Raw genomic sequence first — 52,295 nt, 5'->3', positions numbered from 1 at the left:
TCTCGTATCTCGTATCTCGTTTCTTTTACTTATGATTCGAAAAGTTATCGCCTTTCGCCAGTCGGTCGTAAAGCACAACATTCACTGATGCCGCTAGATTCATACAGCCGTTGGTCGGAACGTAAATCGTCTCACGACAGAAATCTGTGATTTCTTTCTTTAGCGTGCCATCTTCTGGGCCAAAAATGTAAAACGCACGTGGTGGGTGCTTGTAATCAGGTAGAGGCTTAGCACCTTCAATCAGATCAACAGCAACCGGCACGCAGCCTACTGGAATAATATCTTTCAGCTCTTCAACACCAATCAAAGGCAGGGCTAAGTGCTTTTCTTTGGTATCGGTATGGAATTTTCGCGCATGGTCGTAGCGTGTGCCAGTGTAAAACACAGAGTTGGCGCCGTAGCAGCCAGCTGCTCGCATCACTGAGCCTACGTTTTCTGGCGTCTTTGGGTTAACTAGGCCAATGCAGGCATAGCCTTTTGATTGTGTGTCTGTTTTTGCTTTGGTCATAATCAGTGAATCTAACGTTGATGATGAAAGTGATGAATCACGATGTAAAATAGCGTGATAAAAATAGCCGAGCAATGGGCTCGGCTAACTTTTCACTCGCTTACATGAATACTTGTTTACTCATGCAGATGAGCGTCAACAGCGGTATTAGTCGCGTTTCCACAGCATGTGACAGAACTTATGTTCTGGATCACGGCTGATTAACATGCGAGCAAATACGTCGTCTAGAACGTCATCAGCTTCATTCACAAGACCAATGCGCACTTCAGCGTAGATCTCTTTGTCGACTTCAAAGCCAACATGTTCAACCCAATCATCGCCAGTTTCAACAAGCTCTGCTGCGCCACGATCTTCAAACTGAGCAGTGAAAAGAATCACGTCTGCAGGCTCTAGGTTGTCAGGTGCCATCTCTAGGAAGATGTCGTATGCAGTGTCAATTGCGTCGTCATAAGACATTAGGTCGTTAGCTTCGGTCATAATAAGTATCTTAGCTTGCGCGGTTCATGTATTTACGTTCAGCAGTGTTTACTACTACTTTGTCGCCAGTCGCGATGTATTCAGGTACTTGAATAGTAAGACCTGTAGAAAGACGAGCAGGCTTAGTACGAGCAGACGCTGATGCACCTTTGATTGAAGGATCAGTCTCTTCGATAACTAGTTCAACAGATGTTGGTAGCTCAAGCGTTGCAGCGTTGCCGTCGATAAGGATCGCGTACATGCCTTGAGTTTCTTCGTTGATGAACAGTAGTTCGTCTTCGATAGTCTCACCGTTGAAGATGAATTGTGTGTAATCTTCGTTGTCCATGAAGATGTACTCGTTGCCATCAACGTAAGAGAACATTACTGCACGCTTAGTTACGTCAATAGTTTCAACAATTTCGTCAGCCTTGTGGCGAACTTCAGTTTTAACGCCAGTTGCTACATCGTTACCACGGAAGCGGTAAATCTTTTGGCCGCCACGGCCGCCTGGTGTTGTTACTTCGATATCTTTAACGATCACTGTTTTGCTTTCTACTGTGATAGCAAAACCTTTTTTAATTTCACTTGCTCTAGGCATTTTGTGTTTGTCCTTAGTGGGTCTATCCGCTGATTATATCTCGGAGATGCTATAAATAGGAATAGCTTGAATCATAAAGTCACCTAGGCGATCATAGAGTTATAGTTAAATCATTATTTTATTTACCGAAACGACCTATGCAGCTACCCGTTATTGACCCAACACAGCCTTTTCAACCTGAATTTCAACCTGTGGTTAACGATCTGATTACCTTTCTAAAAGGTGGGTTAGGATCTAATCTGCACAGTATTTATATTTATGGCAGTGTGGCTCGTAAGCAAGCCGTCTTCGGTCGCTCCAATCTAGATGTGGTTGTGGTGACCCATCGACCGTTTCCTGACCAACGAACCACTTTGTTGAACACCATCAAATGGCGTTTCCAAAAGAGCTTCCCGCAGGTAACTCAAGTGGCGATAAAAACTACCTTAGTGAGTGAGATAGTCGATTTCGACAATATCTTCACTTGGGGTTTTATGCTCAAGCATTTAGCCGTGTGTGTGCATGGTGAAGACTTATCAGACTGCTATGGTGATTTTGAAACAAGTTGGGAAATCGCTAAGCACTGGAATATGGATGCGGAAAACTGGTTGGCGGTGTATCGCAACAAGATCGCACGAGCGACAACGCCAGAACAACAAGTCGCTGCGCAGGTGATTATTGCCAAGAAGCTTCTACGGGCGAGTTACTCACTGGTGATGTACCGCGATAAATATTGGTACGATGATCCTGTTGAATGTGGCCAACAGTTCTTGAAGTATCACCCAGATCGAGAAGTCGAAATCCAAAGGTTGGGCATTTTACTTTCTGGTCGACCAATCCCTAAACGTTCGGTGATCGGTATTCTTGATGGCTTTGGTGAGTGGTTGATTAAGCAGTATCAGAAAACCGAGTTCAGAATCGGATAGAGATTTATAACCGATCCATTGATACTAAAAAGCAGAGTGTGCTGAAGAACATATCTCTGCTTTTTTCGTTTTAAGAGCATATTGAATATAGTGCTAGAACAAACCCAACTGCTGCCCAGTAACTCTTTCAAAGTCTAAACCGATGAAGGGCAGTATTGCCTCTGCGACCGGTTTAATCTGCTTGTCGATATAGTGCTGATAATCGATACCACTCTTTAAATACTCCTTGGGCTCAGGGCCACTCAGAGTAATCAAATACTCAATGCGTCCTTTATTTTGGTATTGAAGAGGGCGCCCTAACTGAGCATTGATCTCATCGGCCATACGAGCTGCGCGAACCTGCGGCGGAATGTTCTTTTGGTATTCATGTAATTTGCGGCGTAAGCGCTTTTGATACACCAATAAATCATCATGTTTGCCAGCAGAGGTTTCATCAACAAACTGTCTGACGTAGTCGGTTGGATCTTGATCGTGAAACACCATCTCATACAAGGTTTGTTGGAATTGCTGTGCGAGAGGTGTCCAATCGGTGCGTGCACTCTCAAGCCCTTTAAATATGATCTTTTCTTTATCGCCTTGAGTGATTAATCCGGCATAACGTTTCTTCGAGCCGGTTTCTGAACCTCTAATGGTCGGCATTAGAAACTTGCGATAGTGAGTCTCGTATTCCAATTCGAGTATTGAGGTTAGGTTGTGGGTCTCTTTTAAGTGATTCGTCCACCAATCGTTGATGTAAGCGACCAGTGTGTTCCCGATCTCGTCTGCTTTTTGCTGATCATAACTGCCGTTCAGAGACACGAAGGTTGAATCGGTATCGCCGTAAATCACTTGATAGCCTTTGTCTTCGATCAGAACCTTGGTTTGCTTCATGATCTCATGTCCACGCATGGTAATTGAAGACGCTAACCGGGTATCGAAGAAACGACAACCAGACGAACCTAACACACCATAGAATGAGTTCATGATGATCTTAATCGCCTGAGAGAACGCTTTCTCGTTGTTCTTCTTCGCCACATCACGTGCAGCCCAAAGGTTTTCGATCATCTCGGGCAGAAAGTGCTTTGAACGGTGGAATTGACCGCCTCTAAAACCCTCGACCGCTTGGTTTTCTTCAGGGCCTAGTTCCAGCTTCAATCCTTCGATTAACCCCATAGGGTCAATCAGGAACGAGCGGATGATTGATGGGTATAGGCTCTTGAAGTCGAGCACCAATACAGAGTCGTACAGGTTGGGAATTGAATCCATCACATAACCACCGGGGCTAGCAATCCAGTTCTCAGGCTCTAAGTTAGGCGCGACATAACCCGCTCTGTGTATCTGTGGTAGGTACAAATTAGTAAAAGCAGCAACAGAACCGCCAACACGATCAAGCTCGACACCAGTCAGTCGCGAACGCTCAATCGCAAAATCGAGTAGGTGGGTATGTTCGAAGATTCGGTTTACCAACACACAGTCTTGAAGGTTGTACTTAGCGAGTGAAGGCTTATCGAACTTAAACATCCGGTTAATCTCATCCATGCGGTCATGAACGTTGTGGATGTCTTTGCCTTCACCGAGTAGCTCTTGAGATACCGATTCAAGAGACCAAGAGCGGAAGTGGTAGGTCGCTGTCTTGAGCATGTCGATGCCATCCAACACAACGCGGCCTGGGATAGTGATAAAGCCTTGCTGGTTTTGTGCAGAACTACGGAAAAAGCTTGGTTGATTGTCTCTACCGATGCTGAGCTTCACTTCGTTCCATTCTGAACGTTTGTGCAGCAGCCTAAAATCGAAATCAATGACATTCCAACCGATGATGATGTCTGGGTCAAACTCGGAGAACCACGCAATCATAGCTTCAAGCAGCGCTTTCTCATTAGGAACCCATTGGACGTTTGTGTCAGCCTCTTGTGGTTCGCCGACCATGATGACTCTGCTGTCCATCGGGCTGTCTAAGCCAATGGAATAAAGCACACCTTTTTCTGAGCATTCAATATCAAGCGAAACCACAGATAAACTCGGTAAGTATTCGCCCGTTCTGCATTTTGCATTGGAGACTCTAAGGTGCTGACTTTTTTGCACGGCAGTCCCAGTGAACTCAATGCTGCCTTTGATAAAGCGTTCCATCAGATATCGATCGGCGAGTCGAATATCGCTTTCAAAGGTCTGGATTTCTTCGCTGTGAAAGGCTTGTGCTAAACCAAAGCTACTTCTCGACAATGAGGTGTAACATGCGGCGAGAGGTGTTTGCTCGAATGTGGCTAATTCTAGAGGCTTAAATTGGCAATCGATCGACTCTTTCGCTGCGATTGCCTGACATGCCTCAACGTCAGATTGAGCGACAAAAAATACCGGTTTTTCATTTTGAATCGTCAGCAGAGTAGGGCCTTGAGGGGTGCTTAACCACAAGTCGATTTGTGTGCGCCTTGAAAAATCTCTTGCTTGTCTTGTGAGTACAAAGCCTTGCTGAATATCCAATGTAGTAACCTATTGAAATGGGGAATCGAATACTACCATCTAGCGACCCTCTGCGCACAAAAGGCAGTAAAAATACTAACTAAATTCTAGTTAGTAGAGGCAAATAACGGGACTCTATAAGCAAATAAGTGAAATTGTCGCGAATGGTTATTCAATGGTATTGAAAATATCTTTATCTTATGTAATTTTATTGGGTGTTGTTTTAACTGGTTGATTTTTAGAAAAAGCTTGTTGTTTTAGTTAGCTTATTTGTTAATAAGTACTTGCTAAAGTTCGTGTTTCAGCACATATTCAACAGAGCTTTTTTTTAGTAATTAAGTTAAGATGTACTCAATGCTGCGATCCACTGTTCCTTTGTTCAATTGTTTCAAACAGATGAAATGACACAGTGGTTGCAGAGCCAATTAATAGTGTGGAGATACAAGTTTGATAAATGTTTTCCTTGTAGATGATCACGAGCTGGTTCGCACAGGGATACGACGTATTATTGAAGACGTCCGTGGAATGAACGTAGCAGGGGAAGCTGAAAGCGGTGAAGATGCTGCAAAATGGTGTCGTACTAACAATACTGACGTTATTTTGATGGATATGAATATGCCTGGTATTGGTGGCTTAGAAGCAACCAAGAAGATCTTGCGTTTCAACCCTGATGTTAAAATCATCGTTTTAACTGTTCATACGGAAAATCCGTTTCCAACTAAAGTGATGCAAGCTGGAGCTGCTGGTTACCTTACTAAAGGGGCAGGTCCGGATGAAATGGTAAATGCAATTCGAGTGGTTAATAGTGGCCAACGATACATTTCACCAGAAATTGCGCAGCAGATGGCTTTGAGCCAATTCTCGCCTGCGTCTGAAAATCCATTCGCAGACTTATCTGAACGTGAACTTCAAATCATGATGATGATTACCAAAGGTCAGAAAGTGACGGATATTTCAGAACAACTCAATCTAAGTCCTAAAACAGTCAACAGTTACCGCTACCGCTTGTTCAGTAAGCTGGATATCAGTGGCGATGTAGAGCTGACGCATTTAGCGATTAGACATGGAATGTTAGACACTGAGACCCTTTAACACTGAGATCGTATAGTGACCAACTTGTTTGACTCAGTCTCATTCCTCAAAACAGTAACAGAGCAGCCCGGCGTTTATCGAATGTATAACGCCGAGGCTGCCGTTATTTACGTCGGTAAAGCTAAGAACCTCAAAAAACGCCTTTCCAGTTATTTCCGTAAAAAAGTCGACAGTGAAAAAACACGCGCTCTAGTTAGTAATATTGACAAGATCGATGTCACTGTAACGCACACGGAAACAGAAGCGCTCATTCTTGAGCACAACTACATCAAGCAGTACTTGCCTAAATACAACGTACTTTTGCGTGATGATAAGTCGTACCCTTATATTTTTATTAGCGGTCACAAGCATCCTCGTTTGTCGATGCACCGTGGTGCTAAGAAGAAAAAGGGCGAATACTTTGGTCCTTACCCTGATTCCGGCGCTGTGCGTGAGACGCTACACCTAATCCAAAAGATTTTCCCTGCCCGCCAGTGTGAAGATACGGTTTATGCCAATAGAACGCGCCCGTGTTTGATGTATCAGATTGGTCGTTGTGCTGCGCCATGTGTTAGCTCAATCATCTCTGATGAAGAGTACAGTGAACTTATCGACTACGTTCGTCTGTTCCTGCAAGGGAAAGACAAATTAGTCCTTGAGACGCTCATCGACAAAATGGACAAGGCAAGCCGTGAGCTTCGTTTTGAACAAGCTGCCGCTTTCCGTGATCAAATCCAAGCGATTCGACGTGTGCAAGAACAACAATACGTATCTGACGATTCAATGGAAGATATGGACGTGTTGGGATTTGCTCAAGAGAATGGCGTAGCGTGTATTCATATCTTGATGATTCGCCAAGGCAAGGTTTTAGGCAGTAGAAGCCATTTCCCTAAAATTCCCAACAATACGGTGCGAGAAGAGGTCTTTTCGAGCTTTTTAAGCCAATACTATCTTGCGCATAGTGAAGCGAGAACCATCCCAACCCGTTTGATTCTCAATGCCGATTTGATGGAAGATGTCACACCGATTCAAGAAGCCTTGTGTGAAGTAGCGGGTCGTAAGATTCACTTCAATACCAACCCTTCAGGTACTCGAGGTCGTTACCTTAAATTGTCTAATACCAATGCATTGACGGCTATTACCACCAAGATTAATCACAAGATGACGATTAATCAGCGCTTCAAAGAGCTCCAAGAAGTGCTGTCGATGGATGCTATCAAGCGCATGGAATGTTTTGATATCAGTCATACCATGGGTGAAAGCACGATTGCGTCGTGTGTGGTGTTCAATCAAGAAGGCCCGGTTAAACCAGAGTACCGTCGTTACAACATCACCGGCATAACAGGTGGCGATGATTATGCAGCGATGGCTCAGGCGCTTGAGAGACGTTATTCGAAGCAACTCGATGTCGACAAGATCCCAGACATCATCTTTATCGATGGTGGTAAAGGTCAGCTAAACCGCGCTCATGAGATCATTTCTCAATATTGGGGTGATTGGCCGTTTAGACCAAGAATGATGGGTATTGCGAAAGGCGTGACGCGTAAACCGGGTTTAGAAACTTTGGTAACCCTTGAAGGTGAAGAGTTTAATTTACCTAGCGATGCACCAGCGCTGCATCTTATCCAGCACATTCGTGATGAGAGCCATAATCATGCGATTGCAGGGCACAGGGCGAAACGTGGTAAAACGCGCAGAACCAGTGCTTTGGAAGGAATTGAAGGGGTAGGACCTAAACGTCGTCAAGCTTTGCTGAAATATATGGGTGGCTTACAAGAACTTAAGCGTGCAACTGTCGAAGAAATAGCCAAAGTGCCGGGCATTAGTCATTCTTTGGCAGAAAACATTTATCAAGCATTGAAACAATAGTAAAAATCCCGCACCATTAAAGCGCAATTAATAAGAGCCCAATAATATGCGTTTGAATATACCTAACATTTTGTCCTTACTGAGACTATTTTTGATCCCAGTATTCGTTGTCGTTTTCTATCTACCTTATCAATGGGCTCCTTTCGCTGCTGCGATGGTGTTTTGGGTAGCCGGTTTCACTGATTGGCTAGATGGCATGCTAGCTCGTAAGTTAGGGCAAACGTCTCGCTTCGGTGCCTTCATTGACCCTGTGGCTGACAAAGTGTTGGTCGCTACGGCTCTTATCCTGATTACAGAGCATTACCACTCTATTTGGATAACTATTCCAGCCGTGACCATGATTGCTCGTGAGATCATCATTTCAGCGCTTCGTGAATGGATGGCTGAAATCGGTAAACGCGCAAGTGTTGCGGTATCTTGGGTTGGTAAAGTCAAAACGGTTTCTCAGATGTTCGCTCTTTGGGTACTTATCTGGAGATACGACGACTGGATGGTGTGGGTAGGTTACATTGCACTGTATGTCGCCACCGTTCTTACTTATTGGTCAATGGCACAATACTTGATGGCTGCCAAAGACGATTTGTTAGACGAAAAACATCATTGATGAAGAAGCGAGCTGAGGCTCGCTTTTTTGATCTTTAACCTAAGGTTAAGTTATCAATAGTGGATATCTAATGTGATATAGATCTCCTTTGAATAACCCGCTCACAGTGCGTTTTGAACATAAAGTCAGCTATTTGGCCTGTTTCGTATGAAATCTATTCAAACGAATTAAAAATACAAAAATAATATTGACTCAATCGTCTGAATCCGTAGAATGCATCCCGTACCCAAGAGGATGGCGATGAGCGATTCGGTTGGAGTTACTAAGGCGCCTTGGCAGAGTGGCTATGCAGCGGATTGCAAATCCGTGGACCTCGGTTCGACTCCGGGAGGCGCCTCCATTCTCTCTTTCTTCTAGAAAGAATTTGAATGAAAATGCGATACTAGCTCAGTTGGTAGAGCGCAACCTTGCCAAGGTTGAGGTCATCGGTTCGAACCCGATGTATCGCTCCAAATTTTGTAATGTTGATTGGCGTCAGCATTAAGATGGTGTTTTACTTTTCAGTAATCGGCATCGCAATAAAGAATTGCGTGCCCTGGTGGTGGAATTGGTAGACACAAGGGATTTAAAATCCCTCGGCGTTCGCGCTGTGCCGGTTCAAGTCCGGCCCGGGGCACCATCTATTAAAGTCTTTATCTCGATAAAGCAAATGCGATACTAGCTCAGTTGGTAGAGCGCAACCTTGCCAAGGTTGAGGTCATCGGTTCGAACCCGATGTATCGCTCCAAATTAAGAAGCCCGAACAGAAATGTTCGGGCTTTTTGGTTTCTGACGTTTAGCTTTTACGTTTAAGAACTCTTCTTGTTCGAATCCGCACTCAACATTCATTTCTATCTCTGTTTCAAATGTTGCAATCAAGTTAGTTTTTAAAAGCGAGATTCCCTATGAACTTGTTCCTCGTGCTAGGGAATGACGGAAAGACGCCATGACCTAAAAGCTTCTCTAGCAACGTTTATAACCCCACGTCGTCATCCTCGGGTATGAGGAACGAATGAACCGGGGAGCTCTTGCCGCTTGCTGATTAACTTCAGTTTAATCTATTGCATCAGATAGTTTCTGAATAAAACAATACATCGACATGTTGTAAGGGACTCCCAATGAACTCATTCTTCAGGCTAAGGAATGACGGAAAGGCGCCACAGCCTCAAAGCCATCACTAACACCGCCTGTACACCCACGTCGTCATCCTCGGGTGTGAGGAACGAATGAACCGGGGATCTCTTGCCGCTTGCTGATTAACTTCAGTTTAATCTATTGCATCAGATAGTTTCTTGAATAAAGCAATACAATGACATGTTGTAAGGGGTTCTCTATGAATTCATACCTCGCTCTAGGGAGTGACGCCATGACCTAAAAGCTTCTCTAGCAACGTTTATAACCCCACGTCGTCATCCTCGGGTATGAGGAACGAATGAACCGGGGATCTCTTTTCCAAACGATAGTGTGACGATATTTACAGCAATTGCTTAGCCACCGCTGCTATTTATCAAGCTATTACTAAAAACTATTGATCGTTCATTTCACTTTATGTTACTTTCCCGCGCAATCTCGGAATGAAAATGTTCAAGAAGAGCAACGATTGCTTCTGGGGGATACGCGTAGTGACCATTCTTGCTGATTGGGACATTACGTAGGGTAGGTATTGGCTAGTCCTTTAGCTGATAGACGGGATACTTATGGCGCAGTTCGTCATGTTAATGGGAAACCCAACATTGAACACACTAATTACAACATTGCTAATCAGCTCTGCATTTCCAAAGGGACCAGCTCCTCATAGCTGCCCGATCCTGCAAAAATGTCCAATTCTTCAAAACAGTAGCATTACTGAACCTTGAGCTCACGCTAACAATTTATCGCTGTCTTAAGACGGCTTAATTTCGTATTCGTCATTTGACTTATGCGAGCGTACAGCTATATCTCATTTCTAGACAATACGTGTACTTCACTATGAACTCTCTCCAAATTTAACGAGAGTTGGTGGGTAATTGCGTCTGATGGAGGTGAGTATGAACACATTCAAGGGGACTTTTATGACTACCGCCTTTGAAGTCGATATCAATACTATCGCAAATTCATTTTCAACTATGGTTCCTATCTTAGAGGGAACGTACGACCTAACACCTGACGCTATTTTGCTAGAGCAAGAACAGCATGAGTCGGATGTTCGCTCTTACCCAAGACGCCTGCCTATTGCTATTAAACGAGCATGTGGCGCTTTAGTTGAAGATACTCGTGGCCAACTCTTTCTCGATTGCTTAGCCGGTGCAGGTACACTTTCTCTGGGTTACAACCACCCTGAGATTAACCAAGCACTTAAAGACCAACTCGATTCTGGTTTGCCATACCAAACACTTGATATCACGACTCAAGCAAAAGAGACGTTTATCAAGCGAGTTAAAGCTTTTCTTCCTCAAGAATTTTCAAATAACTCGGTTCTTCAATTCTGTGGCCCATCTGGCGCTGACGCTGTGGAAGCGGCGATCAAGCTCGCCAAGCAAACCACAGGTCGCAACACCATGTTTGCTTTCCGTGGTGCTTACCATGGTATGACGAACGGCACCATGGGTATGATGGGTAACCTCGGCACTAAAGAGCGTCGTAGCGGCTTGATGTCTGATGTGCACTTCATGCCTTTCCCATACAACCTACGCTGCCCGTTTGGTATTGGTGGTGAAGCGGGTGCTAACGCGAGCATTCGTTACATCGAACGTATGTTGAATGATGACGAGTCTGGCATCATGAAACCGGCGGCGATGATCGTTGAGCCTGTGCAAGGTGAGGGCGGTGTGATTCCTGCTCCAGCATCTTGGTTACAAGGCCTACGTCGCATCTGTGATGAGCACGGCATCCTACTGATTTTTGATGAGATTCAGTGTGGTGTGGGCAAAACTGGCCATCGATTTGCGTTTGAAGAGTCTGGCGTTAACCCAGATATCTTATGTTTGTCTAAAGCGATTGGTGGCGGACTGCCTATGTCGCTGCTTGTGTTCGATAAGAGCATTGATACATGGAAAGCGGGTGAGCACACCGGTACATTCCGTGGTAACCAATTAGCAATGGTCTCTGGCGCTAAGGCGTTGGAGATCATCGAACGAGATGGCTTAGTTGAGCACGCGAACATCGCAGGCCAATATTTACGTCACGGGCTTGAGAAGATTCAATCACGCGTTAGCTGTATTGCTGAAGTTCGTGGTAAAGGCCTGATGCTCGGTGCTGAGATCAAACAACCAAATGGTGAGCTTAACAAGTTTGGCGAACCACAATCAGACGGCGAACTAACCCTAGCGATTCAACGAGCAGCGTTAGAGCGTGGCTTGATGGTTGAAAAGGGTGGTCGTGATGGCTCGGTAATTCGTTTCCTTCCGCCAATGATTATCTCTTTTGAGCAGATTGACTTTGCACTCCGCGTAATGGAAGAAGCGATCATCGCAGCTGGTGGTGGCTTACAACAAGACCCAACTTCAAGCGAACAAGCAAACCAAGAATGGAACAAGCATTTCATCCATACAGGTTTAGGCGGTAGCGACGAATTTGCTAACGTGATGAACCAAACCACTCAAGCGATGAAAGCGGTTTTTGAACAGGTTGAAACCCCTTATTCGGGTTTAGATCCAAAAGTGCTAGAAGCAGCTATCAATGCTGTCGACCTCGATAACAATCAACATGCTTTGGTTGATGTTGTCGATAGCACTGCAGACCTTGTCGCTGCAAACTCCATCTTCGTGCAACACCCAGACTGTATTGCACACCTTCACACTCCACCTCTTATGGCTTCTGTCGCTGCGGAATCGATTATCGCGGCGTTGAACCAATCAATGGATTCATGGGACCAAGCATCGGCTGCGACTTATGTTGAGCAGCGCGTTGTGGATTGGATGTGTGACAAATACCAACTTGGCGCACAAGCTGACGGTGTTTTCACTAGCGGTGGCACGCAAAGTAACCTAATGGGTTTATTGCTTGCGAGAGACTGGGTCGCGGATAAGCACAATGGTCATTCTATCCAAAAGCTAGGCTTACCAGAATACGCGAGCAAGCTGCGTATCTTATGTTCAAAGAAATCTCACTTCACGGTTCAGAAGTCAGCCTCTCTACTAGGGCTAGGCGAAGCGGCAGTGTGCTGTGTTGACACCAATGCAAACGGCACTATCAAACCTGACTTGCTAGACGCAGAAGTGAAAGCGCTTAAAGCACAAGGGTTGATTCCTTTTGCTGTTGTCGGTACTGCGGGTACGACCGATCACGGTGCTATTGATAACCTTGAAGCGATTGCTGACATCGCCAACCAACAAGATCTTTGGTTCCATGTCGACAGTGCTTACGGTGGCGCGCTTATCTTAAGTAGCCATAAAGCTCGCCTGAAAGGCATCGAGAAAGCGGATTCAGTTAGCGTTGATTTCCACAAGTTGTTCTTCCAAACAATCAGCTGTGGTGCTGTGTTGCTGAAAGACAAAGCGAACTTTAAGTTCCTACTGCATCACGCAGACTACTTGAATCGCGAGCACGATGAGCTGCCAAATCTTGTCGATAAGTCTATTGCGACCACCAAGCGTTTTGATGCATTGAAAGTCTTCATGACGATGCAAAGCGTTGGGCCAAAGCAGTTGGGTGATATGTACGATCATCTCCTAGAGCAGACGCTTCAAGTTGCAGACCTGATTCAGAAGCATGACGATTTTGAACTGCTTGCTGAGCCGTCACTGTCTACTGTGCTGTTCCGATCGGTGCCTCGCAATGGGCAATCAGCAAACGGTGAGCTAGATTTAGACAAACTGAATCAAACGTTAAGACTGGAAGCTTTGACTCGTGGTGTTGCCGTGCTTGGCGAAACGGTCGTGGATGGTAAGAGTGCGCTTAAATTCACTATCTTGAATCCGTGCCTAAAGACATCAGATTTCAAATCTCTAATTAACAAAATTCAAACTCTAGCCACTGAGCTAGCAGAACAACAAGGGTAATTAATACTATGGCTATTCTACAAATTGGTGCAGGCGGCGTTGGTTGGGTTGTTGCACACAAAGCAGCACAAAATAACGAAGTACTGGGTGATATCACAATCGCTTCTCGCACAATCGCGAAGTGTGAAAAAATCATCGAATCTATCAAGGGCAAAAACAACCTTAAAGATTCAACTAAGAAACTAGAAGCACGTTCAGTAGACGCTGATGATGTTGATGCGCTTGTTGCTTTGATTAAAGAAGTTCAGCCGGATCTAGTGATCAACGCTGGTCCTCCTTGGGTAAACATGGCAATCATGGAAGCATGTTACCAATCTAAAGTTTCTTATTTAGATACATCGGTAGCGGTTGACCTATGTTCTGAAGGCCAACAAGTACCACAAGCTTACGATTGGCAGTGGGGCTACCGTGAGAAGTTCGCTGAAGCAGGCATCACAGGTATTCTTGGTGCTGGTTTCGATCCAGGTGTGGTATCAATCTTTGCTGCATACGCGGTTAAGCACTTGTTCGATGAGATTGACTCAATTGATGTAATGGATGTGAATGCTGGTGACCACGGCAAGAAGTTTGCGACAAACTTTGACCCAGAAACCAACATGCTTGAGATCCAAGGCGATTCTTTCTACTGGGAAAATGAAGAGTGGAAACAAGTACCTTGTCACTCTCGTATGCTTGAGTTTGAATTCCCGAACTGTGGTTCTCACAAAGTTTACTCAATGGCGCACGATGAAGTTCGTTCAATGAAAGAGTTCATCCCAGCTAAGCGTATCGAATTTTGGATGGGCTTTGGTGATGCATACTTGAACTACTTCAACTGCATGCGTGATATCGGTCTTCTTAGCCCAGATCCGCTAACACTGCACGATGGTACTGTGGTTCAGCCTCTGCATGTTCTTAAAGCACTACTACCGGATCCAACATCTCTAGCTCCGGGTTACACTGGTTTAACGTGTATCGGTACTTGGGTTCAAGGTAAGAAAGATGGTAAAGAGCGTAGCGTATTCATCTACAATAACGCAGACCACGAAGTGGCTTACGAAGACGTAGAGCACCAAGCGATCTCTTACACAACTGGTGTTCCAGCGATTACCGCTGCACTTCAGTTCTTCCGTGGCGAATGGGCTGATAAAGGCGTGTTCAACATGGAACAGTTAAATCCAGATCCGTTCCTAGCAACTATGCCGGAAATTGGTCTAGATTGGCATGTTCAAGAGCTTGAAGCAGGCCAAGGTCTTCCAGTGATTCATGAGCTGAAAAAATAAGAACTGATTTCTTGTTTTGATTGCTAATTAAAGGGGACATGGATTGTTCCCTTTTCGATGATGATAGCCTTGAAGCTTTGGTATCATTTATTTTGATTTTGTAACTCACTGCGCTCGGACAGGACAAAATCAAAATAAATCACACCAAAATTGTTAATTTACCTTTCCATCTATAGATGCTGCTTGAGTGTTTACAAAAATGACGTTTAAGAAAGAAGAACTAAAAACCCCATATTTCATGATCAACGAAGACAAGTTGATTGCGAACTTAGAAAAAGCCAAGCAACTGAAAGAGATTTCAGGTGTGAAATTGGTACTTGCGCTTAAGTGCTTCTCGACTTGGGGCGTGTTTGACATCATCAAACCGTACCTAGACGGTACTACTAGTTCTGGCCCTTATGAAGTGAAATTAGGTCACGAAACTTTTGGCGGTGAAACTCATGCTTACAGTGTGGGCTACAGTGAAGATGACGTGAGAGAGGTTGCTGACATCTGCGACAAGATGATCTTCAATTCTCAAAGCCAACTTGCTGCTTACCGTCATATTGTTGAAGGTAAAGCTTCACTGGGTTTACGTTTAAATCCGGGCGTGAGCTACGCAGGGCAAGACTTGGCGAATCCAGCACGTCAATTCTCGCGTTTGGGCGTGCAAGCTGACCACATCAAACCAGAAATTTTCGATGAGATTAATGGTGTGATGTTCCACATGAACTGTGAGAACAAAGACGTCGATGCGTTTATCGGCCTGCTTGATTCAATCTCAGAACAGTTTGGTGAGCACTTAGATAAGTTGGACTGGGTGAGCATGGGCGGAGGTGTGTTCTTCACATGGCCTGGCTATGACATCGAAAAACTCGGTCTTGCGCTGAAAGCCTTCTCTGAAAAGCACGGTGTGCAGATGTATCTTGAGCCGGGTGAAGCGATCATCACTAAAACAACCGACCTAGTTGTGACAGTGGTCGATATTGTTGAGAACGTGAAGAAAACAGCGATTGTGGATTCAGCGACTGAGGCGCACCGCCTTGACACGCTTATCTACAATGAGCCCGCATCAGTATTGGAAGCATCAGAAACAGGCAGCCATGACTACGTGATTGGTTCGTGTTCATGTCTTGCGGGCGATCAGTTCTGCGAAGCGAGCTTTGATGAGCCACTTAAGATTGGTCAAAAGCTGCATCTGTTAGACAGCGCGGGTTACACAATGGTGAAATTGAACTGGTTCAATGGCCTTAAAATGCCTTCAATCTACTGTGAACGTAGCAGTGGTGAAGTTCAGAAGCTAAATGAATTCGGCTATGAAGACTTCAAACGCTCATTATCACAATGGTCAGTTAAGTAACTGAATCACAAATTCAGAGCAATACAAAGAGCAGCTAATGAGCTGCTCTTTTTTGTTCTTTAATTTTGTTTATTTAGCTTTCAATCATCACACGAGTATCTTCACTGAGCGTTTCGAGTTCATTAACTACGTCGTCGATCTGTACTTCGATTGGCAGCTTAACGGCGATTTTTGATGTGAATAGACTTGAGCTAACACCGCCGCCACCAGCGATAAAGACGCGGTGACAATCCATATCGAGAATACTGATTCCTTGTCTATCCAATACATGAGTCACTTCGTTGACGATACCTGCTCGGTCGTTAGAGTCGAGTCTCAAGTGATGGACCGTGTCTTGAACATTGTGTGTATGATCGGAATCGACAAACTGCACGATGAGATCTGGATTGGCGCTGAACGCTTCTTTTACAATCGATTCGTTGATGGCTGGAAGTTGAACCTTTAGTACGCCTGCGACTTGGTCTTCAATAAAGTTCACTTTACTGATGAGCCATTTGCCGTCGTTTTCGTGAGTAACCGCAGCAAGCTGTTTGATTGTTGCTGGTGATGCTTTTCCGATAAAGTTTACGATAAATGTACTGTTCATATCAGCCCCCAAGGTTTCAATTATTCTTTGCTAATTAAATGTTTGATATCACGCGATAAAGTTCTTTAATTTCAGTGTAGAAGGTTACATCGAACAATGTTTGACCTAGGTCAATTTTTGAAACTAAGCTTCGATGCAAAAAAAGAGAATGAAGAGTAGGGCACAAAAAAAGCGGCTAGAGAGCCGCTTTTTAGAAGAGTTGTCACTGTGATTGATGATTCAGCAACTTATACTCAATAACTTATATTGAGTAGTACTAGAGACGAATTAGAACGTTACTTTGAAGTTCATACCAACAAACTGAGAGTCGTATGGTGCGCCAGCATCGTAAGCAAAACGTGCAGCGTCTTGGTTATCCCACCAAGGGTTAGTATTCAGGTTAACTTCTGCATCACCGCCCCATGCGTCACTTACCCAGTAGTGAATGTGTCCAACAGGGTTAAGGAAGAATAGCGACACATCACCCATGGTTTGAGAGCCCATCACTTCGCCACCTGAAGCAATGATATCCTGCTCTGCTTCTAGCATCATTTCACCGACAACCGCACCGAAGAAAGGTGTGATGAAGAGATCTTGCCATGAAGGTACTTCTGCAAACGCTTCTACGCCGTATTCCCAGAAGAACGTCGACATAGTCCAAGAGTATAAGAATGACTCAAACTCGTCGTAACCTGCGTGTCGAGCTGCGGTGTAGTAAACACCACCGAAATATGGGTGCATTACGTAGTTTAGGAAGTGTTCGTCACGGTCCCATGTTGGACCAGCAGAAACGTTATCTTTCCACTTTTTACCTAATGAGCTGATATCACGTTGGTCATCATCCCACTTAGTAATACTTTCAGGGAGCAGAGTCATTAGACCCACTGTCGCGACACTCAAGCCAAGAATGGTGTAGGTTTGACCCATTAGGTAATCCCAATCTTTCTCCTGACTCACCAACATGTGTTTTGGTTGTTGGGTTGAGAAGTCGTACTCATCACTCGACTCGCTCAGTGCGTAATTGGTACTAGGCTTGTAGGTGTACAAGTTGTCATTAAAACAGTAATCTTGAGCACATTCATCCGAGTAAGAAAGGTTGATTGGCTGGTCGAAGTCGTATTGGCTTGCAACCGAGTTAACTGACATTAGCATTGAAAATGCGGCAGTAACCTTTGCTAGTAACGGTGATTTGGCCACAAGGGTCTCCATGACAAAGTTTGGAATTGATCAGGGTCACAATTATCTATTAAATGCCTGATTTAGGGAACTAATAATTTATAGCTTTTCCTAAGAAAACCTTAGGTTTAACATTATTAATATTAGTGAAAAGGCGAATTGCTCCAAATTCAACCATAGACCAGTTTGTAAATAATGCAGTGTCTTTTTATGACAACAAGGGATAGAAATATGACGAAAATCGCAATGTTAAGCACAGGTGAAGAAGTTCTTCATGGAGACATTGTAGATACAAACGCAGCTTGGATGTCTGCTGAGTTTTATCAGCATGGTTTTGCGCTTGCTAAGCGCTCAACTGTGGGTGATCAAATGAATGCTCTTGTTGAAGAACTGCTGATGCTGAGCTTTAACTATGATGTGGTTATCGTTAATGGTGGTTTAGGCCCGACAACCGATGATATGAGTGCTGCCGCCGCTGCAGCTGCTTCCGAGCAGAAACTCGTCATGTTCCCTGAATGGCTTGCTCGTATGGAAGAGATGTTCTCTGGACGTGGCATGCCAATGCCAGACAGCAACCTTAAACAAGCTTTGTTACCTGCGAGTTCAGAGATTGTCGATAACCCTGTGGGGACGGCTTGTGGCTTCAAACTGAAAATTAACGATGCGACTTTCTATTTCACGCCGGGTGTACCAAGTGAATTCAAGCGCATGGTGACGTTTGAGATTCTTCCTGACTTGTCGTGTACCTACCCTCAAGTGGTTGCCTCTGAATGCAGTCGACTGTTTACGTTTGGTTTGTCTGAGTCCGGTATCTCTGATGTTTTGGATCAACTAAAGCTGCCAGAAGGTTATGAACTTGGTTATCGCTCTTATCTGCCGTTCATTGAGGTCAAACTGTTTGGTCCTAAGGCAGACTTAGAAACTCGCGTTAAGCTTCTGCAGATGGTTTACAAGCTGCTAGAGAGTAATGTCGTTAGTGTTGATGAGCCGATGATTGACCATATTGGACACATCATGGCGGAAAAAAAGAAGACGTTATCTGTGTCTGAAGTGTCGACCAAAGGTTCACTGTCAGCGTGGCTGCAATTGAATGAGCAGATAGAAGATTGCTTCGGACACTCATGGGTGATGGCTGAGTCAAAAGAGAGCGAACTTGAAAAGAGCGATCCATTAGCCGCGACCTTTGCGCTGGCTGGAGCAACAAGAGATAAGTGCGGAACTGAATTGGCTTTGGTGACTGGTAAGCTGGAAGGCAACACATTCAGCGTTGCATTGTCGACTGAAGCAGGCGAGTGGGGGCAGGTACTTGAGTTTTATCGTCAGTACTCGCGTGAAGACCAACGCAACGTGATTAAGACCGTTGCCGCCGATATGCTGAGAAGGCATTTAGATAACAAACCGATGTTTGGTATTTATTCTTCGGTTAAGCGATTAAAAGACATGTTTATTCCAGCGGCTATCATTAAGTAGCTATGTAAGCTAACGATGTAAGCGAACTCGCTAAGTCTGTATTAAAAACGCTAGAAAAAACGAAATAAAAAGGCCCAACATCTAAATAGGTGTTGGGCCTTTTGTTTATCTAGCCTTCTAGATAACCAAACAAGCAGCGATGTTTACACGCAACTCATGTCTGTAAGAACTCGATTACAAACCGCTTGTCATATGTAGGCTGTAGAACAAACCACGGCCGATTAACTCTGAAGCCAAGAACAATACTAGTGCTAAGCCAAGGTTAACTGGGTTCACTTTTGCTTTGTTCAGCATAGGTAGAATCCAAATCAACAAGCTTGCCATTAGCAGTGCCACTTGAAGAATCACATAGCTACCTAAACCATCGACTAACTCAGACGCTTTTGCCGCTGAAGTTTGGATGTCTCCGATTAGGTTCAGTTTTCCTACTGTCACAAGCAAGCTGATAGCAACAGCGATAACAGCCAACATGGTGATGTTACGGTCAACCGTAAAGCGGCTGTCGTTTGCGAATACAATCACGAACTGAGATAACAGCAAGCCACCCACAACCATCGTCATGATGAAGCTCAGTGGTGTGTAGATGTTGTCCCACGTCGGTACTGTGTTGATCATGTATACGTTGATCATCGCGTACATGAAGATAACACCCAGTACCATCGCGCCAACCATCAGTGCTTTCTGGATAGCAACGCCACCTTTCTTGACTACCGACAGTAACCATTGCAGGCCACCGACAGCGAAGAATGCCGCACCGAAGAACACTTCGTTAGACAACCAAGCCGAACCTAGCTGATTAAAAGCGTTAAACGCGCGCAGTGGAGAGCCAAGGTGCGTTGTCGAGAACATGAAGCCAAGACCCATCAGTACCCATAGGATAAACATTGGAACCTTGTAGCTGTTCAGCTTCTCTTCGTCATGACCAAGTACCAGTGCACGTGCGCCAATCAGTAAGTAACCACCAACCGCAGTTTGCGCCAGCACCGTAAAGAAGATTAAAGACCACTCATGAAAAATCATCTTACACCTCCTTCGGGTTTGCTAGGTGACCGCTGGTATCGCCAGTCGGCTTCGCGTTTTTGTTCAGCTTAATCACGATGTTTGGTAGCGTTTCTGTTGAAGATGGCAGTGGAGCCACATCCGCACCAGAGCCGTACTTCTCGCGAAGTGTATTGATTTCACCAAACTCCAATGCACGAAGTGGGCAAGACTCAACACAGATAGGCTGTTTGCCTTCAGAAACACGTTGGTAACAACCATCGCATTTCGTCATATGACCTTTCTTAGCATTGTATTGTGGTGCGCCGTAAGGACACGCATTGCTACAGTGCTGACAACCAATACATACGCTCTCATCAACCACAACCAAACCGTCTTCATCACGTTTGTGCATTGCGCCCGAAGGACACACTTTCACACACGCTGGGTTAGTACAGTGGTTACAAGCGATAGATAGGTAGTAAGAAAAGACATCTTTCTGAACCCAGGTATCACCATCTTGAGTGAAACCACCACCGGCATATTCGTATACGCGACGGTAGTTCGTTTTGATGTCTAGATCGTTATAATCTTTACAAGCAAGCTGACAGGTTTTACAACCCGTGCATTTACTTGAATCAATGTAAAAGCCGTATTGTTTCATTCCAACCTACCTTATGCTTTCTTTAGCGCTTTGATTTGAACTAGGTTTGTATGCTGAGGGTTACCCTTAGCAAGTGGGCTCGGGCGCTGAGTCGTCAGCACGTTGATAGAGCCTGCATGGTCGATCTTCTGACCATCTGGTGCGTACCATGCACCTTCGCCTAGTGCGACAACTCGAGGAAGAATCCTAGGTGTCACTTTCGCTGGAATATGTACTTCGCCACGGTCGTTGAAAATACTCACCATGTCGCCGCTTTCAATACCACGTTCTTTTGCATCGATTGGGTTGATCCACAACTCTTGCGGTGCTGCTGCTTTGATTTCTGCAACGTTGCCGTAAGTCGAGTGAGTACGAGCCTTGTAGTGGAAACCGGTTAGCTGAAGTGGGTACTTCTCTGCTAGTGGGTCGTTATGACCTTCGAAAGAGTCCGCGTAAATCGGAAGTGGGTGAATCACTTCGTCTTCTTTCAGCTTCCAAGTCTTCGCGATATCAGCCAGTTGCTCTGAGTAGATCTCGATCTTGCCACTTGGTGTGGTCAGTGGGTTCGCTTCAGGATCTTTACGGAAATCTTCATAAGCGATGTAGTGGTGGTCGTAGCTACGTTTGTAGATACCCAGCTCTTTCATCTCTTCGAAGGTTGGCAGTGTTGGATCGTTCTTACGAGTTTCTGCGTAAAGGTGCTCAATCCATTGCTCTTGAGTACGGCCTTCGGTGAACTCTTTTTCTACGCCCATTCTTTTCGCAAGCTGAGTACACATCTCGTAGATAGATTTTGCTTCAAACTGAGGCTCAATCGCTTTCTGCGCGTAGATGAAGTAAGGCATGTTCGCCGCTTTACCGTCCATACACCAGTCGTCTTGCTCAGACGTTGTTAAGTCTGGCAGGATGATATCGGCGTACTTCGCTGAAGACGTCATATGGTTATCAACCACGACAATCATTTCACACGCACTTTCATCTTGAAGAATCGCGTGAGTCTTGTTGATGTCTGAGTGTTGGTTAATGATGCAGTTACCTGCGTAGTTCCAGATCATCTTGATTGGGTTCTTAAGGCGCTCTGCACCGCGAACACCATCAGTGATGTCGGTCATTTCATGGTGACGGTAAATCGCGTCTGTCCACATGAACATTGAAATAGACGTTTCAACTGGGTTTGGCACAGTAGGGAAGCGCACAAATGGAATGTTGATGTCGCTTTCACGAGCGCCGGTTGAACCGCCTGATACGCCCACAGAACCAGTGAGCAGTGACAGCATCGCGATTGCACGACACGCTAGTTCACCGTTCGCAGTGCGTTGTAAGCCCCAACCTTGGTGAATCGCACAGGGTTTCGCTGTGCCCATTTCACGGCCAAGCTTAACGATGGTGTCAACTGGAATACCCGTGATCTTAGAAGCCCATTCTGGTGTCTTCTCTACGCCATCTTCACCTAAACCTAGGATGTAAGATTTGTAGTCGCTGTTTTTAGGCGCTGATGCAGGAAGGGTCTTCTCATCGTAACCGACACAGTATTTGTCTAGGAACGGTTGGTCGACAAGGTCTTCAGTGATCATCACGTGTGCAAGACCCGCTACCAATGCCGCATCTGTAGAAGGACGAATTGGGATCCATTGATCTTCACGGCCACCGGCAGTATCGGTGTAGCGAGGGTCGATGATGATCGTTCTTGCGTTTGATTTGTTTTTGCTTTCAACGTAGTGGTGGATCTGGCCGCCACCAGACATACGCGTCTCAGCAGGGTTGTTACCAAACTGAATATTAAGTTTAGTGTTCTCTAAATCAGAGAAAGAGTTGTTGTTTGCCCAACCGCCGTAGGTGTAGCTCAAGCCTTTCGTGATTTGCGCTGTTGAGTAGTCACCGTAATGGTTTAAGTAACCACCACTTAGGTTCATTAGACGAGCAATCAGCGTTTGAGCTGGTGGCCAAGATTTAGTAACCGTGCCGCCCAGCGTACCTGTACCGTAGTTTAGGTAGATAGTGTCGTTACCGTAGTCTTTGATAAGGCGTTGCATGGTGCCAGCGACTTCATCATAGGCCTCTTCCCAGCTAATACGCTTAAACTTACCTTCACCACGTTTACCCACACGTTTCATTGGGTACTTTAGGCGATCTGGGTTATAAACACGGCGGCGCATCGAGCGACCACGTAGACACGCACGAACTTGGTGATGACCGTATTCGTCAGTGCCTGTGTTGTCTGTTTCTACGTATTTGATTTCACCGTTTTGTACATGCATACGCAGTGGGCAGCGAGAGCCACAGTTTACTGTACATGCACTCCATACGATTTTCTCATCCACATTTTCAGCAACTGCAGCCGCTACTGGTTTGGATTTGAAAGGTAATGCAATACCGCCCGCAAGTGCAGCTGCACTACCTACTGCAGAGGAAGCTTTCATGAAGCCTCTTCGAGTAAGATTCATTACCCCAGATTCTTTCTTATTCGTCATTCTAAGATGCCTTTTACTATTGATAGCTAGCACTTTATAGGTAGTTTGTTCTTTATGTATTTATTTCGAATTATTGATTGATTGGCATCAAATAAGTGTGGAATTTAAAGTTTATGAATTGAATGTATAAAATAGATCAAAGAATGAAATGAGTTAATTAATATAATTATCTTTAAACCTATAACGGTATAAATAATAATGATTATCGATACGCATAAATTGTTGGGTTCGCTATTTTATCAAGCGACAAGTAAAGAACAGTTAATCACCATTGTCGAAGCTTTGGTTGAGAGCGAAGTACTCTCTGAAGAATGCTTGCAGGCATTAAGAAGCGAAGACGAAGATGCGCTCGCAGCAGAGTTCAGCCGCCTGTTTGAAGGCGTTGGAGACATGCCAGCTCCGCCTTGGGGTTCTGTGTACCTAGATAAAGACCGCGTTGTGTTTGGTGCTTCTACGGTTGAGTATCGCCAGTTTTTAGAATTGAATCAGATTGAATTAGACACTGGGTTAAGAGAGCCGGAAGATCAATTTGGTTTAATGTTATTCGCTCATGCGTATTTGTTAGAAAATAATAATATTAATTCAGCTGGTGAATTACTTGAGGGTCACTTATTAACTTGGTCTTCTGTTTATTTAGAAAAACTAAATAAAGCATCAGAGTTATCTTTTTATAAAAAGCTATCGGTTGATGTAATAGATTGGTTTAAGTACTTAATATCTGAATATAATTTAAACGTTGCTACTAAAAAGTTATATATCGACTAATGTCTGAACAAATAAATTCAAATAGACGCGGTTTCTTAACTCGACTTTCTAAACCGGTTAAAGCAGCCGCGAATTATGAAGAGATATCACAGCGCTTGCATGCAAGACCGCCAAGAGCGGTCGATGAGGTGCTGTTTGAGCGTCTTTGCGACGGTTGTGGATTGTGTGAACAATCGTGTCCAAATAGCGTTATTGAGATGCTAGAGGGCAGTGCGCTGCTGAATTTGGATTACAACAGTTGTTCTATGTGTAACAAATGCACTGAAGTGTGTCGGACCGGCGCACTTCATCCAACGGCCACGCCTTATATCGACCTCAAGCCGAGCTTTGCGGATAGCTGCAATAATTACATGCAAATGGACTGTTCAGCATGCCAAACGGCGTGTTCAGCTGGTGCAATACACATCGAAGTAGGAGAGTTGCCTACAGTGGACAAAGATAAGTGTAACGGCTGTGGAGAGTGCCGAAGCGCTTGTTATATTGGCTCTGTGACTCTTAACCTGACTCAGCAATAAACGTTTGGCTTTGTATGACACAAGCCAACAGGAATATTTGGTTGAGTGATAGACGAGTCGCTTTAGATACCTAAAGACATAAATAGAAAAGGGTCCGCATTCCTAAAGGAAGCGGACCCTTTTTTGATTCTTATTGACGATATTCGAACAAAGTGACCTAAAGCCAGCTGGCTTATGCGCGTTTTTGCTTGTTTCTATGAATAACGTTACTCAGCGATAGCTCAGTCTTTGCTTTACAGATACAAGGCAATATCTCATTACCTTGCGTGTAAGCCATAGCAAAACCAACGTACTCGACCTCACCAGAATCCAACGTGCAGCGGCAAGCGCCACAGTGACCATCTCGGCAGTTGTATTCTGGCTCTAACCCAGCTTGTTCCATTGTTTCCAACAGAGTGTTTGAAGGGTTAGATTCAATTGAAGTCAGTTTGTTGATTTTGATTGTTGGCATTACAGCTCAAATCCTTCAAAGTCGTCAGCTTTTACTTCGTTGTCGATTTGGCCAACTAGGTAAGAACTGATTTCTGCTTCTTGTGGAGCAACTTGAACGTTATCTGAAGACAACCAAGCGTTGATCCATGGAATTGGGTTCGACGTTGCTGCTGGGTAAGCCGTACCTAGGCCAACAGCCTGCATACGGATGTTGGTAATGTACTCAACGTATTGGCAAAGAATGTCTTTGTTCAGACCAATCATAGAGCCATCTTTGAATAGGTATTCTGCCCACTCTTTCTCTTGCTCAGCCGCCTCTTTGAATAGGTCGAAACACTCTTGCTTACACTCTTCAGCGATCTGCATGAATTCAAAATCATCTTGACCATTGCGTAGCAAGTTGATCATGTGCTGTGTACCAGTAAGGTGAAGGGCTTCATCACGAGCGATTAGCTTGATGATCTTCGCGTTACCTTCCATTAGCTCACGCTCAGCGAATGCAAATGAACATGCGAAACTTACGTAGAAACGAATCGCTTCTAGTGCGTTTACAGACATTAGACATAGGTAAAGTTTCTTCTTCAGGTCGTGAAGTGAAATCTTGACGTCTTCGCCGTTGATGCTGTGGTTGCCTTCACCGTAGCGGTGGTAGTCAGCCGTTAGCTTGATTAGGTCGTCGTAGTAGAAAGCGATGTCTTTAGCACGCTTCAGAATCTCTTCATTTTCAACGATGTCGTCGAATACTACGCCTGGATCATTCACGATGTTACGGATGATGTGCGTGTAAGAACGAGAGTGAATCGTTTCAGAGAAAGACCAAGTTTCAATCCAAGTTTCAACTTCTGGTAGAGATACCAATGGAAGTAGGGCAACGTTAGGGCTGCGGCCTTGGATTGAATCTAGAAGCGTTTGGTACTTCAAGTTAGAGATGAAGATGTGCTTTTCATGCTCAGGAAGCTTGTTGTAGTCGATACGGTCGCTAGACACGTCTACTTCTTCTGGACGCCAGAAGAAAGAAAGCTGCTTCTCGATAAGCTTTTCGAAGATTTCGAATTTTTGTTGGTCGTAACGTGCAACGTTTACCGACTGACCCAAGAACATTGGTTCTTTTAGTTGGTCATTTTTTTGCTGAGAAAAAGTACTGTAAGCCATAAATGCCTCAAATCCTTTAAAGACCCGTAATAAAACGGACCCTGTTAATGCTTTAAACCCAGAGAAGATAACTCTTCTCTGGGGTCTTAATGTTTATTGCGGTTTAGATCTTACAACCGCCGCCTTCACAATCTTCTTCCGGCACTTGAACTGCATCGCCTTGGTCGTCTTTAGCACCATCACGAGTATTATGGTAGTAAAGCGTCTTAACACCGTACTTGTACGCTGTTAGTAGGTCTTGAAGCAGCTTCTTCATTGGTACTTTACCGCTGTCGTAAACACTTGGATCATAGTTAGTGTTTGCAGAGATAGCTTGGTCAACGAATTTTTGCATGATACCCACTAGGTGTAGGTAACCGTCGTTAGAACCAATGTTCCAAAGTAGCTCGTAGTTCTCTTTAAGATTTAGGAAATCTGGAACCACTTGCTTAAGGATGCCGTCTTTCGATGCTTTCACTGATACGTAACCACGTGGTGGCTCGATACCGTTAGTCGCGTTCGAGATTTGAGACGATGTCTCAGAAGGCATAAGCGCTGTTAGCGTAGAGTTACGCAGACCGTGCTCCATGATCTCTTCACGTAGAGAATCCCAATCGTAGTGCAGTGGCTCTTCACATACTAAGTCGATATCTTTTTTGTAAGTATCGATTGGCAGTAGGCCTTTCGCGTAGTTGGTCTCGTGGAAAGATGGGCAACGGCCTTGCTCTTTCGCTAGTTCAACAGATGCTTTTAGCAAGTGGTATTGAATTGCTTCAAAAGTACGGTGAGTCAGGCCATTCGCGCTGCCATCAGAGTACTTAACACCATTCTTCGCTAGGTAGTATGCGTAGTTGATTACACCTACACCTAAAGTACGACGGTTCATTGTCGACTTGTATGCAGCTGGAAGCGGGTAGTCTTGGTAATCAAGCAGTGCATCTAGAGCACGAACAACCAGCTCAGAAAGCTCTGCTAGGTCGTCCAGTTCATTGATTGCGCCAAGGTTGAATGCTGAAAGCGTACATAGTGCAATTTCGCCTTCGTCATCTTCTACGTTAGAAAGTGGCTTAGTAGGAAGCGCGATTTCTAGACATAGGTTCGATTGACGAACAGGTGCTACTTCAGAATCAAACGGGCTGTGTGTATTACAGTGGTCAACGTTCTGAATGTAGATACGACCAGTAGAAGCACGCTCTTGCATTAGCAGAGAGAAAAGCTCAACGGCTTTAACCGTTTCACGCTTCACTGAAGGATCGTTTTCGTACTTAACGTATAGCTCTTCAAAACGGTCTTGGTTTTCGAAGAACGCATCGTAAAGGCCAGGTACGTCTGAAGGTGAGAACAGGCTGATGTTGCCACCCTGAACTAGGCGAGAGTACATAAGCTTGTTCAGCTGTACGCCGTAATCCATGTGACGAACTCGGTTCTCTTCAACGCCGCGGTTGTTTTTCAGTACTAATAGAGACTGAACTTCACCGTGCCATAGTGGGTAGAATACCGTTGCTGCACCGCCACGAACACCACCTTGAGAACAACATTTTACTGCTGTTTGGAAGTATTTGTAGAAAGGGATACAGCCTGTGTGGAACGCTTCACCATTACGGATTTCAGAACCAAGCGCACGGATACGACCTGCGTTGATACCAATACCAGCACGTTGAGATACGTAACGAACAATTGAGCTTGCTGTCGCGTTGATTGAATCAAGGCTGTCACCACACTCGATCAGTACACAAGAACTGAATTGACGAGTAGGCGTACGTACACCAGACATGATCGGTGTAGGTAGAGAAATCTTAAACGTAGACGATGCGTCGTAAAAACGTTTGATGTAGTCAAGACGAGTCGATTTCGGGTATTTAGCGAATAGACACGCAGCAACTAAAATGTAAAGGAACTGAGCACTCTCGTAGATTTCTTTCGTTACACGGTTTTGCACGAAGTATTTACCTTCGAGCTGCTTAACCGCTGCGTAAGAGAAGTCTAAGTCACGTTTGTGGTCGATGTACTCGTCAAGCTCTTCGAATTCAGCTTTCGTGTAATCTTCCATAAGGTGGCTATCGTATTTACCCATATCAACCAGTTTTGCAACGTGGTCATACAGTGCAGGCGGCTCGTATTCGCCGTACGCTTTTTTACGTAGGTGGAATACAGACAGACGTGCTGCTAGATATTGGTAATCAGGAGTCTCTTCAGAGATTAAATCCGCTGCTGACTTGATGATAGTTTCATGAATGTCAGTAGTGGTGATGCCATCGTAAAACTGAATGTGAGCTTTCAATTCTACTTGTGATACAGAAACATTGTGCAAGCCTTCAGCTGCCCATGTAATCACGCGATGGATCTTCTCTAGATCGATCGTTTCTTTGCGCCCGTTACGCTTGGTAACAGTAAGTTGTTGGTTCATTCTGCTTAATTTCCCTAACAAAACTGAACAAGGCCGTGTTTTTGTGTATTTCTGTGTAATTTTTGTAAATTACGTTTCGGCTTTGTGATCTTGGTCTACCCATACATTGTAGTTCAAACACAACATATAGGGGTCATTTGTTTGTTGGGTTACAAGATAGTGCTACAACTGATATTTTTCAAGGTAAAGAAATGGGGTTGCTTGTGGATAAGTGGTGGATTGAAAAAAAACTGTAAGTGACCACTAACTGATGAGGTTATATGTGACTTGATTGTATAAAAGTCGGCTTTTAATGATGCTTTATTTTTGCACGCCCATAAAAAAAAATTCCTTGATCTTTGGCCAAAATGGGCGATTGATTTTAGGCGATTAAATTTAAATCGAGGTGGTCAAAATGGAAGCTAGCGCACGAAATTTAGACTGAAAAAAGTCGCAAAGTTATGGTAATTGCAACTCTTTTCATTCGTCTTTTTTACAAAAGGTTTTACGGTAGGGCTACCGATATTTTTTAGCCAAAGTTTTGCGTGTGGACGATGTAGTTTACGTCTACATTTGTGCCTAAACGATAAGTGTCCGTAAGAGGATTGTAGTGCAGCCCTGTAATCCCTAGTTCTTGCAGCGGAGTGTTATCGACCATCTTGATAAGTTCTGCAGGGCGAATGAACTTCTCGTGCTCATGAGTGCCCTCAGGAACAATCTTAAGTAGCTTTTCTGCACCAACAATAGCGAACAGGTAAGATTTGAAGTTACGGTTCAAGGTAGAGAAGAACACGTGACCACCCGGTTTCACTAATTTTGAACATGCACTAATCACAGATTGTGGATCAGGAACGTGCTCTAGCATTTCCATACATGTCACCACATCGTAAGTTTGTGGATTCTGTTCTGCATGGTCTTCGATGGTGCTCTGGATGTAATCGAGCTTGGTGCCAGTTTCCAATGCGTGAAGACGTGCCACTTCTAGCGGTTCTTTACCCATATCTAGGCCAGTGACTACTGCGCCCTCAACAGCCATGCTTTCAGCCAAAATGCCGCCACCGCAGCCAACATCGAGGACTTTCTTACCAAATAAACCTTCGGTCTTTTCTAGCACGTAATTTAGGCGCAGTGGGTTGATTTGATGTAGAGGCTTAAACTCGCCTTCTAGATCCCACCAGCGTGACGCCATGTCTTCGAATTTCTTGATTTCTGCTGGGTCTACGTTCTGTGATTTAGTCATAATCGGCATTTCCAAGTTAAATAATGCATCCATGAAATTGCAGGCATTATAACTTGCCTTTTCGCGCTGACCAGAAGATCTACAATTTTGCTAGTTTATTGGATGTAAAGTGACCATGTTTCAGCAAGATATGATGCGGAGGTGCAATTTCTCATCAATTGATTGGCTACAAGGGTCACAAGATGGTAAAAGGAGAGGGAAAGTGATGCCTCCGTAGGTAAATTTGTGTTATATTTTTCGGTCTTATACGTATTCAAAAATACGATCTGACTATAGAGGGAAAATGGCTCTATGAGCGATCTAGCGAAAGAGATCACGCCCGTAAATATTGAAGATGAGCTTAGAGGTTCATACCTAGACTACGCGATGTCCGTCATCGTTGGTCGTGCCCTTCCAGATGTGCGTGATGGCCTAAAACCTGTACACCGCCGCGTTTTGTTCGCGATGAATGTACTAGGTAATGATTGGAACAAACCATATAAAAAGTCTGCTCGTGTAGTAGGTGATGTAATCGGTAAATACCACCCACATGGTGATAGTGCTGTATACGATACTATTGTTCGTATGGCGCAACCGTTCTCACTGCGTTACATGCTAGTTGATGGCCAAGGTAATTTTGGTTCTATCGATGGCGACTCCGCGGCTGCAATGCGTTATACCGAAGTTCGTATGGCGAAAATTGCTCACGAGCTCCTGGCTGACCTTGATAAGGAAACTGTGGATTACGTACCGAACTACGATGGTACAGAACAAATTCCAGCAGTACTTCCTACAAAAATTCCTAACCTATTGGTAAACGGTGCTTCTGGTATCGCAGTAGGTATGGCTACCAACATCCCACCACATAACCTTGGTGAAGTTGTTGATGGCTGTTTAGCATTTATCAATAATGAAGATATCACTATTGATGAGCTAATGGACTATATCCCTGGTCCTGACTTCCCAACAGCAGCACTTATCAGTGGTCGTAAAGGCATCGTAGATGCTTACAAGACTGGCCGCGGTAAGGTTTACATGCGTTCAAAAGCGGATATCGAAGTAGAGAAGAATGGTAAAGAAACCATTATCGTTACTGAGATCCCTTACCAAGTAAACAAAGCTCGTTTGATCGAGAAGATTGCTGAACTGGTTAAAGATAAGAAAGTAGAAGGCATCAGTGCACTGCGTGACGAGTCTGATAAAGACGGTATGCGTATTGTTATTGAATGTAAGCGTGATGCAGTAGGCGAAGTGGTTCTTAACAACCTATACGCTCAAACTCAACTGCAAACGACTTTCGGTATCAACATGGTTGCGTTGAATAACGGTCAACCACAGTTGTTCAACATCAAAGACATGCTTAAGTGCTTCGTAGACCACCGTCGCGAAGTTGTGACTCGTCGTACTATCTTCGAATTGAAGAAAGCACGCGACCGTGCACACATCCTTGAAGCATTGTCTCTAGCACTTGCTAACATTGATGAAATCATTGAACTGATCAAGAGCGCGCCAACACCAGCAGAAGCTAAAGTTGGTTTAGTGTCTCGTGGTTGGGATCTTGGTAACGTTGCTTCAATGCTTGAGCGTGCAGGTACTGACGCAGCTCGTCCTGATTGGTTAGAAGACCAATACGGCATCCGCGATGGTCAATACTTCCTAACGGAAACACAAGCACAAGCAATTCTAGAACTTCGTCTTCACCGCCTAACTGGCCTTGAGCACGAGAAGATTCTAGACGAATACAAAGCACTTCTAGAAGAGATCGCTGAGCTAATGCACATTCTTGCAAGCACTGAGCGTTTGATGGAAGTTATCCGTGAAGAACTTGAAGCAGTACGTGAAATCTATGGCGACGAGCGTCGTACAGAAATCACAGCGGCAGTTCATGACATCGACATGGAAGAGCTGATTGCTCAAGAAGACGTTGTAGTAACGCTTTCTAACGCAGGTTACGTTAAGTACCAAATCCTAAGCGACTACGAAGCTCAGCGTCGTGGTGGTAAAGGTAAGAGTGCAACTAAGATGAAAGATGAGGATTACATTGAGCGTCTGCTTGTAGCTAATACTCACGATAACATCCTATGTTTCTCTACTCGTGGTAAGACATACCGTCTGAAAGTTTACCAACTGCCATTAGCAAGTCGAACTGCTCGTGGTAAGCCTATCGTTAACATTCTTCCTCTAGAAGAAGGTGAGCGTATCACGGCTATCCTGCCTGTTTCTGAGTTCTCTAACGAGAAATTCATCTTCATGGCAACGGGTGACGGTACTGTTAAGAAGACATCACTGGATCAGTTCGCAAACGTACGTGCTAACGGCCTAATTGCAGTTAACCTACGTGACGATGATTCACTGATTGGCGTTGACATCACTAACGGTGATAGCGACATCATGCTGTTCTCTAAATCGGGCAAAGTTGTTCGCTTTAACGAGGACAAAGTACGTGCAATGGGCCGTACTGCCTCTGGTGTTCGTGGTATGAAGCTTCCAGAAGACGATCAAGTAGTATCGTTGATTGTTCCTTCTAACGAAGGCGATATCCTAACTGTGACTGAAAATGGTTACGGTAAGCGTACTGAACTAGCTGAATACCCAACGAAAGGCCGTGCAACGCAAGGTGTGGTTTCTATCAAAGTCTCTGAACGTAATGGCCCAGTTGTTGGCGCTGTTCAAGTTGAAGAAGGCGACGAAATGATGATGATCACCGACGCAGGTACGCTAGTACGTACTCGCGTTGCGGAAGTAAGCCAAGTTGGTCGTAACACTCAAGGTGTAACACTGATTCGTACTTCTGACGACGAGAATGTTGTAGGTCTACAACGTATCGACGAAGTAGAAGAAGCTGAGGTTGTTGAAGGCGAAGCTGAAGTAGCAAACGCTGAAGCAGCAGTCGTTTCTGAATCAAGTGAAGAGCAAGCATCAGACGCTTCTGATAGCGAGCAAGACACTGAGTAATCTTTCACTTCTATAAATAGAAGTTGAGACAAAAAGCCGAGCCATTGTGCTCGGTTTTTTATTACCTAAAATTTGGCTGTGACTTGTGTAAAAGCCAATAGCTAAACCTCGATCAATATTGTTTTAGTGAGAAAAAGGTACAGTAAAGCGTCAATGAAAGGAGAGTGGAATGGATATCTGGTTACTGATTGCTTTGCTGCTAATGAGCCTATTTCTAGTGGTAATCGTGATCGCATCAAACAGAAAGACCAGTCATCTGAAAAGCAACCTCCTTATTTCATGTGTGGCGATATTAGTCAGCATTCTGGTTTGGTCTCAGATGAAACAAGAAGCCCCTCAACTTACTTCAAGTGACGACAGCAGCTATACAACAACAGATTTCCAAAATGAACTTCAGCAGAGCTTGGAGCAAGACCCTAATCAATCAGATCTTTGGTTTAAGCTTGGTGGTGTTTATATGCAGAAAGGGGAGTTTGATGCGGCGTTTACCTGTTACGACTACGCGATTCGCTTAGACCCTCAAGCGCCTTCAGGCTTGTATGCCGCTAAAGCTACCGCACTTTATTATCTCAGTTCACAAGCGATGAGTGATGACGTCAACAAACTGCTAGAGCAATCTATGGATCTTGATCCGAACGATCGAACGGCCTTGATGTTAATCGCGACCGATCACTTCATCAGTATGCGCTACCAACAAGCGATCGATGCTTGGACTCAAATTCTCGATTCTAACCAGAAAGGCATTGATCGTGTCTCTATCATCCATTCGATCAACCAAGCTAAGCAAATGATCCGTTAAACGGACACTATCTGTAATTTCGAGATTATTTGCTTTCTTGCATCTCAATTAAACCGCCAGCGTTGTGGATCTGTGTAAACCCTTGAGCTTTCAAATACTGGTAAGCTTGTCCTGAGCGGTTACCACTGCGGCAATACAAAACGATAGGTTGAGCTTTGTCTATGCTGGCAAAGTGCGTAGCGACTTCAGAAAGAGGGTAGTTAATCGCATTGTCCAGATGACCTTGCTTGAACTCTCCTGGTGTCCTGACATCAACGACCAGCGCACCTTCCTCAATCATTTCCCACCCTGTTTCTGCTCGTTCTGAGGCGTGAAGTCCTGAACTTGTTAATGCGATGCATAATGCCGAAAGCGAAAGTAAGTGCTTCATTCTTTGTTCCTTGAATTAGCTAAAAGGTAATGTGAAATTGGGACGGTTGAGTGCGCCCAAATCTAAAAAACCAGCCACACCTTTACAGTGTGACTGGTTTTATCTTATTGGTCTATTTGAAGGAACTAGTATTCGTAGTTAGCTTCACGCTTTTCAGCTTGCTCTTCCCACTTAGGAACCACGGTGTCTAAGAAGTGTTGCTTCTCAGCATTCATCTTATCCATGTCCATTCCTAGCGCTTTCTGAGCGGCTTCTTTGGTTGAGATATCTGGAATCTCGATTGGATCGGTAATGCCTTTCTTCGCAAGTAGACGAACAATCTTAGTTCGCGCGTCTGCTGCGCGGTCAACCGCCGTTCCAAGAACCTCTAGGGCTACTTCAGGTGCGTGCATGTGAACACCGTGAGATGCGATCGCGTAATCCCAGCGCCATTGAGCGTGACGGATATCTTGTAGGATGGGCTCCATCTCTTGTTCTGTTGCGCCTGCTTCCCATGCTGCGCCAGCTTCAAAGTGAGCGGCTACGATTTGTTTCTCAGCAGTCAGCTTCATGTTCAGCACTTGCGCTTTACGGCTTGAAACGATGTTAAGCATGGTCTCTTTAGATTGAGTGTGACAGTTTGCACAGGTATCTTCGAAGCGGTCGAATGGGTTACCCACTTTATGGTCGGTATAAACGGTGCCATCTTCTTTGGTCACTTTCGGCATATGACAGTCAGCACAAACGACTTTGTTCTTACCGTGGATGCCTTCACGCCAAGTTTCGTAACCTGGGTGCTGAGCCTTTAGCATTGGTGCTTTAGAGACTTTATGTGTCCAATCTTTAAAACCAATCTGATCGTAGTACTCTTCCATCTGTTCAACACGCGTCCCTTTATCCCAAGGGAATTTCACACCTTTTGTTGGACCCGTGAAGTAGTATTCCACGTGGCACTGTGCACAAACTGAAGCTTGTTGGTCTAAACGGCTTTGCTCATCAAACTTTTTACCAATCGCTTCGAAAGCGCGTTCAACATAAGGGCGCGTCACTTTCAGTGCTGGCTCGCCATTTTTGAACTCATCGCTTTGGGTGTCATGGCAGTCAGCACAACCTATAGGGTTAACGATCTCGTTACCAAGACGTGCCCACTTACCTTCGAAGTAGCCATCTTCACCGCGTTCTTCAATAACACGTGCAACGTCTGGGCTCTTACAGCTCCAACACGCCATTGGCATTGGACCTGAGCTTTCGTCGGTCGGACCGCCAGTACGCAAGGTTTGTCTTACATCGTCAATCGCATAGAAGTGGCCGCGCGCTTTGTTGTAGTCTTTTGCGAACCCGTAGCCAGCCCACATGATAACCATGTTGGGATCTTCTTTTAGTGCGTCTTCAATGGTTTCGCTTTCTGAAGTTTGTCTCCATGAATGATATTGATCTGGGTGGTTTTGCTCGAACTGATCGTTACGAGGATCGCCAATTTCTTTTTGTTCAGACGCAGCAAAACTGGTCGCGCTTGCTAATGACGCGCTAACCATTAATAGTGCTGTGACCGAATTACGTATCCAATGCTTTTTCACAGTGATATCTCCAATATACTGATTTTTATACCAAGCGTTGTGAGTTTGCTATTCAAATTAAGAACTGGAGAATTCCTGTTTATATTAATTCATAAACAAACACATTTTGTTACGTGTTGGATATAGATTGTCCCAGATCAATTAATGGCAGTGACCTTAGTCACGTTGAAGTTTATATAACCCTAAAGTGGTATTGGTGGTTAGTTTAATTAGAATTTAACTGAGAATTATTATCATATATAACAATCAATTACCTAAATTGACCATGATATAAATAGGGTGATTGCGTTCACAGATTAACCTATCGAAATTTCGTATTACCCAATTAGAGGTATATTCTAACTATAGAAAGCGTTGTGGCTTATCCAAAATAAGAATTGATATCATTTAAACGGTAATAATATCGTTTAAGGGTACTTTTGTTTAACCGGAATATTATTTAGTTGAGAGTTAAATAATGCCGGTATAAGGAAAGGATAAAATGGGCAATATTAAATTGGCCATAGTCATAATGCTTAAATCCCTTCTAGCATTCTGCCTCTATGGTTATTCCATTCATGCTGTTGCTGAGCCTGCTGTTACGCCAGTAGGGGAATCAACAAGACATGAAGTCGAATTAATCCGTGACAAAGACTACAAGTGTGTTCAGTGCCATAAAGATTCAAAAGAAACGGTATTGGGTTCACATGGTGAAAGTGCACACGCTTTGCTTGGCCGTGAAGTAAATTGTACCGACTGTCATAGTTCTATTAGCCCCGACCACCGCGAAGGCGCGCCTAAAGTGGTGAAGTATCGTGAGGCTCAATCACAACCAGGTACCGACAAGGTTTACCTAGATCCTAGCTTAATTTTAGATGCCAATAGCCAGTGTATCGATTGTCACAAGCCTGATGATCTGCGCGAAGCGAGCTGGACCCACGACGTTCATGCGCAAAACTTAACGTGTTCAAACTGCCATGATGTTCATGCGACAGAAGCAAAGGTGTTGGGCTTAGATAAGAAGCAAACCATCAAGCTGTGTGTGGATTGCCATTCAGACTTCAACCAGAAGAAAGAAGGGGAATAATCTATGAGCTGCTCAAGAAGAAACTTTTTAGCTGGCGCGGGTGCCGTTATTTTTACTACAGGTGTTGCGGGAACCGCAGCGGTGACAAGTCGTAAAACGTTGGCCAATGTTCAAGAGGATGGGGCTAAACGTTATGGAATGATTCATGACGAAACCGCGTGTATTGGTTGCACAGCTTGTACAGAAGCTTGTCGTGAAGTGAACAAAGTGCCTGAAGGCGTATCGCGCTTAGAGATTATTAAGAGCGAACCCCAAGGCGAATATCCCAATGTTGATTACCGTTTTACTCGTAACTCTTGCCAACATTGTGATAACGCGCCCTGCGTGATGGTTTGCCCAACAGGGGCGGCCTACAAAGATGAAAAAACCGGCATTGTCGATGTTCATCAAGAGAAGTGTGTTGGTTGTGGTTATTGCTTATTAGCTTGTCCGTATCAAGTGCGCTTTTTCCATCCAGAGAACAAATCCGCAGATAAATGTAACTTCTGCCGTGATACCAATCTTGCACAAGGGAAGTTACCGGCTTGTGTCGAATCTTGCCCGACCAATGCGTTAGTATTTGGCGATCTAAATGACCCTAAGAGTGAGATAAATCAGGTGCTTAAATCTGAGGTGGTTTACAGAGATAAGGCTTATCTCGGTACTCAGCCAAAACTCTATAAAGTGCCACACCAAAAAGGGGAGATCTGATTATGAGTGCATGGGACACAGCTTTTCAGTCTGGTACCGTGGTATGGGACTGGATTATAGCTATCTATCTATTTCTCGCGGGGATGTCGGCGGGTGCCGTAATGATCTCCATTTACCTAAAACGTAAGGTCATTGAAGGCGATCCTGCTCATAATGGTGTGTTAAAGGCGACCGCTTTTCTTGCGCCATTTGGGATCATTTCAGGCCTACTGATCTTGGTTTTCCACCTGACAAAACCGTTATCTTTTTGGAAGATCATGATCTTCTATAATCCGACGTCTGTGATGTCGATGGGTGTGATCTTATTCCAAGTGTATATGGTGATCTTATTTCTTTGGATCGGCATTATATTTAGAGATCAAATCGTCGTATTTTTAAATGACCAAACATGGTTAAAAGGACGACTCGATTTCGTCAGTAACTGGATTGGCAAATTAGAAGTGTTTGAGAATGCTTTGGAAATATTCTTAGCTGTTCTTGCGCTATTACTTGCGGCTTACACTGGCTTCTTACTCTCTGCGCTAAATACCTTCCCAATGCTGAATAACCCAGTGTTGCCGATATTGTTCTTATTCTCGAGTTTATCCTCGGGAGCGGCGGCATGTATTTTATTTGGTGTGTTGGTCTTTAAGGAGTCTCCGCATAGTGCGAGTATTTCTTGGATCCACGGCTTCGAACGTCCTGTTGTTATGTTTGAACTGTTTGTCCTTGTTACTTTCTTCACTGGGTTGATATTTGCTGGTGGTCAAAGTGAGCAGGCAGTATGGAACGCGATTGGCGGTGGTTTCTGGGCAAGTTGGTTCTGGTATGGCGTAATTGGTGTGGGTATGGTTTTACCCTTGTTGCTTAACGCCGTGACACCAGCATCGGTTCGCCATAGTACTGTGTATATTTTCTCTGTTACTTCATTGAGTCTGATGGGCGTATTAATGCTGCGAACTTTTGTCCTTTATGCAGGGCAGTTAACGATAGCTTAATTTCGCTCAAGTTTATTAGTGAGCAGATGTTGGATACTAAATATCTGCTTATTAATGAACATGTTCTTAATAAACATGAGATGGGTGTTCAGATCGGCTCTGCTCAAGCGGAGCCTTATTGAGGTGATATGGTCGGTTCTTTGGGGCTGTTTAGTTTGGTGTTGGTTGCTGTACTCAGCAGCATTATTGGTGTGCATTCGTTTTACCAAATGCTAAATAAACGGACGCAAAATCTAGGTTTAATCCGCAGTTTCTCTCTTTCAAGCGCGCTGTTTTCTCTCACTTCTGTCGCGTTGCTTGGCTATGCCTTTATCAGTGATGACTTCTCTATCTTATATGTAGCTGAGCATTCAAATACTCAATTACCCTCATTTTTTAAGCTTGCGGCCGTATGGGCAGGACATGAAGGTTCCTTGTTGTTTTGGGTACTGACGATCAGCGTCTGGTCTGGCGTGATCGCCTTACAAAAACACTATTCGAATGAATACCAAAGCCGAGTGCTGTGGGTGATGAACCTACTGCTCGCGATATTTGCTTGGTTCACGTTATTCGCATCAAATCCGTTTGAAATGAATTCGATCTTGCCGCTAGAAGGGCGTGACCTTAACCCAATGTTGCAAGATGTCGGTCTGATTTTTCACCCGCCATTGCTTTACCTTGGCTATGTCGGCTTTTCTGTGGTGCTGGCATTTGCAGTTGCTGCTTTGCTGGTGGATCCGATTGAGTTCGATTGGGTCGCTCATTGTCGCAGTTGTTGTTTGGTCGCTTGGATCTTTTTAACCGCAGGGATCATTCTTGGTTCTTGGTGGGCATACTACGAGTTAGGGTGGGGTGGTTGGTGGTTCTGGGACCCGGTAGAAAATGCCAGCCTATTACCTTGGCTAACATCAACCGCTCTATTGCACAGTTTGGGTGTTGCTAAAGGCAAGCAACAGTTGCTGAAGTGGTCACTTAGCCTTGCTTTCATTACGTTTTGTTTGAGTATCTTAGGCACCTTTATTGTTCGTTCTGGCGTATTAACGTCGGTACACGCTTTTGCAGTCGACCCAACCAAAGGGATTGCACTGCTGCTGATATTAGTTCTGGTACTGGTGAGTTCATTTTCTCTGCTTATCGTCAGAGGAGAGTCTTTTGAATCAAGCCCGATTACCAGTTTCGCCAGTAAGAGTTTTTTGAGTTTAGTTGCGGTGCTTATTTTTGTTCTGGCGACTGCTGTCGTGGTGTTCGGCACGTTTTATCCTATGGTCTTTGAGTTGCTTGGCCTGGGAAATATCTCGGTCGGCGCGCCTTACTTTAATCTCTTGATTGCACCTTTGGCTTTGCTTGCGTTGGCTGTCGTCGGCCTTGCCCCATTGCTGACTATTAAGCCTCAAGCATCGAAAGGCGTTATTACGTTGATCGCTCTAGCATCTATTTGCCTCGGGTTTGTCTGTTACGCTTTGCAAGTAGAGAAGGTCCAAGTGATGGTGCTGATGACATGGTCACTCGCATTTTGGGTTTTACTCACTCATGTGTATGGTTTGGTGGTAACGCGCAGTTCCAAGTTCCAACGCAAAGTCTGGGTGATGACCTTTGCCCATGTTGGGGTTTCGGTGTTAGCGGTAGGTGCTGCCATGAATAGCTACCACTCGTTTGAGCGCAGCTATAAGTTAAGCCCAGGCGTAGAAGTCGAATTCATGGATTGGACGCTTTCTCATCGTGATACTGAGCTGTATGTCGCTTCAAACTTTACCGCAGAAAAAGCGATACTCAGCCTAGAGTCTGGCGAGCAGCGCTTTTCTATCGCGCCGGAAAGAAGACATTACCAAGTTCGAGTCATGAACATGAGTGAGCCAGCAATGAAATGGTTCTGGCATGGTGATGTTTATATCACCATGGGTGAGAAAGTTGATTCCACCGCTTACGCATTTCGTGTTCAGTATAAGGCGTATGCGCGCTGGATCTGGTTTGGTGGGCTGTTCTCCATTATCGGCGCTTTACTCTCATTGACTCATCGAAAAAAGACAACCGTTAAGGCGTCTCAGTATGCATACCAGCGTTCGTAAAAAGCTAATTAGTCTAATTGCCTTAGCATTGATAGTGGTGCTGGGGTTTGTCTTTGCGCTTGATAATAAGCAGCAGTCGACCATGGTGTCTGAACAACAAAGGGCATTTCCAGAATTTACATCGAGTGCGTTAGTGAATAGTGAAGGCATCAGTAGTAAACAGGAAATTACGTTGGCTGATGTCACGCAGCACCCTTATCAACTGGTTAATGTATGGGCATCTTGGTGCGGGATATGTAAAACCGAACATTCATTTTTGCTTCAACTTCACGATAAAGGCATTCCCATCGTTGGGCTCAATTATCGAGATAACTCTGGGGCTGCGATTAACGTGTTATCGAACGATGGCAACCCGTACTTAACCGTGATCAGTGACCCTCAAGGCAAGTTAGCGTTAGAGTTGGGCGTAATCGGCACACCTGAAACGTATTTGGTTGATGCCAATGGCCAGATCATTAAAAAGCTATTGGGCGTGATTAATGAAATGGTATGGAAAGATGAGCTTGCGATGTATTTTGATGGTGTGAATGGATGATGAAGTCTCTAATACAAACCTTGTTTATGCTGTCAGCTCTTTTAGTGATTAGCCTTTCAACCATGGCTGAAGATCTGTTTACTGCCAGTAATACAGAGACGAGTATTCAAGTTGAACTGTTTGAGTTTGAAAACCCAGAACAACAGCAACGTGCTATTCGCTTGGCGAAAACGTTACGCTGCCCACAATGTCAAAACCAAAATCTGATTGAATCCAACTCACCAATAGCAAAAGACTTACGCCTTGTTGTGTTCAATATGGTGAAAGCAGGGAAGAGTAATAATGAGATTACTCGATATATGACGGAAAGATTTGGTGAGTTTGTACTTTATAAACCGGCAATGACGGCTTCAAATCTATTACTTTGGTTGCTACCGAGCCTATTACTTCTCTTATTTATATATTTATCAGTAAAAAGTGTTAGGAAGAGCTCATAAAAATTGTGTATTACTGTTTACCAACTGACCTGTATTTTGTAACATTAACCGATTATAAAGGCTAAGCACTGCTATATAAGGATGTATCTGTGGATAACGTAATCTCAAATTTAAAGAAAGAGTTCCATACTCATGTCCAGTCAGATAAATGGGCAGAGAGATACAGTGCTAAGTCGAGCATTTCTACGCTTACGCAAGAAGAGCTAACCGAATTAGAGAATGCTTGGGTGCAACTTGTCATCTGGAAGCAAACTCAAGTAAGTTGAGCGTTCTGTAAAAAAGTGTAGTTTTAGCCGCAACTGTTTAATTTATAACCCCATGTTGGTCATCCCAATGTGGGGTTTTTTCTTACTTGAAAAATAATTGTTATGTTATAACAATTTGTACAAGGTCGACCTTGAAAAAAATTGTTAACAGCCTCATAGTGTCTATCATTAGATAGTTAGCTACAAAATATTGCCTAGACATATAATGTAGCGTCGTTAAATACATCGAATTTTCAAGTGAGTATAGCTATGGCGGAAGTGCGTGCCAGAATAGATTTCAAAGTAGGGGTAACAAGCAGTATAGATGCTGAACTTCTGTCTTTTCATGGATTGAAAACAGATAAAGAGCATGTTGCTGTGATATTTAAATCAGCAGACAAGACACAAGACATACCTCTTGTTCGTATGCACTCTGAGTGCCTGACTGGTGATGTTTTCCATTCCTCTCGCTGTGACTGTGGTGAGCAGCTAGACGAAACCATTAGAATTATGGGTGAGACGGGTGGAGTGATTCTTTACTTACGCCAAGAAGGTCGTGGTATTGGCTTGTACAACAAAATCGATGCGTACCGTCTGCAAAGCGAAGGCATGAACACCTATGAAGCCAACAACCACCTAGGTTTTGGCGATGACCTACGCGATTTTACTGAAGCTGCTGAAATGCTACGTGCCTTAGGTACTACAAAAATCCGCTTAGTCACCAACAACCCTAAGAAGATCAATGAGCTAAAATCTTTTGGTATTGAGATTGAAGAAGTGGTGAATACCTCTGCTCATATCAAATCGGGTAATGAAAGCTACCTGAAGGCAAAAGTCTCACACGGTAAGCATAATCTGGATATCTGATTAGCCTCTTTGTTACGCTTAACATAAAAATGTTTAAAGACCTCACATATGTGAGGTTTTTTTGTATTTATCTTGCAATAAAATTGTAAGTTTGTATTATTTCAATCCGTAGTGCAAATGATAATGGTTTGCACTATTACTACGAATAATAATTTAAAGCTCAACAAGGATGCTTCATGACCATTAAATCTTTAGTGACAAAAGCCGTAACTTCGTCACTCATTTTTGCCTCTGCTTCTTCTTTCGCAGCAGTAACTCAAGATCAAGTTGTAGAACATTACGCAGATATTGCGCATGCAGTGTTTGCAGATTCAGTAATTACAGCAAAAGCGTTGAACTCTTCTATTGATACCTTCTTAGCTTCTCCTTCTGCTGGCAACTTCGAACAAGTAAAACAAGCTTGGCTTGAGTCTCGCGTACCATACCAACAGTCAGAAGTTTTCCGCTTCGGCAACGCTGTTGTTGATGATTGGGAAGGCCAACTGAACGCATGGCCACTAGATGAAGGCCTGATTGATTATGTTTCGACTGATTACCAATATGAACTTGGTAACGAAGGCGCTAGCGCAAACATCGTGGCTAACAAGACTTTCCAAATTGGTCAGACTACCGTTGATGCAACCAACATCAGCCCTGAGCTAATCGCAGACTTGAACGAGATCGGTGGTTCTGAAGCGAACGTAGCGTCTGGCTACCACGCAATTGAATTCCTACTTTGGGGCCAAGATTTAAACGGTACAAACAGCGGTGCAGGTGAGCGTGCTTACACTGATTTCGTTGTTGGCGCTGAGTGTACTAACGGCAACTGTGACCGTCGTGGCGCATACCTAAAAGCATCTGCTGAGCTACTTATCCAAGACCTAGAGTGGATGGAAAAGCAGTGGGCTGAAGGCGAGAAAGGTAACTACCGTCAAGAACTGCTTTCTGAATCTAGCGAAAACGGCCTACGTAAAATGTTATTCGGCATGGGTTCACTGTCTCTTGGTGAGCTTGCTGGTGAGCGTATGAAGGTGGCTTTAGAAGCTAACTCTACTGAAGATGAGCACGACTGCTTCTCTGATAACACGCACAACTCTCACTACTACAACGAGCAAGGTATCTACAACGTTTATACGGGTCTATACAAGCGTGAAGACGGTACTCTGCTTTCAGGTCCTAGCCTGTTTGACCTAGTAGAGCAAAAAGATGAGCAAGCTGCGAAAGAGATCCAAAAGCAGTTTGACTTAGCACGTGCACAAGTTGGCCAGCTTGTTGTTTCTGCAGAGAAAAACAACCAGCATTTCGATCAGCTAATTGCTGCTGACAACGCTGCGGGTAACGCACTAGTAAACAAAACAATTGTTGCGCTAGTGTCTCAAACGGCTGCGATTGAGCGTGCTGCTGGTGTGATTGGCATTGATAGCCTAAACCCAGACACAGCGGATCACGAGTTCTAAGAACCCGAGCCGACACAAATGTAAGGGCTCTAATTGAGTCCTTAAATGTTTGATCCTCAAGAAAGCCACACCCACATAAAAACTAAAATCAAACACACAGCAAGGCAATGTATGAAGTCGTATCTCTCAGCCTCACTATTAACCGCACTGTTTTTCGTATCTCCATTACACGCTCATGAAACCTACTCTGGCGGCAAAACGACCGTGAAGAAAGAAGGAGCGAACGCTTTTTCCCTTCCCGCAGCCAATCTACCAATGAGTAAGCGCTTGGATTTCAGCGTAGGTAATAGCTTCTTTAGAAACCCTTGGGTTCCTGCACCGTCATCAACCGATGCTCGTGATGGGTTAGGACCACTATTTAATACTAACGGCTGTCAAAACTGCCACATCAAAGATGGTCGTGGTCACGCGCCAGAAGAAGGAGATGAGAACGCAGTATCCATGTTGGTTCGTTTAAGCATTCCGGCTGAAACGCCTGAGCAGCGACAAGCCTTCATTCGAGATGGTGGAATTCCAGAGCCGACGTACGGCGGTCAGCTACAAGATTTTGCGCTTCAAGGTGTAAAACCAGAGGGCAAAGTGAACATTAGCTACACGGATGTTCCTGTTGAATTCAAAGACGGCACCGTCGTTACTCTGCGTAAACCCACTTTAAATATTACTGAACTTGCTTTCGGCGAGATGCATCCTAAGACCGAGTTTTCAGCTCGTGTTGCGCCACCAATGATCGGCCTAGGTCTGCTTGAGAGCATCCCACAAGAAACGATTCTTGGCTTCGCGAAGCAACAAGCTGCGGACAGCCAAGGCGTAACAGGCAAAGCCAATTATGTTCTTGATGTTCAAACTAACGAAATGGCGTTGGGTCGATTTGGTTGGAAAGCCGGACAGCCAAACCTAATGCAACAAAATGCTGCAGCATTTAACGGCGATTTGGGCCTGACAAGCAGCTTATTTCCGAATGAAAACTGTACATCAGCGCAATCAACCTGTGATGATTTTCCAAATGGTGGCGAGCCAGAAGTCAGTGACAACATCTTAGATTTTGTTGAGTTCTATTCGCAGCATCTCGCGGTACCTGTTCGTCGTAATGTCGATAACCCAGCGGTTGTTCAAGGTAAAAATCTGTTCAAAGAGATTGGTTGTCAAAGCTGTCACCAAGCTGAAATTCGCACGGCAGAGCGAGAAGGTCTGTCTGCATTATCTAATCAGTTAATTAGCCCATATACCGACATGTTGCTACACGACATGGGTGAAGGCTTAGCGGACAATCGCCCTGAGTATCTTGCCAATGGTCAAGAGTGGCGTACCACACCACTTTGGGGATTAGGTTATACCAAAGAAGTGAATGGTCACACCTTCTTACTTCATGATGGTCGTGCGAGAAATGTTATGGAAGCTGTGCTTTGGCATGGTGGTGAAGCAGAAATGGCGAAACAAAACGTTTTAGCTCTTAGTAGCAGCGAGCGTGAAGCGCTATTGGCGTTCTTAAACTCGTTATAGGCTGAGTTGAATTCAGTTTAGTTAACGGCTAATGGCTTAAGAAAGCCGCTATCAAAAGACTGACTGCCGCTGAACTTGTAGCAATACGAGGTCAGCGGTCGTTTCATATTTATTGAACTCATATAATTAAAAGAAAAACTAGGAAGTAAGGTAACAGCATGGCACATAAATTCTTGTTAATGCCTTTATCGGTATTAGTCATAGCAGGCTGTCAATCATCGGGTGAGCAAGCCGCTTCATCTGAGGTTAACGGTGTCTCTTATCAAGCAGATACAACCAATCATATTAGTCGCAGTGTTTATCAGCAGGAGTTTGATTCTGCAGTCCTATTCGCCAAGCAAGCCAACGAGCTGGAAGTCTTGATGCAAGGGTACTGCCAAACTAATGATGTTGAGTTAGATGCTTTGAAAAATCAGTGGCAGCTCACCATGAACAGTTGGATGGCACTGCAAGGACAAGAAAGAGGCCCAACGGCGGCACTTGAAGAGAGCTGGAATGTTCAATTCTGGCCAGACAAAAAAAACACCACCGGCCTAAAAATGCGCCAGCTGACTCAGCAAGATAAAGCTTGGTCTCAAGATGAAATTGCTCAACAGAGTGTGACGGTTCAAGGACTAGGTGCGCTCGAGTGGTCTCTTTACGACGAGCAATCTCCACTACTGCAAGATAAAGCGTCTGGCTGTCAATCTTCACAAGCTATCGCACAAAACTTGGCGATGAAATCGGCTTCTATTGCTGAGGCTTGGCAGGTTAACCCTTGGTTAGCGTTAGACGAGATGCGTTGGGAGTCTGAATACATCGCTTTACTGACTAACCAACTTGATTACAGCATGAAAAAGCTGAGTCGCCCAATGGCTAAAATTGGTCATCCACACCCATATTTCTCGGAATCTTGGCGCGCTCAAACCTCAATGACTCAGCTGAAAGCGAACGTAGCGGCGCTAGAGAAATTGTACTTAGCAGATGGTAGTGGTCTTGATGGTTTATTGAGAGAGAAGGGCTTAAATGACCTTGCCGATCGTGTTGCAGCCCAGTTCACGTTAACGTTAGATACTTGGCCGACAGATTCTAGCTTGTTTACTCTCCTACAGAGCAAAGAAGGCTACCGAGATGTGCTGACTCAATACAACAAACTAGAACGTTTGAAGTACCTGATTCATGAAGAAGTAGCGATAGAGCTTGGCGTGGTAATAGGATTCAATGCTACCGATGGTGACTGATAATACGAGAAGATCGTTACTCAAGGCTGCACTGGGTTGTGCAGCTGTTCCATTGCTTCCGTTTGGGTGTGCGACTCGAAAGGATGGGGTGAGTGCGTCGAACGATCCCCAACTGATTGGCTGTGCGCTTAATGGTCGTGGTCAATATTCTGCAGTTGTAGCTGACGAATTTGGCATGCCACTGAGCCAACTTCCCATCCCCAATCGTGGCCATGGCGTCGCGATTTGCCCAACCTCATCGCATGCGGTGGTTTTTGCTCGTCGTCCTGGTGACTATTTTATGGTGTTTGACTATAAAAACGGTCAGCAGATCAAAATGGTCGTCAAAGGTAACAACCGCCACTTCTATGGTCATGGGGTTTACTCATTAGATGGCAAGTTACTGTATGCCACCGAAGGGAAAACCGACACCAGCCAAGGCGTGATTGGCGTGTACGATGTCGAACAAGGCTATCGTAAGGTCGAGGAGTTCACTGGTTTCGGTATTGGTCCACATGAAGTGATCATCATGCCTGATGGTAATCTCGCGATTGGCGTTGGTGGCGTTCACACTGATGGCAGAACACCGAAAAACCTCGATTCAATGCAACCGAGTTTGAGTTATGTTTCTCCTGAAGGTGTGTTGCTTGATCAGGTTGAATTGCTAGACAAGAAGCTGAGTATTCGACACTTAGCCCATGATGGTGCTGAAACCGTACTTTGTGGTCAGCAATATCGTGGTGAGCCAGACGAGTATCCTTCGCTTTTGGCGATGCATACCAAAGGCGGGCAGTTTGAATCACTGAACGCAGAGCCTGAGCAATGGGCAAGATTTAATCACTACATCGCAAGTATTGCGGCGTCAGATGATTGGATTATCGCGACCTCGCCAAGAGGGAATTGCTACGGTATTTGGTCTAAAGAGAGCAAAGAATTAGTTGAGCTGTCTGCGCTGTCGGATGCCTCTGGTGCTGTGCTGCTTGATGGAGAGTTTCGACTCAGCTCTGGGGCGGGCAGTGTGGTTAGCCAACGCAAGCCTTATGAGAAATCAACTCAGCAATCATCGGTCCAGTGGGATAATCACTGGGGTGCAATCTGACTCATAAAATCCCTTAAAAAATAACATGCTTACTCCCGTTTCTTTGCCATACTTATGGAATTACTGGTGACGGAGTTAAGCATGTTAGCAAAATACTTCTGTGGATTATTGGTGTTAGTTTCCGTGCATGCATGGAGCTATGCGAGTTCTGACGAGAGCCGTTTCATTCCGGCGGAATCAGAACTTTCTTTTATGCTGATTTATCCAGAGCTGACACAGAGTATCTATCAAGACACTTCTCTGCCTATTCTTTGGGATTCACCGGAACTTGTTAAAGCGTTTGAGTTCCAATTGTCGCTTCTTGAACAAGCGCAAATGGCACCGCTTTTTGAACGACAATTCAAGCAAATCCGCCAGTATCAATCTCGTCGTCAATGGCAAGAGTTAGACATCTTACTCACTGATACCTATATCTATTATCTTAGCTACGTTGAAAACGCGCCGCTTGCCGGAAAAGAGTGGTACTTCTCGGGTAAGCTGCATTCTAAATTGCCTCCACCTTCGCCGCATATTCTGATAAGACTGAAAAGCAGCGTTGCCAATGATTACTTATTGGAGATGGTGTTGTCTTACGCGCCGCCTGTTGGGGATTTTGACCAATTCAAAGCAACCTATTCGGTGTTAGAAACCGCCTCTGAACTCAATATTGAACGATATAGACAGAAAGGTTTGAAGCGCTTGGGTGACGAGCTTTCAGACAAGACGGTTCTTGTTGAGCGCATTGCTTTGGTTGGTGTTGATACCTCGATGATCGCGGTCGATTTGCCCAAGTTCGATCGAGATCTGCAAAAGGCGATTAAATCTTTCCAACGCATGCACGGTCTTACGGATGATGGGATCATCGGGCCAGACACGATCAAATGGATCAATATGGGCTTTGATGATCGACTTACTTCCCTAGCATTGAACGCCGAGCGTGCCCGCTTATGGCCAAGAAATAGAGACTCACTGATTGTGGTGAATGTACCTAGTTTTGATATGAAGTATTGGGAAGATGGGGAAGAGGTTTTTGAATCTAAAGTTGTGGTTGGGAGAAAATCGAGAAAAACACCACTCTTAGAGATAAAGCTTGATTCGGTTATCTTAAATCCGACTTGGAACGTGCCATGGAAAATCATGGTTAAAGATATCTTGCCTAAAGTAAAAGCCGACGAGAGTTATCTTGAAACACACAATTTTCAAGTGATCGATGGTTGGCGTTCGATGGAAACTGTCGATACTACCGAGATAGATTGGCAAACGATTAACTTTAACTCTTTTCCTTATCGAATGCGCCAGCAAGCAGGCTCTAGTAACGCATTGGGTTTGTATAAGTTCAATACGCCCAACAAGCGAGCCATCTATCTCCATGACACCCCAAGTAAAAGCTTGTTTAACGATGACTTCCGCGCCTATAGCTCTGGTTGTATTCGTGTTGAGCATGCCGAGGAACTCGCGGAGTTGTTATTTGCGACTAAGGTAAAGAAAGTGCCGAATCAGGATGATGAACTTGCGCCCAATACTAAGGTTCGTCTCAAGAAGCGAATTCCAGTGCATATCATTTATCAAACCGTGTTGTTTGAAGAAGGAGGCATACAATACCGCGGTGATATCTACCAATATGATAAAGAGGGCGGTTGATTGAAATATGGTCAAGAAAGGTGATCTTGACTGAAAAATGACAACCAAGCTTCTATTGATAAAATTATAATGAGTATCAATAACTAACCGTGCAAAGGTTACAAATACTAACGTTTTGCACGGTTTTTGTACGTTGACGCAGCAAATTCCATTATGTATCGTGCATTTTTCGTTCGATCTAATTGGTTTTTTTGCTGTATGTCTCAAAGTTTATTTTCACGCCGTCAGTTTCTGACTTACGCTGGTGGTACTGCTGTAGTCGCCTCTCTTACTCCTTCTATCGCTTTCGCTTCATACCCGGATCAACCAAGAACGATTAGCATGAACAATCTTCACACTGGTGAACGATTAGAGACTTGTTATTTCGATGGCACTAACTATGTTGGTGACGAGATGGCACGCCTTAGCAAACTGTGCCGTGACTTCCGCCGCAATGAGATTCATCCAATGGATAAGAACCTGTTTGATCAGATCACTCAGATTCAAAATGTACTGGGTATTCAAAAAGAAGTTCAAATCATCTCTGGCTACCGCTCTCCAGCAACCAACGAAGCGTTGCGCTCTAAGTCGAGTGGTGTCGCTAAGAAGAGTTACCACATGTTAGGTAAAGCGATCGATTTTCGTATCGATGGTGTTGATTTAAAGGAACTGAGAGACGTAGCTAAAAGTCTGCAAGCAGGTGGTGTTGGTTATTACGCTCGTAGTAACTTCATCCACATTGATACTGGTCCAGTTCGCAGCTGGTAGAGCTAAGCTGAGTTATTGAGTGATACGGTAGGCACTTGTCAAAGTAGACATCCAATGTCATAGTTTGCCCAAATTTCAGTTTGTTCTAATAATTCGGTTTATTGCTGCTCAGTTTGTTATTGTTGGGTTTGTTGCCAATAACATAGCGATATTCGAGTTGTTCACCAGATTCGCTCTTTAAGGTTTGTATATGTCTCTTAAGTATCAAGTTGTACCTGTTACCTCTTTTTCTCAGAACTGCTCGATTGTGTGGTGTGATGAAACCATGGAAGGCATCGTTGTCGATCCGGGCGGTGATGTTCAACAACTCGCGGCTATCATTGAAGAACTCGGTGTTAAGGTTGTGAACTTGGTACTGACGCACGGTCACTTAGATCATGTTGGCGGTACGGTACCACTTGCTGAGATCTTGAAGGTTGAAATTGTGGGCCCGCATAAGGCAGACAACTTCTGGCTACAAGGTCTAGAGAATCAAAGTCAGATGTTTGGTTTCCCACTGTGTAAAGCTTTTGAACCAAACACTTGGTTAGAAGAGGGCGACAAAGTCACTTTTGGTAATCAAGTGATTGATGTGATTCACACGCCGGGCCACACGCCAGGTCACGTTGTACTGTTCAGTGAGCAAGCTCGTTTAGCGTTTGTGGGTGATGTGTTGTTTAACGGCGCAATTGGCCGTACTGACTTCCCACAAGGTGACTTCAATACGCTTATCGCTTCAATCAAGACTAAGCTTTGGCCACTAGGCAGTGACGTAACATTCGTTCCGGGCCATGGTCCTGAATCGACATTCGGTCGCGAGCGTGCATCAAACCCGTTCGTCGCAGATGAAATGCCTCTGTACTAATTAAATCTTTGATTTTCCAACCGATTATTTGTGTCGATTGATTGAAAATGAAGCTTAGCTTTTGTCCTGAAAGCTAAGCTTTTTTATTGTGTGTGAACTTACTGGTAAACCTTAATCAGAAAGACGTTCAGCGGCAGCCAAGTAGCGTCGAGCCAGCCCCACAAACTCTTCTCCACTCATATTCAAATCATGGGTTGATATGAAAATGTCATAACCGTGGAAGCCCCTTTGATATTTCATTCTGTTGGCAAGCATCGCCTGCAATCCAGAATAGTTTTTAATCACCGCGTTTGGACTGTTTGTCTCATTCGGTGAATCAAGGTTGTCCTGTGATTGGTTATCGTTGAAATTTACGTTGTCGGTATTCTGCGACTCTTTGTATTGGCTTAGTTCGACACAGCCACTTTCAGTACAACGCGCATGGTAATGCGATGAGTCGAGAACCATATCCTCAAAGTTGGACTCTTTGCCTGCTTGTTTGGCTCCTAAGTACAAAAGTGCTCGTTGGCTGAGCAATAATTCACAAGTTATTTTAGGGCAAATCGAATCGAGGTAGGGCGAGTAATCTTTTACTTTAATTCCGACCCAGGGCAGAGGTTGATGCCAACCATCTTGTTCATAAGTGCAAAGACCAATTTTTTGGATGTTACTCCATTTTAAAACCCAACCCCCTTTGTAAAAGTGCTGCTGAAAATGAGTCGGGGTAAGTGTGAACATCACTCGGCTGCGCAGCATCAAATAGTAGCCAGTTCCCAGAAGCGCAATACTGCAAAAAGCACCCACGATCAGTAACTTTGGATTGTCACTGTAGAGCGAAACGATCAAGCAAATGAAGCCTAAAATAATGGCGAGGATACGGTACGAGCGAGTGAATGAAGGCAAAGAGAAATTACTAAGGTGACGAGTGTCCATAGGTAACACCAAGTTTTCATATTTTTGTCTGGATGGATAACCAGTGTATATGACCCTGAATTGATAAGTCGATGTTTAAATAATAGACGCTAGTAGACAATATCGGTATTTTTCGTCGACTTTCGACGCTTCACTCTACAAATAGCTCCTGTTTTTTGGTATAAATCGCGCTTCAAATTTTCACCACTGCGAAAAGAGCAGTGAACTGGAGAAATATTCAATGAGACTTGCTCATAAGCGTAAGGTGCAGGCTAAACTGCAGAAACGCACTAAAGCGGCTGTAGTTAAAGCAGTGGCAACGCCGAAAAAAGCGAAGCCTGTCGCAGAGAAAGTTGTAGCAGAAAAAACTGTAGCAGCAAAACCAGCGGTAGAGAAAGCAGTAGCAGCAACTAAAGAAGTTGCAGTAGCACTGACTCCTAAGCAACAACAAGTTCTAGACATCGTTGTTAGCAATGCTGAAGGCATTAACCCTAAAGGTATCGGCCTAGAAGCTGGTCAAGAAGACGCGAAAGCAGCTTCATGGGCAACAGGCGCATTGAAAAAACTTCTTGAAGAAAACCTAGTAGCGAAAGAGCAGCTAGCAGGTAACAAGGTTATCTACAAAGCTATCTAATCCTGTGGGATTACATTCGCTTC

The 52,295-nt window shown here is 44.5% G+C and carries 44 protein-coding genes and 4 tRNA genes; 32 read left to right on the top strand and 16 right to left on the bottom strand.

All coding sequences use genetic code 11. From position 1 onward, the window contains the following. Positions 1 to 25: 25 nt before the first annotated feature. The 3 genes from AB4263_RS05235 to yeiP form a co-directional block, all read right to left on the bottom strand. Positions 26 to 508 (bottom strand): RNA methyltransferase, encoded by a 483-nt coding sequence (locus AB4263_RS05235; protein WP_017061495.1) that lies wholly within the window; start codon positions 506 to 508, stop codon positions 26 to 28. A gap of 147 nt (positions 509 to 655) precedes the next feature. Further along, positions 656 to 985 (bottom strand): HI1450 family dsDNA-mimic protein, encoded by a 330-nt coding sequence (locus AB4263_RS05230; protein WP_004741258.1) that lies wholly within the window; start codon positions 983 to 985, stop codon positions 656 to 658. A 10-nt stretch (positions 986 to 995) separates the two neighbouring features. Next, positions 996 to 1,565 (bottom strand): elongation factor P-like protein YeiP, encoded by a 570-nt coding sequence (gene yeiP / locus AB4263_RS05225; protein WP_017055115.1) that lies wholly within the window; start codon positions 1,563 to 1,565, stop codon positions 996 to 998. Between the two features lie 137 nt (positions 1,566 to 1,702). Between yeiP and AB4263_RS05220 the strand changes: the two genes are divergently transcribed. Continuing rightward, positions 1,703 to 2,470, top strand: coding sequence for a hypothetical protein (locus AB4263_RS05220; RefSeq protein ID WP_017061494.1), 768 nt, complete (start codon positions 1,703 to 1,705; stop codon positions 2,468 to 2,470). A gap of 93 nt (positions 2,471 to 2,563) precedes the next feature. Here the strand turns inward: AB4263_RS05220 and AB4263_RS05215 are convergent, their stop codons facing one another. Continuing rightward, the gene (locus tag AB4263_RS05215) at positions 2,564 to 4,927 is read right to left on the bottom strand and encodes a DNA polymerase II (RefSeq protein WP_372097795.1); all 2,364 of its coding nucleotides are present in this window, start codon (positions 4,925 to 4,927) and stop codon (positions 2,564 to 2,566) included. 426 nt (positions 4,928 to 5,353) lie between these two features. Here AB4263_RS05215 and uvrY point away from each other — a divergent pair, with 426 nt between their 5' ends. From uvrY to nspC, 10 genes are all read left to right on the top strand, one after another. Continuing rightward, positions 5,354 to 5,998, top strand: coding sequence for a UvrY/SirA/GacA family response regulator transcription factor (gene uvrY, locus AB4263_RS05210; RefSeq protein WP_004729778.1), 645 nt, complete (start codon positions 5,354 to 5,356; stop codon positions 5,996 to 5,998). A 15-nt stretch (positions 5,999 to 6,013) separates the two neighbouring features. Then, positions 6,014 to 7,846 carry an excinuclease ABC subunit UvrC gene (gene uvrC / locus AB4263_RS05205; RefSeq protein WP_029235668.1) on the top strand — a complete coding sequence of 611 codons (1,833 nt, stop codon included), beginning with the start codon at positions 6,014 to 6,016 and terminating at the stop codon, positions 7,844 to 7,846. Positions 7,847 to 7,892: 46 nt separating this feature from the next. Next, positions 7,893 to 8,450, top strand: a complete 558-nt coding sequence (gene pgsA / locus AB4263_RS05200) for a CDP-diacylglycerol--glycerol-3-phosphate 3-phosphatidyltransferase (protein ID WP_017061490.1) — start codon at positions 7,893 to 7,895, stop codon at positions 8,448 to 8,450. Positions 8,451 to 8,716: 266 nt separating this feature from the next. Beyond that, positions 8,717 to 8,790, top strand: a tRNA-Cys gene (locus AB4263_RS05195). Positions 8,791 to 8,826: 36 nt separating this feature from the next. Beyond that, positions 8,827 to 8,902: transfer RNA gene (locus tag AB4263_RS05190), tRNA-Gly, on the top strand. 80 nt (positions 8,903 to 8,982) lie between these two features. Continuing rightward, positions 8,983 to 9,069: transfer RNA gene (locus tag AB4263_RS05185), tRNA-Leu, on the top strand. Positions 9,070 to 9,101: 32 nt separating this feature from the next. Beyond that, a tRNA-Gly gene (locus AB4263_RS05180) sits at positions 9,102 to 9,177 on the top strand. Between the two features lie 1,279 nt (positions 9,178 to 10,456). Further along, positions 10,457 to 13,408, top strand: coding sequence for a pyridoxal phosphate-dependent class III aminotransferase (locus tag AB4263_RS05175; protein ID WP_372097793.1), 2,952 nt, complete (start codon positions 10,457 to 10,459; stop codon positions 13,406 to 13,408). An 8-nt stretch (positions 13,409 to 13,416) separates the two neighbouring features. Further along, on the top strand, positions 13,417 to 14,670 hold the full coding sequence (locus AB4263_RS05170) for a carboxynorspermidine synthase (protein ID WP_017061002.1): 1,254 nt from the start codon (positions 13,417 to 13,419) through the stop codon (positions 14,668 to 14,670). A 199-nt stretch (positions 14,671 to 14,869) separates the two neighbouring features. Beyond that, entirely contained in the window at positions 14,870 to 16,009 is a 1,140-nt protein-coding gene (nspC, locus tag AB4263_RS05165) for a carboxynorspermidine decarboxylase (RefSeq protein WP_017063550.1), read from the top strand. A gap of 73 nt (positions 16,010 to 16,082) precedes the next feature. Here nspC and AB4263_RS05160 read toward each other — a convergent pair whose 3' ends face one another. Beyond that, positions 16,083 to 16,595, bottom strand: a complete 513-nt coding sequence (locus tag AB4263_RS05160; protein WP_017061000.1) for a glycine cleavage system protein R — start codon at positions 16,593 to 16,595, stop codon at positions 16,083 to 16,085. A 267-nt stretch (positions 16,596 to 16,862) separates the two neighbouring features. Beyond that, entirely contained in the window at positions 16,863 to 17,771 is a 909-nt protein-coding gene (locus AB4263_RS05155) for a DUF3943 domain-containing protein (RefSeq protein ID WP_372097791.1), read from the bottom strand. Positions 17,772 to 17,981: 210 nt separating this feature from the next. On the opposite strand from AB4263_RS05155, the gene AB4263_RS05150 reads away from it, so the two are divergent. Beyond that, entirely contained in the window at positions 17,982 to 19,220 is a 1,239-nt protein-coding gene (locus tag AB4263_RS05150; RefSeq protein ID WP_372097789.1) for a CinA family nicotinamide mononucleotide deamidase-related protein, read from the top strand. Between the two features lie 174 nt (positions 19,221 to 19,394). On the opposite strand, the gene AB4263_RS05145 is transcribed toward AB4263_RS05150, so the two are convergent. Genes AB4263_RS05145 through AB4263_RS05135 form a run of 3 tightly spaced genes read right to left on the bottom strand, consistent with a single transcriptional unit; the run spans position 19,395 to position 23,312 of the window. After that, the gene (locus AB4263_RS05145) at positions 19,395 to 20,240 is read right to left on the bottom strand and encodes a DmsC/YnfH family molybdoenzyme membrane anchor subunit (RefSeq protein WP_017060997.1); all 846 of its coding nucleotides are present in this window, start codon (positions 20,238 to 20,240) and stop codon (positions 19,395 to 19,397) included. 1 nt (position 20,241) lies between these two features. Continuing rightward, positions 20,242 to 20,862 (bottom strand): DMSO/selenate family reductase complex B subunit, encoded by a 621-nt coding sequence (locus AB4263_RS05140; RefSeq protein WP_004733360.1) that lies wholly within the window; start codon positions 20,860 to 20,862, stop codon positions 20,242 to 20,244. A gap of 11 nt (positions 20,863 to 20,873) precedes the next feature. Beyond that, positions 20,874 to 23,312, bottom strand: coding sequence for a DmsA/YnfE/YnfF family dimethyl sulfoxide reductase (locus tag AB4263_RS05135; protein WP_017060996.1), 2,439 nt, complete (start codon positions 23,310 to 23,312; stop codon positions 20,874 to 20,876). Between the two features lie 198 nt (positions 23,313 to 23,510). Between AB4263_RS05135 and AB4263_RS05130 the strand changes: the two genes are divergently transcribed. Next, entirely contained in the window at positions 23,511 to 24,077 is a 567-nt protein-coding gene (locus AB4263_RS05130) for a molecular chaperone (RefSeq protein ID WP_017060995.1), read from the top strand. Next, the gene (gene napF / locus AB4263_RS05125) at positions 24,077 to 24,592 is read left to right on the top strand and encodes a ferredoxin-type protein NapF (RefSeq protein WP_065585169.1); all 516 of its coding nucleotides are present in this window, start codon (positions 24,077 to 24,079) and stop codon (positions 24,590 to 24,592) included. Before AB4263_RS05130 ends, napF begins: the two co-directional genes overlap by 1 nt. A gap of 172 nt (positions 24,593 to 24,764) precedes the next feature. Here napF and yfaE read toward each other — a convergent pair whose 3' ends face one another. The 4 genes from yfaE to ubiG all read right to left on the bottom strand — a co-directional run bounded on the left by yfaE (position 24,765) and on the right by ubiG (position 29,814). Continuing rightward, the gene (gene yfaE, locus AB4263_RS05120) at positions 24,765 to 25,043 is read right to left on the bottom strand and encodes a class I ribonucleotide reductase maintenance protein YfaE (protein WP_010438115.1); all 279 of its coding nucleotides are present in this window, start codon (positions 25,041 to 25,043) and stop codon (positions 24,765 to 24,767) included. Then, entirely contained in the window at positions 25,043 to 26,176 is a 1,134-nt protein-coding gene (gene nrdB, locus AB4263_RS05115; RefSeq protein ID WP_017063554.1) for a class Ia ribonucleoside-diphosphate reductase subunit beta, read from the bottom strand. The genes yfaE and nrdB overlap by 1 nt, the downstream gene beginning before the upstream one ends. Positions 26,177 to 26,279: 103 nt before the next feature. After that, complete coding sequence (gene nrdA / locus AB4263_RS05110; RefSeq protein ID WP_017060992.1) at positions 26,280 to 28,562, bottom strand: class 1a ribonucleoside-diphosphate reductase subunit alpha; 2,283 nt, start codon at positions 28,560 to 28,562, stop codon at positions 26,280 to 26,282. A 508-nt stretch (positions 28,563 to 29,070) separates the two neighbouring features. Further along, complete coding sequence (gene ubiG, locus AB4263_RS05105) at positions 29,071 to 29,814, bottom strand: bifunctional 2-polyprenyl-6-hydroxyphenol methylase/3-demethylubiquinol 3-O-methyltransferase UbiG (RefSeq protein ID WP_017063556.1); 744 nt, start codon at positions 29,812 to 29,814, stop codon at positions 29,071 to 29,073. 258 nt (positions 29,815 to 30,072) lie between these two features. Between ubiG and gyrA the strand changes: the two genes are divergently transcribed. Next, on the top strand, positions 30,073 to 32,715 hold the full coding sequence (gene gyrA, locus AB4263_RS05100) for a DNA topoisomerase (ATP-hydrolyzing) subunit A (RefSeq protein WP_372097787.1): 2,643 nt from the start codon (positions 30,073 to 30,075) through the stop codon (positions 32,713 to 32,715). Between the two features lie 169 nt (positions 32,716 to 32,884). Continuing rightward, the gene (locus tag AB4263_RS05095) at positions 32,885 to 33,514 is read left to right on the top strand and encodes a tetratricopeptide repeat protein (RefSeq protein ID WP_372097785.1); all 630 of its coding nucleotides are present in this window, start codon (positions 32,885 to 32,887) and stop codon (positions 33,512 to 33,514) included. A 25-nt stretch (positions 33,515 to 33,539) separates the two neighbouring features. On the opposite strand, the gene AB4263_RS05090 is transcribed toward AB4263_RS05095, so the two are convergent. Both AB4263_RS05090 and nrfA read right to left on the bottom strand, forming a co-directional pair. Beyond that, positions 33,540 to 33,884: a rhodanese-like domain-containing protein gene (locus AB4263_RS05090; RefSeq protein WP_017063559.1), complete on the bottom strand. Its 345-nt coding sequence runs from the start codon at positions 33,882 to 33,884 to the stop codon at positions 33,540 to 33,542. Between the two features lie 125 nt (positions 33,885 to 34,009). Next, positions 34,010 to 35,440, bottom strand: a complete 1,431-nt coding sequence (gene nrfA, locus AB4263_RS05085; protein ID WP_170967436.1) for an ammonia-forming nitrite reductase cytochrome c552 subunit — start codon at positions 35,438 to 35,440, stop codon at positions 34,010 to 34,012. A gap of 481 nt (positions 35,441 to 35,921) precedes the next feature. Between nrfA and nrfB the strand changes: the two genes are divergently transcribed. From nrfB to AB4263_RS05010, 15 genes are all read left to right on the top strand, one after another. After that, positions 35,922 to 36,506 carry a cytochrome c nitrite reductase pentaheme subunit gene (gene nrfB / locus AB4263_RS05080; RefSeq protein WP_019822323.1) on the top strand — a complete coding sequence of 195 codons (585 nt, stop codon included), beginning with the start codon at positions 35,922 to 35,924 and terminating at the stop codon, positions 36,504 to 36,506. A gap of 3 nt (positions 36,507 to 36,509) precedes the next feature. Further along, positions 36,510 to 37,196 carry a cytochrome c nitrite reductase Fe-S protein gene (gene nrfC, locus AB4263_RS05075; RefSeq protein WP_048613593.1) on the top strand — a complete coding sequence of 229 codons (687 nt, stop codon included), beginning with the start codon at positions 36,510 to 36,512 and terminating at the stop codon, positions 37,194 to 37,196. Between the two features lie 2 nt (positions 37,197 to 37,198). After that, positions 37,199 to 38,173 carry a cytochrome c nitrite reductase subunit NrfD gene (nrfD, locus tag AB4263_RS05070; RefSeq protein WP_372097783.1) on the top strand — a complete coding sequence of 325 codons (975 nt, stop codon included), beginning with the start codon at positions 37,199 to 37,201 and terminating at the stop codon, positions 38,171 to 38,173. Between the two features lie 128 nt (positions 38,174 to 38,301). Then, positions 38,302 to 40,218, top strand: coding sequence for a heme lyase CcmF/NrfE family subunit (locus AB4263_RS05065; RefSeq protein WP_372097781.1), 1,917 nt, complete (start codon positions 38,302 to 38,304; stop codon positions 40,216 to 40,218). Next, positions 40,199 to 40,753, top strand: coding sequence for a DsbE family thiol:disulfide interchange protein (locus tag AB4263_RS05060; RefSeq protein ID WP_372097779.1), 555 nt, complete (start codon positions 40,199 to 40,201; stop codon positions 40,751 to 40,753). Before AB4263_RS05065 ends, AB4263_RS05060 begins: the two co-directional genes overlap by 20 nt. Further along, positions 40,750 to 41,190 carry a heme lyase NrfEFG subunit NrfF gene (gene nrfF, locus AB4263_RS05055; RefSeq protein ID WP_372097777.1) on the top strand — a complete coding sequence of 147 codons (441 nt, stop codon included), beginning with the start codon at positions 40,750 to 40,752 and terminating at the stop codon, positions 41,188 to 41,190. The genes AB4263_RS05060 and nrfF overlap by 4 nt, the downstream gene beginning before the upstream one ends. Before the next feature lie 89 nt (positions 41,191 to 41,279). Next, positions 41,280 to 41,456, top strand: a complete 177-nt coding sequence (locus tag AB4263_RS05050) for a hypothetical protein (RefSeq protein WP_017060980.1) — start codon at positions 41,280 to 41,282, stop codon at positions 41,454 to 41,456. Positions 41,457 to 41,705: 249 nt separating this feature from the next. After that, positions 41,706 to 42,302 (top strand): GTP cyclohydrolase II, encoded by a 597-nt coding sequence (gene ribA / locus AB4263_RS05045; RefSeq protein ID WP_009848836.1) that lies wholly within the window; start codon positions 41,706 to 41,708, stop codon positions 42,300 to 42,302. A gap of 176 nt (positions 42,303 to 42,478) precedes the next feature. Then, on the top strand, positions 42,479 to 43,738 hold the full coding sequence (locus AB4263_RS05040) for an imelysin family protein (protein WP_372097775.1): 1,260 nt from the start codon (positions 42,479 to 42,481) through the stop codon (positions 43,736 to 43,738). 111 nt (positions 43,739 to 43,849) lie between these two features. Beyond that, entirely contained in the window at positions 43,850 to 45,238 is a 1,389-nt protein-coding gene (locus AB4263_RS05035) for a di-heme oxidoredictase family protein (RefSeq protein ID WP_372097773.1), read from the top strand. A 158-nt stretch (positions 45,239 to 45,396) separates the two neighbouring features. After that, entirely contained in the window at positions 45,397 to 46,458 is a 1,062-nt protein-coding gene (locus tag AB4263_RS05030) for an imelysin family protein (RefSeq protein WP_372097771.1), read from the top strand. Then, the gene (locus AB4263_RS05025) at positions 46,448 to 47,536 is read left to right on the top strand and encodes a DUF1513 domain-containing protein (protein ID WP_372097769.1); all 1,089 of its coding nucleotides are present in this window, start codon (positions 46,448 to 46,450) and stop codon (positions 47,534 to 47,536) included. Before AB4263_RS05030 ends, AB4263_RS05025 begins: the two co-directional genes overlap by 11 nt. Before the next feature lie 81 nt (positions 47,537 to 47,617). Beyond that, a complete protein-coding gene (locus AB4263_RS05020; protein ID WP_372097767.1) occupies positions 47,618 to 49,156 on the top strand; it encodes a murein L,D-transpeptidase in 1,539 nt (512 codons plus the stop codon). Between the two features lie 198 nt (positions 49,157 to 49,354). After that, positions 49,355 to 49,903 carry a YcbK family protein gene (locus AB4263_RS05015; protein WP_017060953.1) on the top strand — a complete coding sequence of 183 codons (549 nt, stop codon included), beginning with the start codon at positions 49,355 to 49,357 and terminating at the stop codon, positions 49,901 to 49,903. 190 nt (positions 49,904 to 50,093) lie between these two features. Further along, on the top strand, positions 50,094 to 50,747 hold the full coding sequence (locus AB4263_RS05010) for an MBL fold metallo-hydrolase (RefSeq protein WP_017060954.1): 654 nt from the start codon (positions 50,094 to 50,096) through the stop codon (positions 50,745 to 50,747). 111 nt (positions 50,748 to 50,858) lie between these two features. Here AB4263_RS05010 and AB4263_RS05005 read toward each other — a convergent pair whose 3' ends face one another. Further along, positions 50,859 to 51,659, bottom strand: a complete 801-nt coding sequence (locus AB4263_RS05005) for a DUF2982 domain-containing protein (protein ID WP_017060955.1) — start codon at positions 51,657 to 51,659, stop codon at positions 50,859 to 50,861. 220 nt (positions 51,660 to 51,879) lie between these two features. Here AB4263_RS05005 and AB4263_RS05000 point away from each other — a divergent pair, with 220 nt between their 5' ends. Then, positions 51,880 to 52,272, top strand: coding sequence for a hypothetical protein (locus AB4263_RS05000; RefSeq protein WP_017060956.1), 393 nt, complete (start codon positions 51,880 to 51,882; stop codon positions 52,270 to 52,272). Positions 52,273 to 52,295: the final 23 nt, after the last annotated feature.

It is taken from the genome of Vibrio sp. 10N.261.55.C5, from assembly GCF_041470505.1.
In the GTDB taxonomy this organism is placed as follows: Bacteria; Pseudomonadota; Gammaproteobacteria; order Enterobacterales; family Vibrionaceae; genus Vibrio; species Vibrio crassostreae_C.
The sequence above is the reverse complement of the archived record's forward strand: the minus strand, read 5'-3'. Positions and strand labels throughout refer to the sequence as shown.

What these genes read in the sequence shown, in the direction of transcription:
- AB4263_RS05235 (WP_017061495.1), bottom strand. Translation starts at nt 508, where the DNA reads ATGACCAAAGCAAAAACAGACACACAATCAAAAGGCTATGCCTGCATT.
- AB4263_RS05230 (WP_004741258.1), bottom strand. Translation starts at nt 985, where the DNA reads ATGACCGAAGCTAACGACCTAATGTCTTATGACGACGCAATTGACACT.
- yeiP (WP_017055115.1), bottom strand. Translation starts at nt 1,565, where the DNA reads ATGCCTAGAGCAAGTGAAATTAAAAAAGGTTTTGCTATCACAGTAGAA.
- AB4263_RS05220 (WP_017061494.1), top strand. Translation starts at nt 1,703, where the DNA reads ATGCAGCTACCCGTTATTGACCCAACACAGCCTTTTCAACCTGAATTT.
- pgsA (WP_017061490.1), top strand. Translation starts at nt 7,893, where the DNA reads ATGCGTTTGAATATACCTAACATTTTGTCCTTACTGAGACTATTTTTG.
- AB4263_RS05175 (WP_372097793.1), top strand. Translation starts at nt 10,457, where the DNA reads ATGAACACATTCAAGGGGACTTTTATGACTACCGCCTTTGAAGTCGAT.
- AB4263_RS05170 (WP_017061002.1), top strand. Translation starts at nt 13,417, where the DNA reads ATGGCTATTCTACAAATTGGTGCAGGCGGCGTTGGTTGGGTTGTTGCA.
- nspC (WP_017063550.1), top strand. Translation starts at nt 14,870, where the DNA reads ATGACGTTTAAGAAAGAAGAACTAAAAACCCCATATTTCATGATCAAC.
- AB4263_RS05160 (WP_017061000.1), bottom strand. Translation starts at nt 16,595, where the DNA reads ATGAACAGTACATTTATCGTAAACTTTATCGGAAAAGCATCACCAGCA.
- AB4263_RS05150 (WP_372097789.1), top strand. Translation starts at nt 17,982, where the DNA reads ATGACGAAAATCGCAATGTTAAGCACAGGTGAAGAAGTTCTTCATGGA.
- AB4263_RS05145 (WP_017060997.1), bottom strand. Translation starts at nt 20,240, where the DNA reads ATGATTTTTCATGAGTGGTCTTTAATCTTCTTTACGGTGCTGGCGCAA.
- AB4263_RS05140 (WP_004733360.1), bottom strand. Translation starts at nt 20,862, where the DNA reads ATGAAACAATACGGCTTTTACATTGATTCAAGTAAATGCACGGGTTGT.
- AB4263_RS05135 (WP_017060996.1), bottom strand. Translation starts at nt 23,312, where the DNA reads ATGACGAATAAGAAAGAATCTGGGGTAATGAATCTTACTCGAAGAGGC.
- AB4263_RS05130 (WP_017060995.1), top strand. Translation starts at nt 23,511, where the DNA reads ATGATTATCGATACGCATAAATTGTTGGGTTCGCTATTTTATCAAGCG.
- napF (WP_065585169.1), top strand. Translation starts at nt 24,077, where the DNA reads ATGTCTGAACAAATAAATTCAAATAGACGCGGTTTCTTAACTCGACTT.
- yfaE (WP_010438115.1), bottom strand. Translation starts at nt 25,043, where the DNA reads ATGCCAACAATCAAAATCAACAAACTGACTTCAATTGAATCTAACCCT.
- nrdB (WP_017063554.1), bottom strand. Translation starts at nt 26,176, where the DNA reads ATGGCTTACAGTACTTTTTCTCAGCAAAAAAATGACCAACTAAAAGAA.
- nrdA (WP_017060992.1), bottom strand. Translation starts at nt 28,562, where the DNA reads ATGAACCAACAACTTACTGTTACCAAGCGTAACGGGCGCAAAGAAACG.
- ubiG (WP_017063556.1), bottom strand. Translation starts at nt 29,814, where the DNA reads ATGGATGCATTATTTAACTTGGAAATGCCGATTATGACTAAATCACAG.
- gyrA (WP_372097787.1), top strand. Translation starts at nt 30,073, where the DNA reads ATGAGCGATCTAGCGAAAGAGATCACGCCCGTAAATATTGAAGATGAG.
- AB4263_RS05095 (WP_372097785.1), top strand. Translation starts at nt 32,885, where the DNA reads ATGGATATCTGGTTACTGATTGCTTTGCTGCTAATGAGCCTATTTCTA.
- AB4263_RS05090 (WP_017063559.1), bottom strand. Translation starts at nt 33,884, where the DNA reads ATGAAGCACTTACTTTCGCTTTCGGCATTATGCATCGCATTAACAAGT.
- nrfB (WP_019822323.1), top strand. Translation starts at nt 35,922, where the DNA reads ATGGGCAATATTAAATTGGCCATAGTCATAATGCTTAAATCCCTTCTA.
- nrfC (WP_048613593.1), top strand. Translation starts at nt 36,510, where the DNA reads ATGAGCTGCTCAAGAAGAAACTTTTTAGCTGGCGCGGGTGCCGTTATT.
- nrfD (WP_372097783.1), top strand. Translation starts at nt 37,199, where the DNA reads ATGAGTGCATGGGACACAGCTTTTCAGTCTGGTACCGTGGTATGGGAC.
- AB4263_RS05065 (WP_372097781.1), top strand. Translation starts at nt 38,302, where the DNA reads ATGGTCGGTTCTTTGGGGCTGTTTAGTTTGGTGTTGGTTGCTGTACTC.
- AB4263_RS05060 (WP_372097779.1), top strand. Translation starts at nt 40,199, where the DNA reads ATGCATACCAGCGTTCGTAAAAAGCTAATTAGTCTAATTGCCTTAGCA.
- nrfF (WP_372097777.1), top strand. Translation starts at nt 40,750, where the DNA reads ATGATGAAGTCTCTAATACAAACCTTGTTTATGCTGTCAGCTCTTTTA.
- ribA (WP_009848836.1), top strand. Translation starts at nt 41,706, where the DNA reads ATGGCGGAAGTGCGTGCCAGAATAGATTTCAAAGTAGGGGTAACAAGC.
- AB4263_RS05040 (WP_372097775.1), top strand. Translation starts at nt 42,479, where the DNA reads ATGACCATTAAATCTTTAGTGACAAAAGCCGTAACTTCGTCACTCATT.
- AB4263_RS05035 (WP_372097773.1), top strand. Translation starts at nt 43,850, where the DNA reads ATGAAGTCGTATCTCTCAGCCTCACTATTAACCGCACTGTTTTTCGTA.
- AB4263_RS05030 (WP_372097771.1), top strand. Translation starts at nt 45,397, where the DNA reads ATGGCACATAAATTCTTGTTAATGCCTTTATCGGTATTAGTCATAGCA.
- AB4263_RS05025 (WP_372097769.1), top strand. Translation starts at nt 46,448, where the DNA reads ATGGTGACTGATAATACGAGAAGATCGTTACTCAAGGCTGCACTGGGT.
- AB4263_RS05020 (WP_372097767.1), top strand. Translation starts at nt 47,618, where the DNA reads ATGTTAGCAAAATACTTCTGTGGATTATTGGTGTTAGTTTCCGTGCAT.
- AB4263_RS05015 (WP_017060953.1), top strand. Translation starts at nt 49,355, where the DNA reads ATGTCTCAAAGTTTATTTTCACGCCGTCAGTTTCTGACTTACGCTGGT.
- AB4263_RS05010 (WP_017060954.1), top strand. Translation starts at nt 50,094, where the DNA reads ATGTCTCTTAAGTATCAAGTTGTACCTGTTACCTCTTTTTCTCAGAAC.
- AB4263_RS05005 (WP_017060955.1), bottom strand. Translation starts at nt 51,659, where the DNA reads ATGGACACTCGTCACCTTAGTAATTTCTCTTTGCCTTCATTCACTCGC.
- AB4263_RS05000 (WP_017060956.1), top strand. Translation starts at nt 51,880, where the DNA reads ATGAGACTTGCTCATAAGCGTAAGGTGCAGGCTAAACTGCAGAAACGC.